This is a genomic window from Bradyrhizobium betae (genome assembly GCF_004123905.1).
Classification (GTDB): domain Bacteria; phylum Pseudomonadota; class Alphaproteobacteria; order Rhizobiales; family Xanthobacteraceae; genus Bradyrhizobium; species Bradyrhizobium betae_A.
Window position 1 is genome coordinate 230,686 of sequence record NZ_MZXW01000050.1, and the last position, 57,164, is coordinate 287,849.

Here is a 57,164-nt window from a genome sequence, read left to right on the forward strand (position 1 = left end):
CGCGCGGCGAGCTGAAAGCGCCGATCGTGATCGGTCGCGATCACCTCGACAGCGGTTCGGTGGCAAGCCCCAACCGCGAGACCGAGGCGATGAAGGATGGATCGGACGCCGTGTCCGACTGGCCCCTGCTCAACGCGCTGCTCAACTGCGCCAGCGGCGCGACGTGGGTCTCGTTGCATCATGGCGGCGGTGTTGGCATCGGCTATTCGCAGCACGCTGGCATGGTGATCGTGGCCGATGGCACGCCGGAGGCCGCAAAGCGCATCGAGCGCGTGCTCTGGAACGATCCCGCCAGCGGCGTCATGCGCCACGCCGATGCAGGCTACGAGACCGCGATCGACTGCGCCCGTGACAAGGGGCTCGATCTGCCGAGCCTGGCGAAGTAGTTAGTTGCTCACCAGCTTGGGCATCGTCATCTTCGCGCCGTCCATGAAAGTCTGGACGGCGTCGCGGACGATGGCGTCGAGATCAGGCGGGATCGGCGTCTCGTAGATGAATTTGCGGATGGCGAGATAAAAGATGCGGCCGTGCAGGCCCCAGAACAACTCGGTCTCGCGTTCGCTCAATGGGCGGGCCTTCGCGTCGGGCAGCTTCAGATCACGGCGCAACTCGGCCGCTGCCGGCTCGATGATCTCGCGCCTGACGATGTCGAGATAGCGGCCCGTGATGCCGAACGACTTCATGCCGGAGAAGACGAATATCCGCACCCAATTATACTCGAACACGCGCTCGACATAGTCGAGATAGAAGCGCGTCAGCCGCGCCTCCAGCGGCAGTGAGCGGTCGCGGATCATCGGGCCCCAATCGGGTGACCAGCGGCTGAGATAGACTTCCTGATACACCCGCTCGATCAGCGCTTCCTTGCTTGGGAAGTGGCGATAGATCGCCGAATGCGTGATGCCCATACGTTTTGCCAGTTCGCGGGTCTGGCCCTCGAAGCCACGCTCGGCGAAGAAGCGGATCGCCTCGCCCACGATCGCGCGCTCGCGATCGGCCGCGCGCATGTTGCGGCGCTTTGGCGCGGACTTAATGCCTGTCTCGATCCGCCCTCGAACCGATCGCTTCGCCGTCTTCTGCGTCTTTTTCGCCATTTTGCCGTGAATCGCGATCCCTTTTGCCTTCTTAGCCCAAAGGAGCATTTGTGACCAAATGGTCATTTCCTGTTGACCGTCCGCAGATGGCGTGTCAGGGTTTTGAGACCAGATGGTTACAAATCTGGCATCCCGGCTGATGAGCCGATGGATATCGAGGAAACGGCGGTGAAGGCGAGGGCTTTCAGCTATTTTCGTGCTGCGACGATCGACCAGGCGCTGGATGCCCATGCGCGCGCTGGCGATGACGCACGCTTCATCGCCGGGGGCCAGAGCCTGGTGCCGGCATTGTCGCTGCGGCTGCAGGCGCCGCGGCTCTTGATCGACATCACCCATATTGACGAGATGCGCGGCATCAGGCGCGAAGGTGGTTATTTGCGCATCGGTGCGCTGACGCGGCATTGCGAGATGCTGAGCGAGCCGCTGATCGCCGAGTTTGCGCCGCTGCTGCATGCGGCCGCGCCCTTCGTTGCCCATCGCGCGATCCGCAATCGCGGCACGTTCGGCGGCAGCGTCGCGCTCGCCGACCCGGCTTCCGAATTTCCGGCGATGACGCTGGCCCTTGATGCCGAGATCGAGATCGCGGGTGCCACGGGCACCCGGCGGGTGAAAGCCGACGACTTCTTCCTCGATTTGTTCGAGACCGCCTTGCAGCCGGGTGAGTTGATCACCGCGATCTACATCCCGCTGTTCAAGGCCGACCAGCGCTTTGCCTTCGACGAATTGGCGCGGCGGCGCGGAGATTATGCCCTGGTCGGCTGCGGCATGCTCGCCACCTTCGCCGGCGAGCGCATTGACGACATCCGCATTTCCTTCTTCTCGGTCAGCAACACGCCGACGCGGGTGAGGGGAGCTGAGGCAACCCTGATCGGCTCGAGCCTGGATGCGGAACGTATCGCCGCCGCGCAAGCTGCGCTTGAAGGCGATCTCGCGCCGCCCGACAGCGACGAGGTGTCGCCGGCGATGCGGCTGCATCTCGCCCGCGTGCTGCTCGGCCGCGTGCTCGGACGTCTGGGTGAGGGCGCATGAGCGGCTTTGATGAAACCCTGCTGGACGACGCAGACGAGACCGTGCGGGTTCGCTTCATCGTCAACGGCCGCAAGGTTGCCTGCGAGGTCGCGCCGCGTGAGACGCTGGTCGATTGCCTGCGCAATACGCTTGAGCTGACCGGCACGCATGCCGGCTGCGAGATGGGGGCCTGCGGCGCCTGCCTCGTGCAGCTCGACGGCCGCGCGGTGCATTCCTGCCTGATGTTTGCGGTGCAGGCGGATGGAGCGGCCATCAACACCATCGAGGGCCTCACCGAGAGCGGCGTGATCGCCGATCTCCAGGCCGAATTTCATCGTCGCAATGCGCTGCAATGCGGCTTCTGCACGCCGGGCATGCTGGTCAACGCGCACGAGTTGCTCTTGCAGGTGGCGCAGCCGAGCCGCGAGGAGATCCGCGACGCGCTGTCGGGCAATTACTGCCGTTGCACCGGATATGAGGCGATCGTCGATGCGATCGACGCGGTGGCCAAAGCGCGCAGCGAAGGCGGAGGCGCGACATGAGCGCGCCGCTGACCTCGCTCGACCGCCCGAACTCCTATATCGGCCGCTCCGTGCCACGCCCGAACGCAAAACGGCTGCTGGCCGGGCGTGGGCGATATATCAGCGACCTCAGGCTGCCGCGCATGCTCTATGCTGCGTTCCTGCGCAGTCCACATGCGCATGCCAAAATCGTCTCGATCAATACCGATGAGGCGCGCGCGCTCGAAGGCGTGCACCTCGTCGCGATCGGCGCTGACCTCGCAAAGATCTGCGCGCCATGGACCGGCACGCTCGACCATTTCAAAGGCATGACGTCTGCGCCGCAATTGCCGCTGCCGCTGGATCGCGTGGTCTGGGCCGGGCAGGCGGTGGTCGCCGTCGTCGCCGAGAGTAGGGCGATTGCGGAAGACGCGCTGGAGCTGATCGAGGTCGACTACGAGGACCTTCTCGCCGTTGTCGACATCGACAGTGCGCGCGACGCTGGCGGACCGGTGATCAACCCCGGCAGTGCTAACAACACCTGCTTTCGCGCCCAGCTCGACAACGGCACCGTTGACGACGCCTTTGCGCATGCGGCGCACGTGGTGGAAGAAGAATTCTCCTTCGGCCGCCACACCGCGGTGACACTGGAGCCGCGCGCCATCGTCGCGGACTATGATCCCGCCGCCGGCGCGCTCACGGTGCATCATGCCACACAGACGCCGTACCAATTCCAGGACCTTTATTCCCGCCACTATGGCATCCCCGAGGCCCGCGTTCGCGTGATCGCGACGGACATCGGCGGCTCCTTCGGGATGAAGCTGCATGTCTATCACGAGGATATGGCGGTGGTCGGTCTCTCGATCCTGCTCGGCCGTCCCGTCAAATACGTCGCCGACCGCATCGAGTCTTTTGTCTCCGACATCCACGCCCGCGACCACCGGGTCCGCGCCCGCATGGCGCTGGACGCCAAGGGCGAGATTTTGGCGATGGATGTGCTGGACCTGACCGCGATCGGCGCGTTCTCGACCTATCCGCGCACCAGCGTGGTCGAAGGCAATCAGGTGATCCGCCTGATGGGCGCGCCTTATCGCTTCAAGAACTATCGCGCCTCGCTGGAGGTGATTTTTCAGAACAAGGTGCAGACCAGCCAGTATCGCGCCGTCGGTCATCCCATCGCCTGCGCCGTCACCGAACGGCTGGTCGACATGGCCGCAGCCAAGGTCGGGCTCGATCCCTTCGCCATCCGCGCGCAGAACTTCATCGCGGACGATGCCTACCCGCAGACCTCGCCGACCGGCTACCGCTTCGAGGCGCTGTCGCATCAGGCCTCCCTGAAGCGCCTGCATGAGTTGATGAACTATGACGGCTTGCGCGCCGAGCAGGCGGACTTGCGCAAGCGCGGCGTCTATCGCGGCATCGGCATTGCGGCGTTCGTCGAGATCACCAATCCGAGCCCGGCCTTCTATGGTGTCGGCGGCGCGCGCATCTCCTCGCAGGACGGCGCGATCCTCAGCCTGACGCCGTCGGGCGAAGTCCGCTGCCTGATCTCGGTCACCGAGCAGGGGCAGGGCACCGAGGCGATCATCAACCAGATCGTGGCCGATCAGCTCGGCCTCGGGCAGGAGCACGTCAAGGTCATCACTGGAGATACCGAGGTGACACCGCATGGCGGCGCGACCTGGGCCTGCCGCGGCGCCGGCATCGGCGGCGAGACTGCGCTCCAGGCGACCCGTCTGCTCAAGCGCAACATTCTGGAGATCGCTGCTCTCATCCTTCAGGAGCAGCCATCGGCGCTCGATATTATTGATGGCGAGCTCGTCGACGCTGGCACGCGGAACCAGCGGATGCCGATCTCCGAGATCGCACGCATCGCCTATTTCCGTTCCGACACGCTGCCGCCGGGCACCCAGGCGCAGCTCACCGTCAGCCATCACTTTGCGCCGCAGGGCTATCCTTTTGCCTTCACCAACGGCATCCAGGGCTGCTCGCTGGAGGTCGATGTCGAGACCGGCTTCATCAAGATGTTGAAGCACTTCATCGTCGAGGATTGCGGCAGGGTCATCAATCCGATGCTGGTGGACGAGCAGCTCCGTGGCGGCATCGTGCAGGGGCTTGGCGCGGCGCTGTTCGAGGAATGCCGCTACAGCGAGACCGGCCAGCTGGTGAACGGCTCGCTCGCCGACTATCTCGTGCCGATGCCGACGGAGATGCCCGACATCGTCATCGCCCATGTCGAGACGCCGACCGCCGACACCGTGCTCGGCGCCAAGGGGGTTGGCGAGGCCGGCACGGCGGCCGCCTCGGCCTGTGTGCTCAATGCCGTCAATGATGCAATTGCGCCGTTCGATGCGACGATCAATTCGATCCCGATCACGCCCGTAAAAGTCCTGAAAGCCCTGAAGCGTTTCTAGAAAAAAACAGTTGGAGGAAATCATGCCCAAATCCGGTTCGACCCCGAAAATAACTCGCCGCACCGCGCTCGCTGGCCTGGCCGCAAGCGCGGCCCTGCTCGCCATGCCCCGGCTCGGCCGCGCCGCGGAAGAGACGATCCGTATCGGTTTCCCGACGCCGCTCACCGGTCCCTTCGCGGCCGAGGCGCGCGACCAGGTCAAATGCGCCGAGCTCGCTGTAAAATTGGTCAACGACAAGGGCGGCATCGGCGGCCGCAAGGTCGAGCTGCTGGTGCGCGACGACAAGCTCAATGCCGGCGAGGCCGCGACCCGCACGCTCGAGTTGATCGAGAAGGACAAGGTTCACGCCGTCGTCGGCGCGCTCTCCAGCGCTGTGCAGCTCGCGGTCAATGAGGTGACCCGCGCCCGCGGCGTGATCTACGTCTCGATCAGCCAGTCCGACACCATCAACGAAGCCAAGGATTTCAGCAAATACACTTTTCATGAGGCGCTGAACCCGCATATGACGACCGCTGCCGTGGCGCGGCAGACCCTGAAGAAGGGCATGAAGGTCGCGCACCTTGTGGCGGACTATGCCTATGGCCATGAAATGCTGCGCGGCTTCAAGCGCGCGCAGACGGCGATCGGCGCGGACAATGTCGGCGAGATCCTGCATCCGTTCGGCGCGGCCGATTATTCCACCTTCATGCCGCGCCTGATGTCGATGCGGCCTGACGTGCTTTGCATCTCCAATTTCGGCCGCGACCAGGCCAACGCGATCAAGCAGGCCGTGGATTTCGGCGTCAAGCAGCAGATGAAGATCGTGGTGCCCGTCATCCTGCACAACCAGCGGCTCGCGGTCGGTCCTGACGTGTTCGAGGGCGTGGTCGGCGGCGCCAATTACTATTGGGGCCTGGAGACGCAGAGCAAGTCGGCGGCCGCCTTCAACGCGGCGTTCAAGGCCGCCAATGGTGGCGCGATTCCGACCGATTACGGTGCCTATGGCTATTCCGGCGTCGGCTCCTTGCTTGCAGCCATGCAGACCGCCGGTGGCACCGACACCGACAAGGTCGTCGATGCCCTTGAGAAGCTGCAATACGATTTGACCAAGGGCCCGCAGCACTATCGCAAATGCGATCATCAATCGGTGCAGTCGGTGCTGGTGCTGGAGTCCAAGAAGAAGTCCGCCATGGCCAACGACAACGACCTGTTTGCGATCCTGGCCAACGATTCGGGCTCCGACGACATGCTGCGCAGCTGCAGCGAGCTCGGCCACGCGACGTAAGCCTCAACCGATGGACCTCTCGCTGATCATCATGCAGCTTCTCTCCGGGATCGCCCTTGGGGCGGTCCTGGTGATCACTGCGCTTGGACTGACGATCGTGTTCGGCATGCTCGGGGTGGTGAATTTCGCCCACGGCGCGCTGTTCATGATCGGAGCCTATGCGGGGCTGTATCTGGCATCGCTCACCGGCAGTTTCTGGTGGGGACTGCTGCTCGCTCCCATTTTGATCGGCGCCTTCGGCATGCTGATCGAGTTCGTCCTGATCCGCAGGCTCTATGGACGCTCGATCGACGATCCGCTGCTGCTCACCTTCGGCCTCAGCTATATCCTGGTCGAGGCTGTGCGCATCGTGTTCGGTAGCGACGGCATTCCGTTTCCGACCCCGCCGCAGCTGATCGGCGTGCTCGATCTCGGCGTCGGCTTCTTCCCGCGCTATCGGCTGTTCGTCATCGCACTGGTGGCGGCGGTGCTGGTGGTGCTCTGGCTGGCGCTGGAGAAGACCCGAATCGGCTTGATTGTGCGCGCTGGCGCCCGCGACCCCACCATCATGCAGGTGCTTGGCGTCGATATCGGCCGGGTCTGGCTCGCGATCTTCGGCCTCGGCGTCGGACTTGCCGCGCTCGGCGGCGTGCTCGCGGGTCCCATGCGTAGCGTCAATCCGGAAATGGGTTCGCTGGTGCTGGCTGAAGCCTTCGTGGTGACCGTGATCGGCGGCCTCGGCTCGATCGTCGGCGCAGTCGTTGCCGGCCTCATGATCGGCATCTCCATCAGCCTGGTGGCGCTGTTCGCCCCTGAGATGGCGACCATCGTCATGTTCGCACTGATGGCGGTGGTGCTGCTGATCCGCCCTGAGGGCTTGTTTGGCGTGAGAGGGAGGACCGTGTGACGTCACCATCGAGCGGCGAGGCGGTCGCCGAACCTGCGTCCAACGGACTTGGCTGGCTTCTCGAGCAACGTGTGCTGCTGTCCATTGCCGTGTTGGCCGTGCTGCCCTGGTTGCTGCCGTCGCAGGCGCTAGCGGTCAACGTGCTGATCTACGGCGTCGTGGTGATGGGCTACAATCTGCTGTTCGGTTACACCGGGCTGTTGTCGTTCGGCCAAGCCGCGTTCTTCGGCGCGGGCGCCTATTTCACCGGCATCGCGATCGGCCGCTACGGCGTGCCGTGGTTTGCCGCGGTGCCGATCGCCGTCCTGTTCAGCACCTGCCTCGCGGCCCTGATCGGCATCGTCTCGACGCGTACCCGCGGCATCTATTTCTCCATGGTGACGCTCGCGCTGGCCCAGCTGGTCTATTACGTGGCGCTCCAGGCCTCGTCTTTCACCGGCGGCGAGAATGGCCTGCGCGGGTTCACCGTTGACCGCATCAATCCGTTCGGTCTTCAGGTCAATTTCCTCGATCCCGTCAACAAATACTACGTGCTGATGGCCTTCGCGGCGCTGGCGATGTGGTTCCAGTCGCGCATCCTCAATTCGCCGTTCGGCGCGGTCATCGAAGCGGTCCGCGAGAACGAGCAGCGGGCCCGTGCCTGCGGCTATGACGTCGAGCGCAGCAAGCTCATCGTGTTCATGCTGTCGGGTGCGATCTCCTCGCTCGGCGGCTGCATGCTGGCGCTGCACCTGTCGATCGTGCCGCTGGACATCCTGCACTATCAGACCTCCGGCATGATCGTGATGATGGTGCTGCTCGGCGGCGCCCGCAGCTTCTTCGGACCGTTCGTCGGCGCAGCGGCCTTCCTGATCCTGGAGGACGTCATCTCGGTCTGGACTCCACACTGGCAGCTCTTCGTCGGCGCGATCTTCGTGCTGTTCGTGCTGTTCCTGCCCAAGGGCATCTGGGGCACGCTGCTCGACACGCTTCGAGTCGGAAAGGCGCGGTCATGAGCAGCGAGTTGCTGCGCGCCGAGGGAATCGGCAAGCACTTTGGCGGCTTCGTCGCGCTCGAAGGTATCACGATGTCCTTTGCGGCGGGACAGCTCACCTCGATCATCGGGCCGAACGGCGCCGGCAAGAGCACTTTCTTCAACATCCTCTCCGGCGCGCTGACCCCGACGTCGGGCAAGCTGCACTTCAGGGGACGCGAGCTGAACGGCCTGCCGCAGCACCGCTTCGTGCATCAGGGCATCTCGCGCTCCTACCAGATCACGAACATTTTTCCGGACCTCTCCGTCCATGAGAACGTGCGCGTCGCGGCGCAGGCGCTGACCGTGAGCTACGATATCTGGCGCAACCGTGCCCGGCTGACTGAGCTGAATGCGCGCGCCGATACGGCGCTAGAAGCAGTCGGGTTGCTCGCCAAGCGCGGCGAGCTGGCAAAGTTCCTGTCGCACGGTCAGCAGCGCGCGCTGGAGATCGCGATTGCGCTAGCCTCGGAGCCGCAGTTGCTGCTGCTGGACGAACCGACTGCTGGCATGGGACCGGAAGAGACCAAGGACATGGTCGCGCTGCTCGAACGGCTCGCCGAGAAGCGCACCGTGCTGCTGGTGGAGCACAAGATGAAGATGGTGCTGGGCCTGTCCAAACGCGTCGTGGTGCTGCATCACGGCCGGCTACTTGCGGACGGCGCGCCCGATGAGATCAGGAGCAACCCCGAAGTCCGCCGGGTTTACCTCGGACAGAGTGAAGGCTATGGCTGAGACTGCGCTGCTCGCAATCAATGACCTCCACGCCTGGTATGGCGCAAGCCACATCCTCCACGGCATCTCGCTGCACGTGAGCCCGGGCGAGGTGGTGGCGCTCGTCGGCCGCAATGGTGCCGGCAAGACCACGACCTTGCGGGCGATGATGGGGTTGATGCCGAAGGCGACGGGCCGCGTGCGCTTTGCGGGCCAGGAGTTGTTGCCGCTGCGTGCGCATCAGCGGTTCCATCTTGGTCTTGCTTACGTGCCCGAGGAGCGCCGCATCGTCCCCGGGCTTTCCGTGCGTGAGAATCTGCGGCTCGGGCTCGTCGCGGCCGGTAGCGTGATCGAGGAGCGCGCCGCGATCGACGAGATCGCCGAGACCTTTCCGCGCCTGAAGGAGCGGCTCGATCAGGAAGGCGTGACGCTTTCGGGCGGCGAGCAGCAGATGTTGGCGATCGCGCGCGCGCTGATCGCCAAGCCAAAGATGATCCTGCTCGACGAGCCTTCGGAAGGCATCATGCCGGTTCTGGTCGAGGAGATGGGCGTGCTGTTCCGCCGCCTGCGCGACGAAGGCAAGACGCTGCTGCTGGTCGAGCAGAACGTCGAATGGGCTCTGCGGCTCGCCGACCGCGCCGTGATCATCGACCAGGGCGAGGTGGTGCATCAAAGCAGCGCCGCGGCACTGCTGGCGGACAAGGACATTCAGGAACGTTACTGCGCGGTCTGACCGCCTATATACCGGCGGCCTCGCGCGAGCATCTCACCCAAGAGTCTTGCCGAGTTCGTTGAGCTTTGCGATCGCAGCCTTGCCGACGTCGGCGATGTTCTTCTCCGCGCGCGCGGCGAGCTCGCGATCGGCCTCAAAACTCTTTCTGACGGCATTGACGCTCTCGCGGACCTGGGGGCCGATAGCGGGGTCGCTGATTGCCTTCTTCACCGCGCCGTCGTCGAACGCCTTGACGGTCTGGTCCTGATCAGCAGCGCGAGCGCTGTTCCCGCTCGCGGTTTCTTCGAGCGCGAGGCCAAGCGCCTTGTCCAGGAGTTCCTGCAAGGCCGCGAGCGGACCTTCGGTGGCCGAGCTGGTTGTGCTGATCTTGAAACCCGGCGTATCCGGCACGAACAGCACGGTGCCACGCGCGAGCTTGTTCAGATCGGCATGCGGATTTACCTCCTGCAAGGCCTTCAATGCGGCTTCGCTGCGGACATGACTCAGGTTGGCATGCAGCAGCTTCTCGCTGACGGCCTTGAGCTTTGTCTCTTCTCCGACGACGAAGGTGCGCATGGAAATACCTCCCGAAATTAGCCGATCACGTTAAGTGGCGCCCACGGCGTATTAGCGATGCCGCCGGGGATGCTGATGCCGCCGTTGGTGATGTTGCCAATCACAACGACCGACCGCGCGCCGGTGAGCCTGATCGAACCCTCGCCGCTGCGCACCCTGTTGGTGCTGATGATCGCCACGGCACTCTCCAGCAACACCCCGCCAGCCTTGCTGCCGGCTTCCACGCGATTGTCGTTGAACAGGCATTCCTGGCCCACCACCAGGAGCACGGCGGGCGCAGGTCCGCGTCCGGTCAGCGTGTTGCCGATAATGCCGGCGCGCGCGCCTTCGGTGTCGTTGGCGGCGAGGCTGGCCCTGACAAACGCATAGTCTACGCCGAGCGCGAGGATACGCCCGTCGCCGAGCCGGATTGCGACCTTCTCGCCTGCTTGTCCGAATGGCACGCGCGGATTGACCTCGGCCGTGGTCAGCGCGAACCAGTTGCCGGTCGAATCGTCGGGGGCTGGCGTGAGGTCGCGCTGCACGCTGTTATGGTTGACTTCGATCTGGGTCTGCGGCGCGCGCAGCATGATGCCGGCGCTGGTGCCGACAAAGCCCTTGGCGGGGGCGACCTCGACGATCTCATTGCCGCTGACACGGGGACGGTTGACGCCAAAGGTGAGAACGCCGGCGCGCAACGTCGATTTCACGGCCGTAACGCCAATCGCGCGAACCTGATTGCCGGCGATCGTGGCGCTATCGGCGCGGATCACCTCGATGCCGACCACAGTGCCGTTATCGCTCTCGGTGGCGGGCCCGATGTTGCGGATATGGTTGTTCTCGATCGAGACGGCAGCCGCGTCCGTCGCACCGCCGAGCATGATGCCGGCGCCGCAGGTGTCGATTGCGTTGAGCTTGATGATCAGGTCCTGAGATGGGGCAACCACCTTGATGCCGGCGGCGCCAAAGCCGTGGATCTGGTTGGCGAGGATCTGCGCGGTCGCCGTGCTGCGGCGGTCTAGCCCGGGGATCAGCCTGATCCCGACATGATCGCCTTGCGACCAGTTGCGCAGTTGGTTGCGTTCGATCCAGAGCCCGGCTGCGGCGCAGGCGATGCCGTTGGCGGTGAGATTGCAACTGTTGCCGTCGATTGCGAGCGACGCGCCAGGAAGCGCGAAGCCCTGTGCCGCAATGGCGGTGTCGGTGCAGCCGATGATCTCGTTGTGCGCAATTCGCGTGGCGAGCAGATGCAGCACCTCGTCGGCGAAGGCGATGGCGCCGCGCTGGCATAGCAGCACATTCTCCTCGATCGTCATCGCGGCGGTCAGCAGGAAGCCAGCGCCGCCCTCCACGCCCTTCAACGCGCCCCCTGCAATCGCAACCGGCGCGAAGATCGCGTTCTCGGCCAGCTTCGCGCCGCCAATCACGCCGTGTAGCACCACCGCCGGAAGCTGGGCATTCTCGGTGCCGAGTGCCGCGATGGCGAGCCGCGTCAGGCCAAGGCCGATGCAGGTCGAGACGTCGATCGTGGGATCGCGCGCGAGCGAGATGATCGCGAGGTCTTCAATCGCGATCGCAAAGGAGTCCTGGATGGCGAAGGCGCCGGTCGGCGCTACCAGCAGCGTCGCCGGGCCCTTGCCGACGATACGGATCGATTTCGCCTGGTTGATCGTTACAGCCGCTTTCAGCACGTAGTGGCCGGGGCCGAGGCAGATGGTGCCACCGGTCTCGCGCACCTTGTTGACGGCGTCCTGGATGGTGAAGCTTCCGCTCTCGTGCTGCTCGACCGTGACGCAGGCCGTACAGGCGCAGTCATGGCCGCCGCCTTCCGGCGGCCAGGGGTGGCGGCAATCGGTGACGCTCTTGGCACCGACATCCCAGATGCCGAGGCGCGCATAATGGTGGTGGATGCCGCGCGGCGGGGCGCGGTCGAGCAGCTCGACGCTGGCGTCCGCCGTGCGAGCGGCGAAGGCCCACCAGTCGCCGGCGCGAAACCCCGCAGGTCCGGTCGAATCGAAGCTGACGGTGACGCCGTCCTCGAGCAGCACTGTCGTGCCCGCAGCCGGCACCTTGATGACACCGGTCGATCCAGCCGCGTCGAGATCGCCGATCTGCACCGGCGTGCCGCTGGCATCGGTCCGGAACACCTTTCCCTTCTGATCCCAGCGGCGCACCCGCAGATTGGTTGTTTTCGGCCAGTCGTTGCTGGGGAATCCCGGCGGCAGCATCAGGGCCGGCAGCGCCGGCGCGAAGGTGATGCGGCGGGTCGCCTCTGTGACGGTGATGCGGCGCATCTCGCCCGCTTTTTGCGAGAACTCCCTGGCGTCGTCGATGATCTCGACCCAATCGCCGATGTTGAAACGCAGCACGTCGTCGCGCCCGAGGCTGTCGAGCTCGAGCTCGGTCGCCGAGATCATGCTGGCGACGCGCGAGCCGACGCTGGCATTTTCGCGCGACCATTTGAAGGTCGCGGTGCCGCCGGGCTGGCCGGGATCCTGGATTTCGACCCGGTAGAGCTGGTTCTCGAGGCCGCGGAAGCCGCCGGTCGGTGGCAACTCGCAAGGATCGTCCGTTGGCGCTGCGTCGAATGTGCCCGTCGTCAGCACGCCGGTCGATGGTGCGATCACCGTAGTCCAGCCGGGCATGTCGTCGTCTGGCGTTACGCAGCTGGTGTTGTCGCCGGCGTCAGTATCGAGCACGCGCACCTGCCACACCGTCTGGAGCCGCGAGCTGGTTTCGACGCCGACGGCGATCTCGACCAGTTCAGGCCGCTCCAGATAAGTCAGCTCGCGCTCCCAGACGTCGAGATAGACGAGATGGCGGCCGGCGGTCGGCAGCGGCGGCCGCACCGCCGCCGGCAGATAGGGCTGCGTCTCGTAGGTGAGCTTGTCGGTGAAAACAGTCTCGGCCATGAGTTCGTCGAACAGGCGCTTATCGGGATCGGAGAGGCCATGGTTCTCCGCGAGCAGGCCGTCGACATAGAGCCTGCCCTTGCCGATCTCAAGCGAGTTGCCGGCGACGCCGAGCTTGAAGCCATCAGGCGTGGTCGAGGAGACCGTGGCGCGGCCGAGAATGTCGCTGGCGAGCGCGCGCAGCCGACGGTCGAGGATCGCCATCAGCTCGTTGGCGTCGCCGTCCAGCAGCACCGCACCCTGTTTCAGCTCCAGACCGGCGAAGTCGAGCAACGGGTCGAGACGAACGCGTGAAAGGTCGGCACCCATGATAGCCTCCGATGCTCTCGGTCAACTCGCGAAAAACAGGCCCGCGTGCAGGCCGAAACGTAGATATTCCTCCAGCCGCAGCCTGAGATTGGCCTCGCGCTGCGGCTGGAATAATGCGTTGAGCACGCCGATCTCGCTGTCATTGTCGCCGCCGGCGCGGATCGACAGACTGGTGGTGCGGCGGAGCTGCACATAGCCAGGGTCGCCATAGCGAAGCGAGGTGAACAGCGGCAGCGCTGAAGGGGCCGCATCGTTCGGCACGCAATGGAATTTACGCGGCGTGATCGAACCCGGCGGCACGTAGCAGAAGCGGACGCAGCCCTCCTGGCGACGCTGGACCAGAAGCGGCGCGATCCATTTTTCCGCGGGCTTCGGACCGAGCTTTGCGAAGAGGATGGAGTTGGAGGCGAGCTTCAATAGCTTCGTGTGAATCTTGCCGATGACGGTGCATTGGGCGACGGTCAGTTCGGCGCCTGTGCCGCCTGCGTCATCGGCGGCAAAGGCGACATTCTCTGGCGCGCTGGCATCGATGATGCAATCGGTCAACGTTATCTCGGCGTCGGTGACAGCGTGGATCGGGCCGGTGATGCAGCGCTCTAGCGTCACCTTGGCGAAGGGATGCTCGATGATCAGGCTCGGCGTGCCGGGTGAGACCGGGCTGCCGTCGCCATTCAGGGTGAGTCCAGGCACCAGCGTGCAGTCACGCAGCACCAGCTCCCGCGGCTCGACATCGGCGAACGCTGCCAGCCGCAACGCGCCACCGGAGATCGCGAGCCCGTCGAGCGTGAGGCGTCCGCGGGCGCCGATGTCGAGCGTGATCTCGCCGCTTGCGGCCAGCAGAGGGCGGGTCTGGTCGTGCGCGGCGACCACGACATGGTGCGGCGTGGCATTGCCGAGGACGTCGTCAACCTCGAAGGTCGGTGTCTCCGCATAGGTCAGGCTGTCGCCAACGATGAGACGGCCACCAGTCCTGATCAGGTCGAGTTTGGATTGCCAGGCGCCGCTGGCGTTGACGGTTTGCTCGTTGCCGATATCGCTGTTGGCCGGGATACGCGGATATTCGCCGCCGCCGATCTGGCGCGCGGTGCCGTAGTGGAAGGTCGCGAGCAGCGGCCCGTCGGCGGCGGCACCCAGCAGCACGCGGCCGCGCTCGGGGTCGAAGCCGATCGTGCCCGCCGCCACCTGGGCCTCATGCGCCCAGCCGATCACATTGCCGCCGCCATCGAGGATGTCGCGGAGATCGCAGACGCGGACCTTCGCCGTCGGCACCGGCACGGGCGGAGTGCCTGGCGTGAAGAACACGAGGCTCTCTCCGTCGCCATAATCGTCGTCGCGCTGCGTGTCCGGCTGCGCGGTCGCCTGCGTCGCGCGCACGGCCATGGCCATCAGCCGTACCGACAGCGGCTCCGGCACGTTGATGGGCTCGGCCAGATGAGAAATATCGGTCTCGGACTGCGCGAAGCGGAACAGCCGCATATCCGCGCCGAGCGGATTGAGACGGAATTTCCGACCGCTTGCGTCGCCTGCGACAGGCGTCAGCGGCAGCGCCGTGAGCGACAGCGACAACAGTCGCCACAGGAAGATGCCGATATTGGGGATGTTGTAGCGCCCGGCGCCCGTCTCCGGCCGCCGCATCTCGGCGGTGTGCGCGATGCTGTTGAAGGCGCCGTCGCGCCGGAACAGCGCCGCGGTGTCGCGCAGATTGCAAGTCGCCGGCGCGTGCAGCCGGATGTGCTTCATGTATTGCGTCGTGGCCAGTTGCTCGAAATATTCGACCGCATGGGCCGGCCAGCCGGTCACGTCATGCGCGAGCTCCTCCAGCATCAGCGCGGTGCCCTTGCGGCGGCGGAAGGCGATGGTGTCGGCAACTTCCGCACGCGGCGAGGTCAGTTCGCCGCCGAGTCCGCGCAGCGGCCGGTAGCCGATGAGATCGCCGATGTAAGGCGTGACCCATTCGGCGCAGGTTTCGATGAACTGGTCGTCGTAGAGCTGGTCGACGGACTCTTCCAGCGCGGCGAATTCGCGAGCAAAAGCCGCCAGCAGGGCCTGAAGCGGACCAGTCGTGGCGGGATCGCCTGCCAGCGCCGCGTCGCGCAGCCGGTGCAGCGCCGGCAGCAGGCCATAGAGCCGCTCAGCGGTGAGGCTGTTCATGCCATCTCCTCCAACTGGGCGAACGGCGCCGGGTCCAAGGTCAGAAGCTCGCTCGGCCTTGCGATGCCCTGCTCGACATGCATCCGCGACGCCAGCAACCGGACTTGGCGCGAGGGAATGGTCTGGGCATAGGGTGTCGTGCCGCCATAGAGCTTGACGAGGTCGATGGCGACGATTCCAGGCACAGATTGCGCCGCCGCGATCACGTCGGATTGCTGCACAGCCTGGCCGAGCTCACGCGTGTCGAAGGCAAAGTGCGTACGCAGCGCGGCTTCGACCGCGGCCAGTACAGCCTTGGCGTCGAAATCGGGATCGCGCTTGACCTTCAGTCCAATCCGGAACGTGCTGGACTGGTAGGGCAGCAGTGCCACCGCGACATGCGGATCGCCCCCAGCCTTGAGCGCGGCGAGCAAATTGATCCACACCGGGCTTGCGGAATTGACGGGCGCGCCGGGCGGCCCCGCGATCGTGATGGCGACGGTCTTTCCCCGCGGCAGTTGCAGCACCTGCGCCTGCGCCTTGGCAACGCCGGTGAAGGCGCTGGCAAAATCCTCGTAGTCGAGAACGGACACCACGCGGCCGAGCGTGCGCGCGCCGAGCGGAATGCTGCGCCGCGCGGCATCAGCCGGCTCCGGGTCATTGCCGCCCTCGGCGGCGAGCGGGTTGCTGACGCCCTTGAGTCCGAGCGGGCGCGACAGCAACTGGCTCAGGGTCTCGGCGCGGACATTGCCGGCGATGCCGATGCCCTTGCGATAGGTGGCGCGGACATTGTTGAGCCCGCTCGGCAGCCGTGCGCCGCTGGCTCCGTCGCCGAACTTCACGAGATTGCGGCCCTGCTCGTCGACATCGAGCGCGAAAGCGTGATCGGTCGCGGCCGCACCGTACAGGGTCGTGCGCTCGTGCCATGCGATCTCGCCGATCCGCAGCGTCAATTCGCTCGCGGCGCCGCTCTCATTTGCGGCAGCGCGATAGGTCAGCGGCACCTGCTTCAGCTCGAATTGCTGGAACGGCTGGGCCGCATCGCCGGAGCCGAGGATCTGCGTCACCGTCTCGCCATGCGAGGCCGTCACGACATTGGCGTGGACGACCACGCTGCCACGCTCGAGACCGTTGGCAAGCGGTGGGTCGATTTGAAGCGTGCAGCGACCGGAATCGACTGTTTGGACGGACACCAGCGTCGCCTGCACGACCACCGCTTGGCCATCGGCGGCGCGATTGCCGCGCACGAGCAGCCGCCGCCCGGGGACGAAGCCATCGGCACCGACGGCAGCGGGGATGCTGTCGCCCGTTACGGCGTCGTCGACGGGGTACGGAGCCAGTTTGAGATCCTCAGACTGCGCGAAGACGGTACAGCGCCGAACCTGGTCCTGATAGCGATCGTAATTGGACCCACGCAATTGCAACCGCGTGACCTTGCCGGCGAGTGCGAACTCCGCACGCGACGTCTCGTCCGCATCGGCGACCTTAAAGACGTCTAGATGCGAGCCCAGATCGAGGACGACGTCCGAGTTACCGATGGCCTTGACGACGATCTGTATGGAACCCCTTGCGGCCATCGAAAGCACGACGTAGCCGCCGGTGCGGACCTCTGAATAGACTGTATCGAGATCGATGAAGCCGCCGTCGTTGGTCGCGCCCGCAGGCGAGATGGCATAGTCAGGCCAGTCCTTCGCGTTGCTTCCGTTTGGATAGTTGCTGCGAAAATCAGCAGACATCGACATCCACATCGGCGCGTTGTGGCCGAACGGCGCGGCGCGCTTGCGCAGCGCATACACCTTGGAATCCTGCGTCGCTTCGACGTTGGTCAGGCCGACACGCCAGGTGACCTTGGTGCGATCGAAATCCGATTGCAGCTCGACGCTGTCGATGAAGCGGAAGTCCCAATTGGTGTCATTGGTGCCGGGATCGAAGGCGTCGCCGACGATCAGCAGCGCATCGCCCGGCTTCAGATTGTTGCGCTGGCCGGCGAGGTAGGTGACCGTATCTTCCTTGCCCGGCCGCCTTGTCTCCGCCATCCATGGCCGGATCGCATTCCAGGCCGGCCGTGCGACGTCCAGCCGCTCGACGGTTTCAAAAGTCTGCGGCTTCTCGCCCGGCCCTGGCAGGCTCTGCACCTTGGTGCCGATGTCGATCGAGACCTGCGCGGGCACCCCGGTGACGAAGCTGCCCGGCTCGGGCGACAGTTTTGGCGGCGGCGCAGGCGGCGTTTCCAGCGTGAAGGCGAGCCAGGTCTCGGCGGCAACGCCGGGCCGCAGACGGTAGCCGATCAGCCGGCCCATCTCCTGGAGCGAAACCCGCTCCAGCGCAGTGCGAAGATAGGATTCGTTGGCGATGCGCTCCTGGTAGAAGGTCAGTACGTCGGCGGCGCAGGCGAAGGCGTCGATCAGGCCGATGGTGAAATCGTCGTCGTTACGGCTTTGCAACTTGCCGAGTGGGCCGAACGCGGCAGATGACAGCGCAGCATGCAGGCTATCGCGGAACTGGGCGTAGTCGCCGACCCGGTAGGCGATGGCGGAAAGGCCGTAGCGGTTCGAGATGCCTTGCGGCGTCTCGGCTTCGACGCCGGCGCAGCAGCCGCAGCTTTCGCTGCCGGCAGGCAAAGCGGGCGGCTTGATGACCGGGATGGGTAGCGTCATTTGCCGCCTCCCGCTTCGATGATGAGCCGGCCGCGCTCGCGGAAGCTCGGGTTGTTGGCGAGCTGCGCGATCTCGAGGCTGCCGATCGGGATTACCTCGTCTTTCAGTGATGTCGCGAGTGGAGAGATGAATCGCTGGAATTTCTCGGCCTGCACCGCCTCGACGCCCTCGACCGCCTGTGCAGCTGCGATGATGCGGCTGAGATAGACGGGATCGCCGAAGGAGAAATTGTCGGGGTGGAATAGGCCGAGCGTGCCGTCAGGCAGCACCGTGCTCGACAGCACCGTCCGTACCACTTGGGCGACCTCGGCGCGGAAATAGTCCGGCTTGACGCAGACATGCAGCGTGACGTCGAGCGGCACGTAGCGCGGCGGACGCACGTCGAGATCGTAGCCGGCCATCCTGAACCGCTCGAGATGGTTGCGCACTTGTGCCGCGAAGGGGGCGTCGACGGCGCCGCCGCCGAAGCGGTCGGGCGTCACGAACACGGTGTACCAGCTGCCGGTCCAACGGAACGTCGCGGCGGCGCGCTGCACATCGGCGCGCCGCTCAGTCGCGGCGGCGTAGTCGGCTGCCGTCACCGCTCGCTCCTGGGTGCGGAAGGCCTGCGGCGCGTCGCGCCGTGCCGCCTCGATGGCCTCGGGGTCGATGCCGCCGGAGGCAGGAAGCGGGTTGCGCACGGCGGTGAACACGCCATTCGTCGCGCTGACGATATGCGCGATGGCCTCAGCGCCGACATTGCCTGCCGTGCCGTTGCCGATCCGGTAGGTCGCGGTGAACGCGGTATCCTCCGCGGGCCGCTTGCCGAGCAGGCCGTCGCCGAACCGCAGCAAAGCGCGGCTGTGGTTGTCGATCTCGACGACGACGTGGGGCATATTGCCGGCGCTGTCGATCAGATCGCGCCTCGGCAGCCAATGTTCCGTAGTGCCGGCGACTTGTCCGGTGAGATCGACAATGGCGGGAGTGGCATCACGCGGCGACAAAAGAGCGAACGCACTCGCCGCCCACCACGGTGTGTCCTTGCTGACGGGAACGGCGAGCAGCGCGCCGAGATCGAAGGATTGCGTCAACGGGCTGTTCGCCAATGCCGGGCGGAAGCGGGCCGGCACGGTCACATCCGGGATCGACGTGCAGCAATTGCCTGGCGCTGACGAGGCCTGCTTCAAGGTCGCGCGTGGCATCGTACCGAGATGCTCGGGCGCCAGCGTGCGGCCGTGATCGACGAGCACGATATTTCCGCGGGCAACGCTGATCGCGAGCTCGGGGCGATCTTCGACCGTCAGGCGCAGCGGGAAGGGCAGCGCGTCAGCCTCGCTCCAGGCGATCTCGGTGACGTCGATGGGGCCGTCGACCGGCGGCTCGTCGAACAGCCCGCCGGACGGATCGGTCGAGAGCACGATTTCGGTCAGCCGCGCCGCCCAGCGATGCCCGGGATCGGCATCATCAGGAGACAGCGTCGTCGGGCTGATGACCTCTTCGAAGATCAGGATGTCGCCGACCGCGAGTGTGTCGATGTGCCCGCGCAACGTCGCGCGCGTGGTGCCGCGCGGCAGGCAGCAGCCTTTGTTGCCCCAGGCGTAGAAGGTGAGGCTGTTCTGCTGCTGGTCGAGCACGGCGGGCCCCACGGTCTCGAAGATCTCGGCGCCGCCATCGATCGCATCGGTCAACTCATGCGAGCCCGGCGTCAGCACCAAGTCAAGCCCGGGGACGCGGGTGAGCAATTGCGTGCCCTTGTCCAGAGCTATGTCCTGCCCGTTCACGTCGAAATGCACGAAGGCGCGCGCGTTGCAGCCCTCGTGCAGGTGGTAGTCGACCAGCCGGGCATGGCGCCGTACCGAGATGCGCTGCCGCGCGGTCGCGAGATAGGCTTCGTTGGCGATCGCATCCTGGCGGTAGGCGAGGTTGTCGGCGGCATAGGCGAGTAGTTCGACAAGGGTCACGCCGAGATCGGCTGCGGAGCGTTCCTGCCAGCCGGGAACGAGCAGGCTCAGCCGGTCGAGCATCAGCCGGCGAAAGCCCTGATAGTCGCGCGCGAGATAGTCGATAACGGGCCGCGGGCGCGGCACCGGTGGGCAGGGCGTGGTATCCGCGCAGTCATAGTCCGAGGGGCATTCGATCTTGAAGGTGAAGTCGATCGCCGACAATTTTGGATCGAAGCCGGCCGGCGGCAGGACCGAGCCGGAATTGGCAAAAATGCCGAAACTGTAGATCGAGTAATCGCCGCTGCCGTCGGTGCGGACCACCAGCGTGCGGGGGAGATCGTCGATGGTGTCGACCAGTCCGGGTTCGGCTTCGGGTGGCAGCGCGTCGGCTGGCGCGCACCAGATCACACCGACGGTTGCGATCCGCTCGCCGCCGGTGATGCGCAGATTGTCCGGCGAAAGTGCAAAGCCGGAATGCAGCAGCCGCACCAGCAGGGTCTGTTGCCGCGGCGCGCCGGGCGGGGACGCGAGGTCGAGCACCTCGATGAACTCGATGGCGTTGGCGCTGCCCTTGGCCTTGAGCACTTCGAGCCGGCGTGGGTCGCAGCAATGTTGCTTCATGCCGCGCCTCCCGGAACTGCAAAGTCCGCGACGTGGCTGGTGCGGTCGGCCAGCACGACGTAGCGGATCTCGACGCGCAACACCGCATCGTCATTGATCACTTCGACCGAATTCACGGCGATCAGGTGCGCGAGATGCTGGTGCAGCGCGGCTTGTGCCAGCATCTGCGTGGTCGCGGCGAGCGTCACCGAATTGGGCTCGAATACCAGCGCCAGCAGCCCCGCTCCGAAATCCGGTCGCATCACCCGTTCGCCCTGTGCGGTGAACAGCACCTGCTCGATCAGGTCGCGGATGTGATCGGGGCGATCGGTCGTGGCCGTGCGGCCTTGATCGTCGAAATGATAGGGGAAATCGAGCTCGTTGCTCATCTCATCCTCCCCTTAAGTGGCCAGCACGCGCGTCTGCGCGACGACGGGCAGCATCGGCGTGCCCGTCGGCGTGCAGACCGATTGGCCCATCATGGTCGCGGCCGGCGCGCCGCCGATCATCACCCGCGCCGCGCCCACCACCATCTGCGCGGTGACGCAAGGCGGCGCCGAACCGGTCAGCGAACAGCCTGCAATCGCATAGGGGCTGGTGAGATTGACGGCGGGCTGGCCGGACAGCATCACGCGCGGGAACGGCGAGACCGGCATCGCCTGTCCGGCATGGCTGCACAGCACGGTGGCGCCAAGATGCAGGACGGGAGCAGGCATGTGTTCCTCCTAGATCACGGTGAGCGCGCCGAGATTCACGTCAACGGTCGGTCCGGTCATGGTGATGACCGCACCCTTGCCATTGGAAATGGTAATGCCGACGTCGCTGACAGAGATCATCGCGCCGGTGGTGGTCTGCATCAGGATGCCGCCGGTCGGTCCCGGCACGTCGCTGATGGTGAGACCGTTCTTCAAAGGGGTCTGCAGCGTTATGCCCGGCACGCCGGGCGGTATCGCATGGGCGAGCACCGGCACTTCGGCAGCGCTGCCCCAGTAGCATCCGACCCAGACCGGATAGTCAGGATCGCCGCGCTCGAACTCGATCCAGACGCCGGCGCCGATGACGGGCACCGAGAAGAAGCCGGCATTGATGCCCGCGGTCGGCACGCAGGGCATCGCCCAGCTCGTCGGGATCACGGCGCCGACGTCCGGCACCATCACCTGGATCCGGCCGATCTGGAGCGGATCGATGTTGTTGATCACCACCGCGCGATATTTTCCGAAGAGGGGCGTATCGCTCATGTCGGCACCTGCGGCACGGTCGAGATCAGCGCGTTGCGTGCAAGCGAGAACGACTGTTTGTAGGAGCCGCGCTCGATCTCGTGGGTGACGTTCTTGACATAATAGAGCCCGTCATACGGCAGGCCCGCGCCGCGCACGCCGACCAGCTGTCGCGACTTCAGCAAACGGCCATATCTGGCGACGTCGAGCTTGCCGTTGCCGAACACGCTGTCGCTGTGCTGGCTCGCATAGGCAAGCCCCGCCATCAGCGCCTGCGGTGCGGACAGATGCGCGGTGTTGGCGAGCTTCTCGATCTTCGGCGGTAGCGGCGGCACGGCGCCGAGCGGCGGGCTCATCGGCGTGATGTCGGGGATCGGTACCGGGATCGGAGCCTTGCTGTTGGCCTCCTGGAAGAACACGATCGGCATGATCTTGCGTTCTTTGTCGAAGTTGAACGAGATCTCCTCGACATTGGTGAGCGCATCCATGTTGGTGGTGAGCGCCGGCTGCGGCGCGCCGAAGCGGATCTCCGGTCCCCAATAGGCCTTTGAGGCGCCGGGCGCCGGGCCCGCCTCGAGATAGAAGACATAGCCGGCCTCGCCCGCGAGCTTCTTGACGTAGGCGTAGTCGCTGCCCTTCTGCTGCGGGATCTGCTGCACCGGGATCGGGGGGATGTCGAGCACGCTCGGGATCACCATCGGGATCACGCCGAGGGCGGCGTATTTGGCAAGGATCGCGAGCACCCGCACCGAGGGCGGCATCGCCGGGAAGGGCAGGCCGGGCAGCTCGATGATGTCCATTAGCGCCGACATGTCCTTGCCCTTGATCACCAGCTTGCCGACGCCGCCGGAGCCGGGCTGGGTCTCGACATTGGTGACCATGCCGTCGATGATGGATTCGGCCGTGCCGTTGATGGTGACGATCAGCACGACGCGGAGCAGCGGCGGCAGCGCACCGCCGCCGGCGAGCAGGAAGATGGTACGCAATGGCGAACGCACCGGCAGGTCGAAGGTCAGCTCAAAGCCGCTCTGCGCATCGCCCGATCCGATCTCGATCTTGGCGTGGGTCAGCGTCTCCAGCACCTCGCGCGGCGCCGGCACCGGCGACGGGCCGATCTGGAGCGAGAGCTGGACGCCGCCTTGCATCATCGGGAATGGTCTCCCTACAGCCCGTTCGGACGCGGGATCTGCACCCGCTCGCCGGGGGTGTCGGTGAGCTCGAACGGATCGGTCACGACATTGGCGTCGGCGATCCGCCAATACAGTTCGGGATCGCCGAGCGTCACGGATGCCAGCGTGTCCGGCCGTTCGCCGGCATTGACGATGTGCTCGCCGGCGATGCCGATATCGCGGCCTTGCGGAATGAAGCGGCGCAGCACATAGGCGACGCCGGGATCGTCGGCACTGCGCTTCAATCGTCCGATCGCCGTGCCGTGATAGCGGCTGTTCGACGCGAATGTATTGTCCGGAAACGCACCGGCATCGATCAGCATCTGGACGGGATCCGAGGACATGTTGTGCTCCGTCAGGGCAGGCTGGAAAGGCCAAGCGAGGCCAGCGAAGCACCGCCGGTGAGGCCGGCGAGCGTCTCGCGGTTGCGCAAATAATTGAGGAAGATGGTGCCGCCGCGATGGGTGAAGCCGAGATCGTCGGTGCTCATCACATGCAGCCCGAGTGAGACTTTTGCACGGATCGGATTGAGCGCGGGGTCGAAGGCCTCCTCGACGATGGAGAATTCGGCGACGCGCACCGGTGCGACCCGGTTCTTGCTCCAGACGAACAAGGTGAGCGGCGCCTCCGGCGGCAGGATCTCGAGTGTGCCGCCGTCGGCCTGGTTCGCAATGCCAAGCAGGTCGTCGACGCTGGGATTGACGAGGGCTTCGAGCACCGCGAGTTGAGGCGCGATGCCGAACGCGACTGCATTGGCATGCGCGTCGGGATCGGCGAGCTGGTCGGTGGCGTCGATCTCGGCATCGAGCTTGATAGTCTCGATTGCCGGGCCCTTCAGCCGAAACGGCTGCGCCCGCCCGCCGGCCGAGCCGTCGCCGCCGGTGCCTTGCACTTGGTAACTGCGGCTCAGCGTATCCGGATTGTATTGAAGCGCGATCTGCCTGCGCACCGTGCCGCCGCCCGGTGCCAGCACCACGAGGCCGCCCTTGATGAGTTTTGGGGAGGAGGTGAGGCCGGTCATGGCATGTCATCCCGCGACGGCGGCAACAGCTTCACTTCCAGATCGAGCCGCAGGTTCCGCTGATAGTCGTAGAGGCTCGCCGGCGCGAACCCGGCGATCCGCAGCAGCTTGGCGGTTGCGGGATTGACGTAGAGGACGAGGCCACGCCGTGCGTAGACGTATTCGCTACCCTTGATCTCGAACGTGCCGAGGAATGAATCGAGCTTCGCCTCCGGCTCACCCAAGGTATTGAGCAGGGACGTGAGCGGTTCGGGGAGGCTGACGTCGGTTGCCTCGACGAGGACGACGGCTTCGTCCTCGCCCCATACCCGAATGCCGCGAGCAAAGCCCTTGGCGGCGGCGCTGAACCAGTCTGTCCGACGTCCTGCGCTGCCGAGAAAGCCTTGGCCATGCCACGAGCGATCGAGATCGAACACGGCTCCGACATCGTCGAGCGAGGTCGGACTTGCAAGCCCGGCGAAGGCGCGCAGCGTGCGGTTCGCGAAGGCTTGCAGCGGCGGCAAGGCGGGAGGCGAGGTGACGGCGGCGAGCATCGTTCACCCTCCGATCTTCTTGACGTCGCCCTGGAAATAGGCGGCGTAAAGATTGCGGATTCCGACGACGTTGACGAGCTTCACGGCCTCGGCATAGGAGAGGTAGCGCCGACGCGAAGCCGGTTTCACGGTAATCGGGTCGAGCTTGGCATTCTCCGGGCCTTCGACCGCCACCCGCAGTTTGGGGGCGTTCACCCGCGGCCCGACATTCTCCCACACGATCTCGTCGAGCAGCGAATCGACGCCCTCGATGAGGGTGTTGTATTGAGGTGAATCGCCGAACGTCTTGGCAAAGTCGTTGTATTCCTTGGCGCGCAGCGTGTGGATGTATTCGTGAATGAGTGTCTGAAACATGTCCCACAGAAAATCGCGATCTTCGTATGGAGAGCTCTTCTTGAAGATCTGAATGCTGACTTCGCCAACGCGGGCCGAGGCGTCCCAGCCGCGTTCGATTTCGTTGAGCTGTTTCACCTGGTCGTCCGTGGTAGTGAATTCGGTCGCGAGCTTGGCCATGATCGTCGCTTCGTCGTTGATCGGGTTTTTGTCCTTGTCAAAGGCCGGCGAAGCGCTGAGCTTTCGGTTGATCGCTCGTATGCCCGGGTCGGACTGGAAGAAATAGATCAACATGCGACGCGCCTTGGCGCGCCTCTGGTCGTCGTTCATCGACTTAAGTTGCGCGTCGACGACAGCGAACTTGTCATGGATGCTGCCGGGCGTGGTGTCGGTATCGGCCTTCAGCTCCGGATGCTTCGACGCGTCATAGTAATCGCCGAACACCTTGTCGGTTTCCGCCTTGCTGGCCAGGCCAATCCGCTCAAACTCCTTGAGTTCGTGCGTCTTGGCCTTGTTGTTATGCTCGGCGGTGCCACGGCCCGGCACGTAAGTGTCCCAATAGGCCTTGACCATGGTCGGCAACAGGTCGCGTAGCTCGGCTTCGTATTTTTGCTTGCCTGCATCGGTGTTATCGAATGTGACCTCGGTGCCGTCGGAAGCGAGCCGGACGTCCGGCTTGAGTGCTTTGGTGATCTCGGCTTTCTGCGCGTCGTTCGGAGCGACTGTCCTGGATAATTCCTTGCCGCTGGTGGTCAGAGCAATGTCGCGCGACGCCCGCTGGAGCATGATGTCGTAGGCCTTGAGCCTCCCGCTGGTTGTGCTGGCCTTGATTCCGAGGAGCAGCTTCTTGTCTTCATCCGTTTCGGCGGCGATTTTCTCAGCCAGATCGTCAATTTGGCGGGCAAGCGCCGAGCGCTCGCGGCCGAGATCCTGCATCGCCTTGTCGCGCGCTTTGGGTTCAAGTGCGAAGATCTCGGCGGCGACGCTGTCGACCTGGTCAGAGCTAGTCGCGGCGTCGAGCCTCTGTTTGAGACCGGCCGCGTCGTAGGCGAAGACCGGCGCGCCCTTGCCGGGATCGCCCTTCGGCTCGACGTTCCCCTTCAGCAGGCCGTCGCGTCCGTCACGGAAGCGGGTGGCGAAGAACTGGGTCAGTCTCTTGTACTCGGCCCCGTCGAGATCCGATTCGAGATCCTTGACGCTGAGTTTACCTGCACCGAACATGACCCGGAGGGCAGCGATGTCGCTCAATTCGAGCAGGTCGAGGATGGCGTTCTCGTCGTCATCGAGTGTCGGACCGTCCTGCATCTCCTGGATTAGCAGGGCCTTCTGAAGTGGCTCGAGCTTGAAGGCGGCCTGGCCGGCCTTCCAACGGCGGACGACGGCGCGTGCCTTGTTGTCGCTGTCGAAGCTGCCCTCGTGCTCGTTGGCCGTGGTGATCTTTTCGAGATAGGCGAGCAATTCCTTATCGTCGAAATTCCCCTCGGCACCGAAGAAGACGGCGATCGATTCATACCATGCGAGCCGCTGCACCGCGGCTGGCGGTGCGGTCGTGCCGCGCTGCTGGACGACATGGGCAAGCTCGTGCGCCAGGATGTGCCGGCCGCGCGAGGTTTGCGGATCGTATGCGCCGCTGCCGAACACGATGTGGGAACCGGCGGTATAGGCGGTCGCGCGAATTGCGCGGGCCGAAGCCGCAGCCTGCTGGTCGGTGTGGATGCGCACGCGGCTGAAGTCGGAGCGGAATTGCCGCTCCATCGTCTGCCGCGTCGGAGCGCCGAGCGACACGCCGGCCGAGCCAACCACGTCGGAGACTTCGGCCGGTGCGGTATCTCCTCCGGCGTGCGTAGCACGCGGAAGTGGTGACAGCGACGGGGCGTGGCCAAAGGTTGCCGCTGGTCGCATGACGGTCTCGGCCGCGTGCTCGGCTTCGGTCTCGAAGCGGTCACGGGCGGGACGAAGCTCGAGCGAAGGCACACGCGCTGGCGCGGATTGTTTGAGCACCGTCGGGGCGGCCCGTGCGGTCATGACTGCCCTCGCGGATTTCCAGCACCGGGCGTTGTGGTCAACCGTGTCGCAATGCGATCGGCAACCGCATGCGGCGCGTCGCCGTGGGCGGCGCGTGAGTCATTGGCGGACCCGGCGAGCCGCTGATGCAATGCCTGGCCGATAGCGTCCGCGAGCCCTGCTGTCTCAGCATGTCGTGACGCATCGACGACGAGGCGCCCGATCCGGATCTCGATGCCGGCATGTTTCATGGCGCAGCTCCAGGCATTGGCCGTTCGAGCTTGGAGAATTCGGCGCGCACGGCCGCGTTGATCGCGTCCTGTTCGATCCGCCCGCCGTCGGCGGCGGCCAGGAAGGCGGCGTTGAGTGCGATGGCGCGGATGTTGCCGCCGGTCAGCTGCAGTCTGGCGAGGCCGGCGAAATCCACCTCGCCGAGCGGCGCATCGGCGGGGAATTGCATCCGCCACAGTTTTTCGCGCGCGGCGACGTCGGGGAAGGGGAACTGGATGACGTAGCGGATGCGGCGCAGGAAGGCGCGGTCGAGCGCGCTCTTCATGTTGGTGGTGAGGACGGCGAGCCCGCGATAGGTCTCGATCCGCTGCAACAGATAGGCAATCTCGATATTGGCGAAGCGGTCGTGGCTGTCGCGCACCTCGCTGCGCTTGCCGAACAGCGCATCGGCCTCGTCGAACAGCAGGATCGCGCCGCTGGTCTGGGCGGCTTCGAACAGCCGGCTCAGATTCTTCTCGGTCTCGCCGATATATTTGCTGACGACGCTGGCGAGATCGACGCGGTAGAGATCGAGCCTCGCGGCGTTCGCGATCGCCTCGGCGGCGTAGGTCTTGCCGGTGCCGGATTCCCCGGCGAACAGCGCGGCGGCGCCTAGCCCGCGGCCGTTATGCGCGGCAAAGCCCCAGTCGCCATGGACGCGCGGCCGGTGCTGCAATTCACCCGCGATGGCGCGGAGCTGCGCGATTACGACCGGCGGCGCGACCAGATCCTCGAAGGCGACGCGACTGTCGATCCGCTGCGCCAGCGCGTCCAGTCCGCCGCGCGCCCCGGTGCGGCACAGCCGCCATATCGCAGGTCCCAGCTGGGCAGGCTCACCGCGTGTTTCGGCCAGGGCCTCGGTCACGACGAGGCGCAGTTCGGCGGCGGGTACGTTGAATTGCCGCAAGGCCGGACGTAGGGCGGCTGCGAGCACTGTCGCCTGTTCGTGCGGCAGTCCATGCAGGGCTGCGACTTGCCGCGCGGCGACGGACGCATCTGCAACCTGCAAACGCAGCATGCGCCGCTGTCGCAGCCGCGACAGACGTACAGGATCCGGCGCGTTGAGCACGATCGCAGGCCCCATCAGATGAGAAAGCAGTGTCACCGCACGCGCTTCGGCGTCTGTTGTTTCGATCGTGCGGTCGAGCTCGAGTGCGATGATGGCATCAGACAGCGCGGCTTCGCGGTCGAGCAGGCAAGCCGTCTCGGCGATCTCGCGCGGATCGTGCGGCAGGTCTCGGGCATGCAGCCACAGTCCGCTTGCCCCGAACCCGGCGAGCGCGGCACGCGCGAGGTCGCATTGCGGCTCGATCTCGCCGCGGGCATGATCCAGCGCGACCAGTGCTGCCGCGCCTGAGCCGAGGGCGTGTGCGACGGTGGTCGCGAGCGGCGCATCGAGATCACCCGGTCCGATTGGCTCGCAGCGGACGAGCCCGATCAGCCGGACATCCATCGCGGCGACGCCGGTGAGGTAGTGCAGCACGCGCTCGTCGATCTGGATCGGCCGGCGCTGTGGCGCCTCGCGACCGTCGCAGACGATCAGGCGCCAGCGCCGCAATGGCCGCAGCGGCGACAGCGCATCCCAGTGCGGTTCAGTCAGCGTCTGCATGGCGAAATTGAACGTCGGCTGTGTGCTCGTGCCAGCTTCGGGCGCCTGGGCCATCGCCTCGCCGACAAGGCGGCGCAGCGCACTGTCGAGCTCGACACCGGCCGCGAGCAGCACGATGTCGCGCTCGAACGGCGACAGGCCGAACAGTTTTGTTAGCGCATCGAGCGCCGGCTCGAAATCATTATCGCATTGCTGCGGAGCCGACTCGGGGTTGGCGGAGGGGCTTTCCGAGAGGCGCAGGCGCAGCGCGGCGACCTGCGCTGCCAACCATTGCTGGTTGCGGCTGGCCCAGTCGATCTCGGGCTGGGCTTGCGGTCTGTCGTGCATGTTCATGGCGGCACGACCAGAGTTTGCGAGGCATCGAAGGCCGGTGCGTCGCCGCCGAGATCGAGCAGCAAGCTGTCGACGCCGTCGACGCGCAGCCGCGCCGGATAGGCGCCGGCAGGAAGGGTCGGGGCGAAGTCGAATACCAGCGGGTCGGTCGCAGCAGTGCGCGGCTTGGCGGCGGCTTCCACCGTGCCGAGCACGAGGCTGGCGTGCTGCCGCGGCTGCACTTGCGGGCGCGAGAACAGGGTGGCGGTGATGCGTAGCGGCGCAGTCTTGCGCAGCACGGTCGCCGCAGGCAGCGAAAGCGGAGCATCGGCGGCAATGACCAGGGCGGGGGCGATGATCAGCGCCACCGCATTGGTCTCGCGCTCGTTAGCTTCGCCCGCCGGCAGGAAGCGCAGTGTCAGGCTCCATTGCCCGGGTGCGAGCGCGGCCTGCGCGGCGGCATCGTTCGGCAGCGTTACGGTGAGCTCGGTGCCGTCGTCATTGGGGAGGCCCGGCACCAGCTCAAAAGGAACCGGAAACAGCGGGTGTGCGAGCCGCACATGAAAATTGCTGCCGCTCAGGCGGATGCCGGTGAGAACCACGGGCTCGCCGAGCCGCGCACCGGCTTGCTTCAACTGTGGCGTCGCCGCGAACAGCGTCGGCAATGGCGGCAGCAGATCCGGATTGACGACGACGCCGCGGTCGCGCTTGGTGACGGGATCGACGATCCCGCGCGACAGCACCGGCAACGGCGAGACCGCAGGCTTGGTGGCTTCGATCAGCACCACCGATACCACATAGGCGGCCGTGGGCCGGTAGTGCGACTGGATCGCCGCCCACAATCTTGACATCTCCTCGGGCCCCATCACGGCCGGTGTGATCTTGATCAGCTCGGCCTGGTCGGCGAGGTCGGCGGCGGCGAGGGCCTGGAATGCCGGCGGCAGCATCGCGATATCGAGTGGATTGGGATTGAGCGCGCGCTGCACGGCAGCGCGGTCGAGCACCGGGCGCTCGTGCAACAGATGCATGCCATAGCCGAGCAGGATCTCGGCCTGACAATCGACCCGGGCATAGGCCGTGAGCAGATAGTGCAGGTCGAGCGCGAGCGGTGCATTGGTCAGCCGTTCGCCACTGCTCGAGGAGCGCGATGGCAGGGCCTGGTTGCGCCAACCCGGATTCGGCGTCACCTGATGCAGGAACAGATTGAGCCGCGGCTGCTCCTCAGAGCTGGTGAGGTCGATCGTATCAGGGGCAACGGCGCTGACATTGACCGTGCCGCCGACTGCGGGCCCGGCCTCGATCAGCCCGTTGTCGAGCAGGTTGCGCAGCACCGCGCTGACCGCACCGATCGCAAGCGGTGAACTCATGCGCGGCCTCCCGGTCCCGGACGGCGGAGATAGTCGGACAGCGAGACCGACGGCTTTGGCGCGGGCTTGACGGTGCGGGCGCTCCGCGGCGGCTCCGGCGAGCGGATGTCGATGCGGTCGATCGTCACCTTGATCACGGGCGGCGTTTCGCGCCGACGTTGCGCCTGGCCCGCGAGCACGGCCTGGCCGAGCGGCGGCGCGAGCGGTGTTGCGGCCTCGTTTCTCGACGGCGGTGCATCTTGCACGGCCACATTGAGCGGATTCGTCATGCGCTGCGAATCGCGCGAAGCGACAGGCGGAGCGGCATCGCCAAGCGATATCGACTGCGCGTCGTTCGATTGACGGGGCAGGGCAGCGGCAATCTTCGTCACAAGGCGTAAGGAAGCCGTCTCTTGATCAGGCTCAGCCGGTTTGTGCTGCGGCGCTTGTGCCTCCGTGACAGGATCATCAGCATTGGTCGAGTCCGGCATCGCGGCTTGCGGTGGCGCCAGCGCCTGCCCTTCGTCCGGCCATGTTTCGAGCATCGGCGCATTGCCGATCTGGACCGGACCAGCAAAACGCGGCGGCAGCGCAACGCGTGCGGCGCCTGCGATCGGTTCGCCGCGCCCGAGGCGCGCGAGATTTTGCAGGAGGCCCGTCATGAGGCGCCCGCGAGTTGCAGATAGGCGGCGCGGCGGGCATGCGGCAGCGCCAGCACCTCGGCTTCGCTCCAGCCATATTCGCGCGCGAGCGCATCAACTTCGAGCAGGCTGCGTTCGGCCGCCGCCTGCACTTCGGCCCAGAGCGCCGGCGCGATGTCGATCACGGCCTGCCAGGCGTGACCGCAATCGGGGCAGTCGAGCGCGAAGGCGAGGACCGCGCCGGGATCGCAACGTTCGAGTTCGGCCTCGATCTTGTCGAGTACGCCCTGATCAAACGCAGTCGGCGACGCCACGCCGAGGCAGCGCGCGAGCAATAGCTGGGCCGCAGCCGCACAGTCGGAGGCTGCGGCCAATTCGGCGAGATCGGACAGCGCCGGCGGACGCAGCGTCAGCTCGCTGCCGCCGATTGCGATACGGGGCGGCCTGGCATCAGCCGGTGGTGCAAGTCCGTCCGCGAGCGTTGCGCTATCGGTCATGAACTCGCAGTCGGTGCGGCAGATAGGGCAAGCGGCGCGCAGCCGCCAAGGCGCGCCGAACAGTTTCGTTCGCAACGCCAGGAGCGCGGCATTGCCAGCGCCGATCGAGTCCGTCGCCGCCGCGCCGGCCGCCATGAGCAGGGCATCGTCGCGCTGGCGCCGCGGGCGACCGGCGGCCCGGTCCCACAGCGCCAGAATATCCTGCTCGCGTCGTGCGGTGGCGGAGTGCATGCGCTGCCTCAGGCCGGATCGCTGAAGGTAGGCTCGGACGGCTCGGCGACGGCCTGGTCGCGCTCCCAGCCCTCGTTCTCCAGCTTGATGTGCTGGATGGCGACCGCATTGGCGTTGGCGTCGAGATCGGGCAGCGACTGGTATTCCGAGACCCAGCAGCGGAAGATCTTGTAGGCGAGCGCAAGCTGCCCGGCTTCGTTGTAGACCTCGAGGATGATGTCCTTGCGGAAATCCTTCAGTGAGACCTCGGCGCCGAGGCCTGCACCGAAATGCCAGACCTTGTTGGCCCATTTCTCGAACTCGGTGTCGTGGGTGACGCCGCGATCGAGCGTGATCGCCTCGAACTTGCTGCGGCCGGGCGATTTGCGTCCCGTCGAGGGGTCGCCGCCCTCGCGGTGCTCGACCACTTCGGTGGTGCGCTTCAGCGCCGATACCTTGCTGATGCCGGCGACGTAGCGTCCATCCCATTTCACGCGGAACTTGAAGTTCTTGTAGGGATCGAAGCGCTGCGGATTGACCGAGAACTGTGCCATTTGCTTGCCTCAGGTTTCTTTGCCTCAGGTTGGGATGTCGCCGGCGATCTGCTGGATCTTGATGACGACGAACTCGGCGGGCTTCAGCGGCGCGAAGCCGACGATGATGTTGACGATGCCGAGATTGATGTCGGCCTGCGTCGTGCTCTCGCGGTCGCATTTGACGAAATAGGCCTCGCGCGGCGAGCGGCCCTGGAACGCACCCTGCCGGAACAGGCCCTGCATGAAGGCGCCGATGTTGAGCCTGATCTGCGCCCAGAGCGGCTCGTCATTGGGCTCGAACACCACCCATTGCGTGCCGCGGTAGAGGCTCTCTTCCAGGAACAGCGCCATGCGCCGCACCGGAACGTATTTCCATTCCGAGCCGCGGTCGTTCTGGCCGTGCAGCGTGCGCGCGCCCCAGACCACGTTGCCGTAAACCGGCAGCGTGCGCAGGCAATTGACGCCAATCGGATTGAGCCGCGCGTTCTCGGCATCGCTCAGGGTCAGCGCGAAGGCGACGCCGCCATTGACGCCGGCGTCGGTGCCGGCCGGCGCTTTCCAGACCCCGCGCGTGGCGTCGGTCCGGGCGATGACGCCGGCGACGAAGCCGCAAGGTGGAAAGTCGCGCACGACGCCGGATTGCAGCGGGTCGGGTTGCATCACCCACGGGTAGTACAGCGCGGAGAAATTGCCGTCCGGGCCGGTCAGGCCGGCCTCGCCCGCGCTGCCGCTCATGTTGGCGACTGTCTCGTCCTGGAGGCTGTCGACGATCAGGAAGGCGCGCCGGGCGTGGCAACGCTTTTGCAACTGGGCCAGCGCCGACTGGTTTGCCAGGATGTTGGTGAGACCGGGGACGCAGACCAGGTTGAACAGGTCGATGCGATCGGCGATCCCGCCGGTTGCGAACAACGGATCGATCGCACTCACGAACGAGGCGTCATTGGCGAGGAGGACCGTGCCGTCGAGGCCACCCGTAAACGGCTTCGTGGCTGGGCCCGGTACGTTGGTCGATGCCGTGGTCAGCTTGTCCATGAAGGCGGAGCGGCCGTTGACGACACTCGGCGCCCAGCGTGGATCGGCCTTGTTCATCGACAGATCCTGGAACGTCTCCACGATGTTGGTGCTGGGCGACGGGCCGATCACGTCGAGCCGGAAGCGGGTGTTGTCGTCGGCGCGCAGCGTCAGCGTGACGCTGTAGGAATTGGCCCACAGGCCCGGCGAGCTCGCCTGGATGCCGAGATCGTTGATCGCGCAGGCCGCGGTCTTCGCGTCGTTGGCGGGCGTTCCCGAGTTGAACAGCGCAATCCGCACGATGTAGGCGTCGCTGCCGCCATTGTCGAAGAACTGGCGCACCGCGTAGCCGAGATAGGCGCGGCGATCGAGCCCGCCATAGGTGCGCTCATAATCGGCGAAGCTCGAGATGCGCACGGCGCGGTCGGTGGGGCCGCGCGGCGCCCAGCCGATGAACAGCGCGATCGACGTCGCCACGCCCGAGATCGAGCGCACGCCGCTGGAGATTTCCTCGATATAGACGCCGGGTTGCAGAAGGGCTGAGGGCATGTCGGCTCCTGTGATTTGGCGGTCTGTCTCGCTCGGTCAGATCGCAACGATGGTCTTGCCTCGCCTGCGCGCGCGCCCTTGGCGCGGCCTGTGCCTGGCTCCGGGCGGATCGCGGATCGCCTCCGACAGCGATTGCGTCGTGATCTCGGTAATGGCAGTGCGATGCGGGCGTAGTTCGTAGAGCGCACCGCTCTCGCCGCTTGCAATGATGGTCACGACCTTCATCCGCGGCCGGCTGCGCAGAAGGCTTGCCAGGCTGTCGCGCTCGTCCGGGGCCTTCTGTGCCACCACGATGACGTCGGCGCGGGTGCGGCGGGCTTCCGTTGCCAAATTGCCGCCGTCGCTCATGCCGACCACGGACAGCGCCGGATCTTTCGCGACAACATGCTCCAGAATATCGGTCATCAGCCTCGGGAATCCTGCAATGAGAATGCGTCTCTGTCGCAATGGCCACCTTTGCGACGAGCCTTGCACAGGACGCGGCGGCGCGATTGAGCCAAAGGGTTCAGCGAGGATGCAGGCGATGGTCCGGACCAGGTGCACGGCGCGGCAACGACGATGTCGCGAACGGCCGAGCGGCGTGTCGCAGCGATCCGCAGTGGTGCGGCCCGTGCCGGATCGAAGGATCTAGGCCGAAGGGTCTAGCGGGGCTGGACCCGCGATGATGCGGGCGCCGACGTACCAGCCGCGTGGAGATGCTTGCTGATCTCGCCGCGGCGGCGGATCTGCAATTTGCTGAGCACGTTGTGCATGTGGTTCTTGACGGTCGAATTGCGGATCCGCAAGGCCCGCGCGATCTCCTTGTTCGACAGGCCTTCGCCGACGAAGCGGATGATCTCGTGCTCCCGCGGCGTCAGCGTGTCGACGCCGCCGGCCGTTTCTCGCGCGACGGTTTGGGCGGAGAGCAGTGCGAGCCGGCCGAACAGGGCGGCAGCGACCCTTGGCGAGCAAACCAGCTCGTCGCGCATCGCATTGTGGATGGCGGCGACGACATCACTGATCGAGCCGTCGCGCAGCACGAAGCCGGATACCCCCGCCTCTGCACAGGCGAAGATGTCCCGTTCGACCTCGGCAACCGCGATGGCGACGACCTTCAGCGCCGGCGACAGGGCGCGGCACGCCGCCGATTGCTGCAAGCCTCGCGACGTCGCGATGTCGACCAGCAGCACCGCGGCACCACTGTCAACGATCTGCTTTGGCGGGGTCGTGAGATCGCCGTGGCCGGTGATGTGTAAGCATGCCTGCCGTGACAGGCACGAATTCAGGCCTTCGCAGAGCAGGCGCACGTCGCTGAGGATGAAGAGGCGGATCGGCACGATGTCGTTGCCATCCGGCACCTCGGGCGGTCGTGCTTCATGTGCAATAACGAGGTGAGAACGCAGCGGGGCCGGGTGCCCTGCCGGGAATGACGCATTGGACGACATGCCTGCCTCCGATTGCCAACTTACAACCGTGTTTGCCGCCGCGCCCAGTTGAAAGTCACTCAAGATCAAAAAGTTGTATCTTTAGTAGCTTTCCCCTTGAAATTGAGTATCGCGCTTTTTGGGACCGCTGACAAGCATCCACATCACTGGCGGCGTTCTCGGGGCATTTCGACGCATGTGAAGTGGTCGAGTTGACAGACAGAGGAGTGCGACTGTCCGGCGATAGAGCCCAAGGCGGCCCGCCTCAGGCGACCACCTTGGCGGCAGGCGTCGCAGCGCCGTCGAGGCGCTGGAGTTCTTTTGCGAGATAGCCCCCAATTGCGTCGCCCGGCATGGGCTTTGCGAAATAATAGCCCTGGATGTAGTCGCAACCGAGACGGCGCAGGCTATCGAGCTGGCCGCGGGTCTCGACGCCCTCGACGACGCAGGCGATCTCCATGTCGTCGCAAAGGCCGGTGAGCGACTTGATGATCTTGTGGCTCACCGGATTCTCGTTGATGTCGGCGACGAAGCTGCGGTCGATCTTGAGTTTGTCGAGCGGCAGCCGGTGCACGTGGCTCAGCGAGGAATAACCGGTGCCGAAATCGTCCAGCGAGATGCCGCAGCCCGTGGCCTTCAACGCCGCGATCGACTGCTGTGCGCGCACGAAGTCGAACGTGACGGCGGTCTCGGTGATCTCGAAGTCGATCCGGTGCGGCGGCAACCCGCTCTTCTCGACGATGGTGATCAGTGGCAGGATGCCCTCCGCCGAGCAGACGTCGTGGGCGGAGAGGTTGAACGACAGGCGGATGTGGTCGGGCCAGGTCTTCGCCACCACGAGCGCGCGAACCAGCAGCGCCTGCGTCAGCGGCCGGATCAGCCCGATGCGCTCGGCGGCGGGGATGAAGTCGGCCGGCGACACCAGGCCGAGGCGAGAGCTGTGCCAGCGCGCGAGGGCCTCGAAGCCGGCGGTATGCTCGCTCATGGCATCGACGATCGGCTGGAACACCAGGTCTATCTCGGTGCTGAAATCGGCGGTGCGCAGCAGGTTCTCGATGACGCCGCGGCTGCGGATCTCGGCCTCGAGCTCGCTCGAGAAGATCACGGTGCGGCCGCGCAGGTGACGCTTGGCGTGGTAGAGCGAATAGTCGGCGCATTCATAGAGTGCTTCCGCCGTCGTTGCCGATTGCGGGAATAATGCGAAGCCGATCGAGCAGGACAGCCCGGTGTGAGCCGTGTCGACCTGGTAGGGAAGCTTGACCTGGTCGCCGATGCGCTCGCCGAGCCGAAGCAGATCCGTGTCGTCGGGATCGCCGCACACGACGAGGCCGAACTCGTCGCCGCCGAGCCGGGCGAACTCGACCCGCTGTGGGCCGAAGCCCTCGCAGACCTCGCGGATGCGCCGGCCCGCCTCGATCAGGACACGGTCGCCGACCGAGTGACCGTAATTGTCGTTGATCGGCTTGAAGCCGTCGAGGTCGATGATCCCGACAGCGACGCGAACGCTCCTGGGCTCGGCATCAGTGAAGGCACTCGACAGCTCGGCGAAGAAGCGGCGGCGGTTCGGCAGCTCGGTGAGGGAGTCGAGATTGGCGAGGCGGAAGTTCTCGTCCGAGAGCGCTTGCGTTGCCGCCTGCTGCGCCAGCAGCGATTTGCGGCTGGCGACGAGGTCGGCGAAGTCGCGATAGTAGATGAACAGCACCGTCACCATCGCGCCGGAGACCAGCAAATTGTTGACCGCGATCGCCTTCAGCGTCGGCTCGCCGGTAGCCCAGAAGAACAGCACATAGGGCACGTCGACGACCAGCGTCACGATCAGTGCCGCCGAGCGCAGATGCATCAGCGAGAAGATGCAGCCGATCACGGTCACGGCCATGTAGAAGGCCACCTGGCTCTTGGCGAAGGGATCACCATAAGGGTAAAGCGCGAAGGACCAGGCGGTGAAGCCTGCGCCGATCGGCAATGTCATCCAGTTGGTGGCGCGCAGATTACGCAGGATGTCGGCATCGCTGCGCACGAGATGACGCTGGCGCAGCCACCAGAAGGTCCGAAGCGCTGCAGCCACGGTCAGAACGCTCGGCACGATCATCGTCAGCCAGTCCGGCGCCACGTTCACATAGGTATAGGCGACAGCGATCGTGTTGCTCATCAGGATGAAGTAGAGCAGCGGGATCTGCTTGGAGAAGGCGTCGAATTGCGCGCGCGTGAGATCCGGATCTGTCGGCACGCGGAACAGCCGCATCGCGGCGGCAACATGAGACTTCAAATTGGCGACAGGCATTGCAATACGCGCCCCGGATCCCTTTAAAACGGACGCGATCTTGCACAGCGGGAGTAAAGGGTGCGTTAGACGCGTCCCGCACGGAACGGCCAGCACAGGTTGCACGCTACCGCGGCATTTTACGGCCGCGTGCATTGGTGAGGTCACGTTAAGGATATCCGGCCGTGGTGGCGTGCATCCCAGGCAGGAATTGCCCGTCATCACCGCAGCTACGCTCTGCTAACCATGGGCGTTGGCGCAGCCGCTTGCGGCACCACCTCTCCTGGCCGGGGAAAGTGGTGCGCAGCATCCGATAGCCGCTATTTCTTCTCCAGTGCGGCAGTCTGCTTGGCTAGCTGCTTGTCGAAATCCTCCGACAGGCTTGTGATATAGGTTGCGAGTTCGTCCGGCTTGACGAACGGGTTCGGTGCACCGTCCTTCATCTGCGCGCGCTTGGCCTGCATGCCATAGACCTCCGGATGCGGCCCGAGCAGCACGTCGATCTTCATCGGCTTCACCTTGACGTAGGTCGCGCGGTAGTCGTCGACGATGCCGGGGTGGGTCGGTTGGCCCACCAGCCGGTTCAGCGCCACCGTGCCGCTACAGAAGAACAGCACTTCGCGATCCTGGCCGCCGTCCTTGACGGTCATCTTCCAGCTCGTGCACCCCGGCGAGTGACCGGGCGTTGCATGCGCCGTCAGCGTGGTGTCGCCGAGCGTGACCTTGTCGCCTTCCTTGACCGTGCGATCGACCTTCACCGCGGGGAAGGTGAGGTCCTCGTTCTTTTCGTCGCCCGGATAGTAGCCGCCTTCGAGCAGCGGCTTGTCGCGCTCACCGGCGACCAGCTGCGCACCGGTTTCCTTCTTGATCTCGGCAAAGCCGCCGGTGTGGTCGAGATGCGCATGCGTGTTGAGGATGATCTTGATGTCGGCGACCTTGAGGCCGAGCTTGGCGATGTTGTCCTTGATCATGCCAGTCGATTGCGGCATCGCGGTATCCATCAGGATCATGCCCTGCGAGGTCTTGATGACATAGACGGCAATGCCGTCGGTGCCGACATAATAGATGTTGCCGATGAGCTGGAACGGCTCGAACGGCGCCGTCCATTTCTGCATGACCGTCGCCAGAAAATCCTTGATGGTCTGCGCCTGCGCAGCCGTTCCGAACAGAATCAAGGCGCACAGCGCGGCCGTGACGTTTCTCATTGTTTGCCTCCCCGATTGTTCTTGTCGTTTAGACCGGGCGCGACTTTCGCGCGGCGCAGCCGGCGTGCAAGCTACGTCGTGCAAGGGCTGGCAGCAACGGTCGGATGCGCTCAAAATTTCGCGGCATGCGCGGAATAACGGCCCCTGTCCTGTTTGAGCATGGCGGCTATTGCAGCAAAGCAGCCGGCGGGCGTTTGACCGCGCGCGAGCAGCCCGCCATACTTTGCGTCAAGGCGGGCCGGAAAGACTCGCCAGCACCGGGAGCTGAAATGACCAATTCATTGTCCGTCCTTGCGGGGACGCTGATTTCCGTCGTCTCGTTCACGTCGATCGCTTTGTCGCAGCCCGCCTGCGTGACCCAGAACATGGCCGTTCCGCCCAGCGCCAACACGACCGTCAAGACGGCGCCGTTCTTCATCGACACGACGGGCCTCGACTTCAAGACGGCGCCGCCGACACGCGATCCTTCCAATCCCAATTACCCGCGCGCGACCGAGCTGCCTGATGGAACGCTGCCGCCGCCGGGAGCGGAAGGCAATTTTATCATTGGTCCCACCCACAATCCCGCGCCTGAGACCATCGCGAAAGAAGGCGTGCCGCACGGCACGACGAAATCCTTCACGCTGTCGTCGAAGGAGAGCACGATCTACAATCCCGGCCTGATCCGCGACGACGTCGCCGGCTGCACCAACTCCTCGATCATGACGACCGTGACTGCGCCCGACGACAAGTCGCACATGGTCGTCACCACCAGCCATCCCGGCATCTGGTCGCGCACGATCGACGTCTACGTGCCGGCGCAATATGTCCGCGGCACCGAGGCGCCGTTCATCGTGGTCGGCGATGGCGGCTCCAACGCCTACAAGGACCTGCCAAACACGCTCGACAATCTCATCGCACAGCGCCGCGTGCCGCCGATGATCGCGATCCAGATCGGAAATGGCGGGCAGGACGCGCAGGGCAGTCAACGCGGCCGCGAATATGATGCGGTGTCAGGTGACTATGCGCAGTTCGTCGAGCGCGAGGTGCTGCCGCTGGTCGAGAGGAACGCCGACGTCAGGCTGACCAGAAATCCGGACGGGCGCGCGACCATGGGGCTGAGCTCAAGCGGCGTGGCGGCCTTCACCATGGCGTGGTTCTATCCCGATCTCTATCACCGCGTGCTGGCGTTCTCACCGACCATGGTCAACCAGCAATGGCCGCACGATCCATCGCTGCGCGGTGGCGCATGGGAATATCACAGTGCCTGGACGGGGCCGGCCACGCCCAATCTCATTTCGAAGGCAGGCGTGCTGACGCCGGCCGAGCCTCCGGGCGCGCCGCTGATCGTCGCCGCGCCGACCAAGCCGATCCGCTTCTGGTTCTTCGGCGGCGATCAGGACCTGTTTTATCCAAACCCCACCATTCCGGACGGCATGCACGACTGGACCCTGTCGAACGCGCTGATGGCGAAGGTGCTCGCGGAGAAGGGTTACCACTACCAGTTCCTGTTCGTGCGCAACGCCAAGCACGTTGACCGTCCCACGATCGCGCAGACGCTGCCGTCGGCGCTGGAGTGGGTCTGGAAGGGGTATCCGATTCCGTGAGCGCGCAAGTGAGGGAGGACAGTTAGCGCCCGATCGTCACGCCGGCGGTCGAGCGCATGGCGTCCCGCAGGCTCCTCGCGTTCATGTCGTCGAGAACCTCCCGTGTCAGCACGGTGGTCTGTCCGGGCGTGTTGAGGATCGTCTCGCCGCGTGAGGATGAGAGCCGGTCAGCTCTGTAGGGTGCGGCTGGATCGGTGGCGGGTGCTGTCGCGGGCGTATGGCGCGGCTGCTTGCTGGACGCCGCAAAGGCGCCCTGCGGGACGCAGAGGGCGATGATCACGATCAATCGCAAGGATATTGCGGACATGCGATCTCCCATATCCAGGGCATCAGCCTGGCATATGGTGAGCATCGCCGCCGACGAAAAGGGTCAGGCGAGCGCGGCCTGGCGTTCCCGCACCGGCTCGCGGGTGGCCTTCACGGGCTCGGCAAGCCGCGTGAAGCTGCGCTGGCCCGCAGACACGGGCGCCTCGACGATGACGCCTTCGCAGACGATCTGCCCGCCGAGCATCTTGAATTCCAGCTTGTCGTAACGCGGCATCGTCTCGCCGGGCTCGGGCGGTAGCAGCCCAATGCGCCCCTGGATATTCAGCGCCGCATCGCCGGTGCCGTGAAGCCGCGGATTCCACATCCTGATCCCGGTCTCCGTCCAGCGCTGCCGGATCAGCGTGGCGCGATCGGCGGGTTCCACGACCTTTGCGCGAGCCTTCGGCGCGCTGGGGACCGTCGGAGCGGGAGCCTCAAGGACCGGCTCCGGCGCGATATCCGCGACGACGCTCGGTGTGTTGGCGGAACAATCCTCCACGGCGACCGCTGCGACCGGGACGGGGTCGTTGGCGGGGACCGGCGGCTCAACCTCGATCGCGACGCCGGGCGATGGAGCGCTGTCGATGCTGGTCTCGGAGGCGTTCTCGGCTGAGACTTCGCGATCGGCAAGCCCGACGCAGGAAGCGTCCACGACCGCCGGTTCAATATCCAGGACGATGATGGAGGAGGGATCGTCGTCGACGACGAGAACGGGGGCATCAACCGGAGCGATTTCGATATCGACCGATGCGGCCGGCGTCTCCTCCGCGACGACGGGCTCGTCGCTCGCCAAGAGTTCCGTAGGCGGATCGTCGCTGATGAACTCCGCAGTATCGACGGGCTCGCTCTCGACCTCGACCGGCGCGACTGCAACCGCTTCCGCGACGATCGGCTCGATCTCTGCCGGCGTCTCCCGGCATGAAGCGACGCTGACGTTGATATCGGTTGACGCGGTCGACGGGCTCTCCGGGACGACAGAGATCGTGGTGCCGTGCTCGGCGAGGGGAGCTGCGATCGCGGTGTCAGCGACGATTGCAGATGAATTGTCTGCGGCGCGCACGGCGTCGTCGATGCCGCCGCTGTGCGGCAGGGGCCGAAGCCGGGTGAACGCCCATTTCACCGCGGGAATGCGGCGCAGCAACGATATCAGTCTCGAAAGCACTGGGAGTTGTCCAAGAGGTACTCAGGCCGTAGGCAATCGCTGATTCGCCAGCAATATCAAAAACTGCCCCGGCCGTCACACCGATGTCAATCTAGGTGGGACCAATTGCAGAACATCCGCACACCATCGTGCGCGCGCCCAACGTCGGGCTTCCAAGCGTCGTCCTCCCTAGCGTAATTTGAAACGTCTGGGGAGTGAGGACAATACATGAGGAAGATCACCGCCATTGCAGCGGTTCTGCTCTGGTCGACATGCGCATTCGCGCAAGATCGCACCATCACCGTGGCCTCGACGACATCGACGGAACAGTCTGGCCTGTTCGGCTATTTGCTGCCGCTGTTCACGAAGGCCGAAGGGATCAATGTGAACGTCGTTGCCGTCGGCACCGGCCAGGCACTCGACATTGGACGGCGTGGCGATGCCGACGTGGTGTTCGTGCATGACAGGCAAGCCGAAGACAAGTTCATGTCTGAGGGACAGGGCGTGAAGCGCTTCGACGTCATGTACAACGACTTTGTCATCGTCGGCCCCGGAAGCGATCCCGCCAAGATCGCCGGCGGCAAGGACGTCGCGGCGGCGCTGCGCAAGATCGCGGCGGCAAAGGCGCCGTTCATCTCGCGCGGCGACAAGTCTGGCACGCATGCGGCGGAGCTGAGATTGTGGAAGGAGGTGGGCGTCGACATCGGTGCCGGCAAGGACGCCTGGTACCGCGAGATCGGCCAGGGCATGGGCCCGGCGCTGAACATGGCGTCGTCGTCGAATGCCTATCTTCTGTCGGATCGCGGTACCTGGCTGTCGTTCAAGAACCGCGGCGAGCTTGCCATTTTGACCGAAGGCGACAAGCGGCTGTTCAACCAATACGGCGTGATGCTGGTGAATCCGGCCACGCATCCGAATGTGAAGGCGAAGGACGGGCAGGTCTTCATCGACTGGCTGGTCTCGCCGAAGGGGCAGGATGCGATCGCCGGCTACAAGGTCGGCGGCGAGCAGCTATTTTTCCCCAACGCGTCCCACTAGCAGGAAGGCGAGGGTCGACACCGTGACGCTGAGCGCGAGCAGGATCAGTCCTAGTCCGAGCGCAAGCGGGAGGTCGCCCTTGCTGGTTTCAAGTGCGACCGCCGTCGTCATCGTGCGCGTAAAACCGCGGATGTTGCCGCCGACGATGATGATGGCGCCGACCTCGGCGATGGCGCGCCCGAACGCCGCGAGAAAAGCCGTCAGCAGCGACGTTCGTCCCAGCGCGAACAGCAGCGCCATGCTGCGCAGCATCGAAAGCCCATCAATCCGCGCGAGGTCGCCATACTCGACCCACAGCAGGCTCGCCGGCCGGTGCACCAGCGCGACCACGATCGGGGTTGCGAGCAGTGTCTGCGCGATCACCATGGCCGTCGGCGTGAACAACAGGCCGGCAGCGCCGAGCGGACCGGCCCGCGACAGCAGAAGATAAAGCGCAAGTCCGACCACGACCGGCGGAAGGCCGAGCAGCGCATTGGTCAGTACGATGATGACCTGCCGCCCTCGGAAACGGGCGATCGCGAGCAGCACCCCGATTGGGGCGCCGATCAGCAGCGCGAGGATGCCCGCGGTCAAGCTGACACGCACCGACAATGCCACGATGCCGAGCAGCTCGGCGTCGGCTGCGCCGATCAGCGTGAAGGCGGCACCGATGGATCGTGCAAAATCGTTCATCCGGCCTGACGCTGCTGCGCCGGCAAGAGATCAAGGACCAGATCAACGTCCATTCGAAAGTCCCCGGGCTCAGCAGCGGCTCGGCTGCTTCTCATGGACCCTCGCGTAGTCTCGCCGCTGCGAGCCGGCAACAGGCCTCTTGCCGACTAAATCATGATTCACAGCGGAATTTCCAGAAGGGATCGAGGTGCCCCCGACCGCGGGGGACACCGGCGAACCGATCGCCGTCCAGATCGGGAGCGCTTCGTCGGATCTCCTTTGTCGAGCCTTAGCGCTTGACGCTCGCCGACGCCGAGACGGTGGGCGCCACCTCGATGCTCTGCTGCCAGTAGCGCTCGATCTGCTCGACCAGGGCGGCCGGCAGCGGCACGTAGTTGAGTGTTTCGGCCTGGGACTTTCCGCTCTCCAGCGACCAGCGCACGAAGTCGATGGCGGCCGCCGACCGGTCCTGAGATTTCGGCGCCTTCGGCATCAGCACGAAGGTCGTCGCCGTGATCGGGTAGGCGTCTTCGCCGGGTGCATTGGTGAGCACGAGATGGAAATCCTTCTCCGCCTTCCAGTCCGCGCTCGCGGCCGCCGCCTGGAACGAGGCTGCATCGGGGACGACGAAATTGCCGGCGCTGTTCTGCACCACGCCAAACGAGATTCTATCCAGCCGTTGCAGCGCGTAGGTGTATTCGAGATAGCCGATCGCGCCGGGAACGAGACTGACGAGCGAGGCGACGCCGTCATTGCCCTTGCCGCCGAGGCCAAGCGGCCACTCGACTGAGGTGCCTTCGCCGACGCTCGTCTTCCATTGCGGGCTGACCTTCGCGAGGTAGTTCGACCAGTTGAATGTCGTGCCTGATCCGTCGATGCGGTGAACCACGGTGATCGGCGTGTTCGGTAGCTTGATGTCGGGGTTGATCGCGCGAATGGCCGGATCATTCCAGGATTTCAGCTTGCCGAGATAGATGTCGGCGAGCACGGGCCCGGTGAAGCGGATCTGACCGGGCTTGACGCCGTCGATATTGACCACCGGCACGACGCCTCCGATCACGATCGGGAATTGCATCATGCCGAGCCTGTCGAGCTCCTTGGGATCGAGCGGCATGTCGCTCGCGCCGAAGTCGACCGCTTCCTTCTTGATCAGGCCGACGCCGATGCTCGAGCCGACGGCTTGGTAGCTGACGACGTTGCCGGTCTTCGTCTTGTACGCGTCGATCCATTTCGCCATCACGGGCGAAACGAAGGTTGACCCCGCTCCTTTGGTCTCGGCGGCCAGGCTTGGCGTGGCGACGAGCAGAGCGGTGAGGACGATGGGAAGCCTGATGTGTTTGTTCATGAGCACGACGCTAACAGGTGAGGCACGAAGCCGATGTGGTCTATGTCACAATAGCGTCGCGAAGCATTCGCACCGGCCATTGCGCATCAATTACACCACGCCGTTGGCAAGGACCGCATCGTCCGATTGGTGGAGATCGAGCGGCGTGCCGAAGTGCCCCCTGGCGCCCAGTCGTCTGTCCGCTGTGGGGCAGGAGGAGGCTCAAATTTGGGGCAAACTGTCTGCCAGAGCGTCAAATCATGCCGTTTCGCGGCCGATAGGATTCCCGCCTTGGATGCTTTAAGGAAGGGGCAGGATCAGGTCGCACGGCCCTTTGGGCGGTGCTAGACCTGATGCAGAAACAATGGGGCCGGGCCGGCAGGGCACGCCCGCAAGGATGAAGGACAGGACGCAATGATCCAGACCGTTGGCATCATCGGGGCAGGGACCATGGGGAACGGCATCGCGCAGATCTGCGCGGCGGCCGGGCTTTCGGTCGTGATGGTCGACATCTCCGATGCGGCGGTGAACCGCGGAATTTCGACCGTCGGCGGCAGCCTCGAGCGCCTGGTCAAGAAGGAGAAGATGTCGGCGGCGGATCGTGACGCCACGCTCAAGCGCATCACCGGCACCACCGACCGCGCCAAGCTCGTCGATTGCGACCTCGTCATCGAGGCCGCGACCGAGAACGAGGAACTGAAGGTCAAGATCCTGAAGGATCTCTGTGCCACGCTGTCGCCGCGCACGCTGCTCGCGACCAACACCTCCTCGATCTCGATCACCAAGCTTGCCGCCGCAACCGATCGCCCCGACCGTTTCATCGGCATGCACTTCTTCAACCCGGTGCCGGTCATGGCGCTGCTTGAGCTCATCCGCGGCTTGCAGACTTCGGACGACACCCATGCCAAGGCGCTCGATTTCGCCCAGCGCGTCGGCAAGGTGGCGATCACCGCCAAGAACAGCCCGGGCTTTGCCGTCAACCGCATCCTGTGCCCGATGATCAACGAGGCGATCTTCGCGCTCCAGGAAGGGATCGCCACCGCGGAAGAGATCGACGCTGGCATGAAGCTCGGCTGCAACCACCCGATCGGGCCGCTGGCGCTGGCCGATCTCGTCGGGCTCGACACCATGCTGTCGGTGATGGAGGTCTTCTACAAGGGCTTCAACGACCCCAAATACCGTCCGGCCCCCTTGCTCAGGGAAATGGTCGATGCCGGCCATCTCGGCCGCAAGACCGGGCAGGGTTTTTACACTTACGGCGCCTGATCATGGCGTTGGCGGCGGATGCCGCAGCTTCCGCCGCCAAATCCCCGCGATTTGCGCTGCGACAAAGACGCCGCGCGCAATTGACCCGACAATTGTCGAACGGGCGGCCCCGCGGGAACAACGAAATCGGATAACAAACGACATGTCGGATCGACTGAAGGCCGAGCGGGAAGCTCTGGCCGCGCGGCGGAACCTGCTGACCCAGGATGCCATCGAGCGCACCGGGATCACCGAGGAGATGATCGGGGAACTCGTCACCCGCTTCTACGGACGCGTGCGCGAGGATGCGCTGCTCGGTCCGGTGTTCGCGATCGTGCAGAATTGGGACGAGCATCTCGCCAAGCTCACGGATTTCTGGTCGTCGGTCGTGCTGATGAGCGGCCGCTATCACGGCTCGCCGATGCGGGCGCACATCCCGCTCAGTCTCGTTGGCGATCATTTCGACCGCTGGCTCGACCTGTTCGAGCAGACCGCGCACGAAGTCTGCCCGCCGCCGGCGGCGGCGCTCTTCATCGAGAAGGCACGTCGCATCGCCGACAGTTTTGAGATGGCGTCGGCGACTGTCGCAGGCCGGATCGCTTCACCGCGCCACGTGCTCAGGTCGTGACATACAAAATGCCTGCTTGCAAAATGCCTGCTTGAGAACGGCAAGCTCCTCGCACGATGGCGCATCGCACCAATTCCAGCATCATCGGTCTGATCTGCAAAATCATCATGCCGCTCGCGTGGTGCGACGTAGAATTCACGAAAAACGCGTTTAATGCGTTCATTCGCATTCAATCAAAGCGAGCAAAGACATATTGATGCATTGCGGCGCCAATTCTCCGCCTTGTTTTCGGCAGAGTTCCAGCGCCTGCTAGCGAGCATGTCGCGCTCATCATTCAATATCAATTCATCATCCTTCGAGAGCACTGCGGAACCTGACGTTGACGCAGCCACGGAGCAGACGCGGCGCACGCTGCTGCTCGGTGCGCTCGCCACCACCGCCTGTCTCGGTTGTTCCACGCAGTCGCGCGCAGGCGAGGATCCGCCCGGTTCCGACGAGCGGCCGCAGAAGGGCGATCTGCTCGTCTTCTCCGAAGGCGAGCAGGAGGGAAAGCTCATCACGTCTGCTGATGTCCCGAGCGGCGGACCGCCGGTGCACGCGTGGCCGAAAGATCCCAAGACATCGGTCGTGCGCAGCGCCTCGCGCCTCAACGAGATCCTGATCATCCGCCTCGACCCCGCCGAGCTCGACGAGCAAACCAAAGCTCGCGCCGTCGACGGCATCCTCGCTTATTCGGCGATCTGCTCGCATGCCGGCTGTCCCGTCACCGCCTGGGTCAAGAGCGATGTCGGCGACAAGGAGGTGTTCAAGTGCATGTGCCACAACTCCGAATACGATCCTCGCGCGGGCGCGCAGGTCGTGTTCGGGCCGGCGCCGCGGCGGCTCGCCGCGCTGCCGCTTGCGCTCGCTGACACCTCGCTCAGCGTCGCCGGCAACTTCATCGGAAAGGTAGGTGGCGTGCAGCCAGGATGATGGACGGTGCGGGGTGTGCCCGCGCCACGAGAGGCCGCATCCGCCGTTGGGCGGACGACGGGACGAACGACAAGAATTCGCCACAAGAATTCAAACGGATGAAAAAAGGGGAACGTCCATGAAAATGTCGATGACCAGGAAGCAATGGTACCTGTCCGGCTTCGTCGCCTTCACCTGCCTTGCCGCGACCGCCGCGATCGCCGGCCCGATCGAGAACTACGCGCCTGTCACCCAGCAGCGCCTGGAGAATCCGGAACCCGGCAACTGGATGCTCTACCGGCGCACCTATGACGGTCAGGGCTATAGCCCGCTCGACCAGATCACCGCCGACAACGTCAAGAATCTCACGCCGGTCTGGACCTTCGCCACCGGCGTCGTCGAGGGCCACGAGGCCCCGCCGATCGTCAACAACGGCGTGATGTTCGTGGCGACCCCGATGGGGCAGGTGATTGCGATCAACGCGAAAACCGGCGACGAATACTGGCGCTACAAGCGGCAGCTTCCCGACGATCTGTTCCAGTTGCATCCGACCAGCCGCGGCGTCGGACTCTGGGAGGACAAGCTCTATCTCGCCACCACCGACGACCATGTCGTCGCGCTCGACGCCAAGACCGGCAAGGTGGTGTGGGACACCAAGGTGCAGGATTACAAGAAGGGTCAGTACATGACCCTGATGCCGCTGATCGTCGACGGCAAGGTCATTGTCGGCGGCTCCGGCGGTGAGTTCGGCGTGCGCGGCTATGTCGCTGCCTACGATGCCAAGGACGGCAAGGAGCTGTGGCGGACCTACACCATTCCCGGCGAAGGCGAGCCCGGCCATGACACCTGGCAGGGCGACGACTGGAAGAACGGCGGCGGCTCGGCTTGGATGACCGGCAATTACGACAAGGACACCAAGACCGTCTATTGGGGTGTCGGCAACGCCGCGCCGTGGCCCGGCGAAATGCATCCCGGCGACAATCTCTACACGTCGTCCGTGCTCGCGCTCGATCCCAACAACGGCAAGATCAAAACCTATCACCAGTACCACCAGAACGATTCCTGGGACTGGGATGAGGTCGAGGCGCCGATGCTGATCGACCTGCAGCGCGACGGTCGCAACATCAAGAGCCTGGTCCATCCGGGGCGCGACGCGATCTTCTGGGTGCTCGAGCGCACCCCGACCAAGATCAACTATGTCGCCGGCTGGCCGTTCGTTGCCACCGACGTCTGGAAGGGCATCGATGCCGAGAGCGGCAAGCCGATCGTCGATCCCGATCACAAGCCGGTTGTCGGCAAGCGCGTCGAGTTCTGCCCGTCGCTGTGGGGCGGCAAGGACTGGCCGTCGGCGGCCTACAGCCAGAAGACCGGCCTCGTCTACGTGCCCGCCAACGAGAATTTCTGCGGCGGCTTCACCGGCGAGAAGGTTCCGCTGAAGCCCGGCGAGCTCTGGCTCGGCACCAAGCCGGAGGACATCGGCCTCAAGGCCAAGCCCGGCGCCGATCATTTCGGCGAGCTCCAGGCCTGGGATCCCGCCACCGGCAAGAAGGTGTGGCAGCATAACTTCCCGAAATCGCAGCTGTTCGGCTCGGTGACGGCGACCGCGGGCGACCTCATCTTCGCCGGTGGCACCAACGACCGCAACTTCCGTGCCTTCAATGCCAAGACGGGCGAGCTGTTGTGGGAGCAGAAGACGAACTCCGGCATCATGGGCATGCCGGTGTCCTATGAGATCGACGGCACGCAATACATCGCGATCCAGTCGGGATGGGGCGTGGATGCGCAACGCATCCAGGATGCACTTGTGACCAACAATATCGGCATCGAAGCCAACGTGCCGCAGGGCGGCGTCGTCTGGGTGTTCGCGCTGAAGAAGTAAGCTCCGCGGGCGGATCGAAAGAAGCGGAGCGTCAGGGGGCAAATGCGGCGGACGGCAACGTCCGCCGCATTTTGCGTTGCGCTGAGGCTGCAGCCGCGAACCCCACTACTTCCCCTGCCTGTCCACCTTGTCCTTCTCCTTCTGGTTCATCTCCTGAACCTTGGGATCGGTGTTGGTCTGCCCGGTGGTCTGGGTGGTCGAGGCGGGCGGGGCATTGGCGTTGGGCAGCGAGTTCTGGTCCGGCGTGGTAGGGCGCGTGGCCGTGGTTGGCGGCGTTGTGTTGCTCTGGGCGTAGAGGCCCACAGCAGTCAAAGAGAAGGCGCCCGACAGCAACGAGACTGCGAGCGCCTTTGAGATATTGGTCATCGATCTGCTCCTGTCAGATCGATGGAAACGGCGCGAGGCCGCTAGTGTTCCAGACCTATGCCTCCAATTGCTTGCCGAGCGGAAGGTTGCGGATACGCTTTCCGGTCGCGGCGAAGATGGCATTCATCAGCGCCGGCGCGAACGGCGGAACACCGGGCTCGCCGACGCCGCTCGGCGGCGTGTCGGGACCGGGGGGCACGATGTAGACGTTGGTCACGACAGGGGATTCATCCATCCTGATGACCTGGAAGTCGTCAAAGTTCTTCTGCTCCACCTTGCCGTCCTTGAAGCTGATCTCGCCGTATTTGGCGAGGCTCAGGCCCATGATCGCTGCGCCCTCGATCTGCGAGGCGATGCGCTCGGGGTTGACATAGGTGCCGCAGTCGATGGCGGTGTCGACCCGCGGCACCGTCAGCTTGCCCTTGTCGTCGACGGCCACCTCGACGATGGTCGCGATATAGCTGACGAAGCTACGGTGCACGGCAATGCCGAGACCGTGGCCCTTGGGTACCTGGCGGCCCCATTCACCCTTCTCGGCGACCAGCTCGACCACCTTGCGCAGGCGCGCGGTGTCGATCGGGTAGCTGTCATAGGGCTCGCCGTAGTTCCACATGTCCTTCACGGCGGGCTTGACGATGCGCGGGGTTCCGATCAGCGCGAGCAGCGTCTCCTTCTGGTCGCGGCCGGTCGCAGCTGCGATCTCGCCGACCATCGACTGCACCGCGAAGGCGCGCGGGATGTTCGAGACCGAACGGAACCAGCCGATGCGGGTGAATGCCGCAGCTTCCGGGTTCTCGCAGGAGATGTTGGCGATCTCGAACGGCATGTCGACGAGACCCATGCCGAGCTCGAACGGCGCCGCGTGCTTTGCGCCTGCGGCGAAGGTCGAGGCGATGGTCGGCGCCACGCTGCGATGGCGCCAGGCGATCACCTTGCCGCTCTTGTCGAGGCCCGCTTCGATCCGTTCCACGGACACCGTGTGCAGGAAATCGTGGTGGAGATCGTCCTCACGGGTCCATTGTACCTTCACGGGCGCGCCAAGCTCCTTCGAGAGGAGGGCGGCCTCGAGCGCAAAATCGCATTTCGACTTGCGGCCGAAACCGCCGCCGAGCAGCGTCACGTTGACAGTGACATTGCCCTCGGGAATGCCGAGCGTCTTGGCGACGTCCTCGCGGGTGCCGCCGGGGCTCTGCACCGGCGCCCAGATCTCGGCCTTGTCGCCCTTGACGTCGGCAACCGCGACCGGCGGCTCCATGCTGACATGAGCAAGGTGCGGCAGGTAATATTCGCCGACGATGACCTTGTCGGCGCTCTTGAGCGCAGCGTCCGCGTCGCCTTCCTGGCGCACGACGAGGCCCGGCTTGCGTGAAGCCTCCTCGAGCTCCTTGCGGTAGGCGACCGAGTCGTATTTGCCGTTGGCGCCGTCGTCCCAGGTCAGCTTCAGCGCGTCGCGGCCCTTGATCGCCGCGCCGGTGTTGCGCGCAATCACGGCAACGCCGCCGAGCGGCTGGAATTTCGACGGCCACGGCCAGCCCTGCACCTGCATCACTTTCTCGACGCCGGGAATCTTCAGGGCCGCCTCCGGTTCGAACTTGACCAGCTTGCCGCCGGTGACCGGCGGGCGCGCGATCACGGCGTATTTCATGCCGGGGAGACGCACGTCGGCGCCATAGCGCGCTTTGCCGGTGGTGATGTCATGAAGATCGACGATACCGATCTGGCCCTTGCCGAGATAGCGGAAATCCCGGGGGTCCTTCAGCTTGAGGCCTTCGATAGCAGGCACGGATTCCTTGGCGGCATCGGCCGCGAGCTCGCCGAAGCCGAGCTTGCGGCTGGTCGCGCTGTGGACGACCTCGTGATTGACGGCTTTCACTTCAGTCGCCGGCACGCCCCAGCGCTTGGCTGCGGCCTGCTCCAGCATGGTGCGGGCGGAGGCGCCGATCTGGCGCATCGGGATCAGATAGTGCCGCGTGCTGCGCGAGCCGTCGGTGTCCTGGTTGCCGAACTTGGCCTCGTCGCCGTGGGCCTGCTGCACCTTCACTTTGGACCAGTCGGCTTCCATCTCCTCGGCAACGATCAGCGGCAGGCTGGTGCGCACGCCGGTGCCCATCTCGGCGCGGTGGGCAAGGATGGTGACGGTGCCGTCGGGCGCGACCGCGACGAACACACGCGGATCGACCACGACGCCATGCGGCATCTTGCCGGCGCCGGTCTCATAGGCGAAGGCCTGGCGCGACATCACGGGTGCGGCGAGCACGAAACCGCCGGTGACGCCGAGTCCCTTCAGGATGCTGCGGCGCGAAACCTTCTCGACCTTGATGTGCTTCTCGAAGCCGCGAAGCTTCGTCGGATTCTCGATGAAATTCATGTCACACTCCCGTCGATGCGAGATGGACTGCGTTCTCGATGCGCTGATAGCAGCCGCAGCGACAGATGTTGCCGGCCATGGCCTCGCGGATCTGGTCGTGCGAAGGCTTCGGGTTATCCATCAGCAGCGCTGCGGCCTGCATGATCTGGCCGGCCTGGCAGAAGCCGCATTGGGGCACATTGACCTGGCGCCAGGCCTTCTGAACCGGATGATCGCCGTTCGGATGCAGCCCCTCGATCGTGGTGACCTCGCGGCCGGCGACGTCGTTGATCGATGTGATGCAGGAGCGCACCGCCTCCTTGTCGACGATGACGGTGCAGGCGCCGCACAGGGCCTGACCGCAGCCGTATTTGGTGCCGGTCAGCCCGGCCTCGTCACGCAGGAACCAGAGTAGCGGGAGATCCGGGTCGCCGTCCCAGCTCTGTTCCTGGCCGTTGATCTTCACCTTGATCATGATCGTCCCTCGCTCTTCATAAGCATGTCGATTTTTAGATTTGCCGACGTCTTGTCACCGCATCCTGGTCCGTCGTCCCGCGCGGGCAGATCCCGGCAGGAGGCAGGAATGCGAACCGTGATGTCCGGATGTGCTCGATACCTCCCGTCTTATTCTTGATTAATTGAATTCGCGCGGCATCGTGACGCCACGAGGCTAGCAAAGATCCCAGCGGTTCGGCGTTCACAGCCGAGTGTTCTCGGCGGGAAAACATTGCAACCGAGGTTTGTCAAAAGCAGGGCGCGGCATCGCGCCGCGCGCGCCTCGAAATGGGGGCCACGCAAAAAAGCTTCGTCCGGCAGAATGACTGCACGGACGAAGCAGGATGCCTCAGTCGAGGGAGGGAGAAACGCAGAAGCGCGGACTTCGAACGGGAAGTGAGCGGCACTGCGCCGTCATTCAGAGACCAGGACTGAGGAGCCAATGGCTCTCGCACGCAGAGTGCAGAGGCCGCGGCCTCGCCGCGATCGTCCGGGGCCGGACCCATCCGGCTCGCTGGCGATGGTCGGGCCAGCGAGCGGACGGGGCACGGCGGCGTCTGGCGGCCTTGTCAGGCGGCTTTGGCTTTCGCCACGTGGGTCGCAATCGCGTCCATCAGCGCCGGCGACAGGCAGTCATAGGGCTCGAGCCCGATTTCCTTCAGCCGCGAACGGATGCCGGCCATCTGCTCCGGCTTGACGCCGGATTCGATCACCGAGGAGACGAAGGCGGCAAATTGCGGCGCCTGCGAACCCTGCTCCTGGAACAGCTCCGGATGGATGAAGTCGAGGCCATAGAACGGATGGTTCTTGTTCTCGATCCGGCCGTACATGTGCGTGCCGCAGGCCTTGCAGGCGTGGCGCTGGATCACCGCGGAGGCATCGACGATCTCGAGCTTGTCGCCGTTCTCGAGCACGCTGACGTTCTGCCGCGGCACGACGGCGACGACGGAGAACGTAGCGCCCTGCGGCTTCCAGCACTTGGTGCAGCCGCAGGCGTGGTTGTGGGCGACGTCGCCCTTCACCGCGACCTTGACCTGATGGTCCTTGCATTTGCAGGCGAGCGTGCCGCCGGCAAAATGGCCTGTGCCTTGCTTGAGGCCGTTGTCGATCGAGGGATGGAGTGCAACAGTCATGGGTCGATCCTCCTTGGGGGTGACGCTTTCGAGCTAGTACACGACGACGGAACGGATGGATTTGCCCTCATGCATGAGGTCAAATCCCTTGTTGATCTCTTCGAGCTTGAGCACGTGAGTGATCATCGGATCGATCTGGATCTTTCCATTCATGTACCAGTCGACGATCTTCGGCACGTCGGTGCGGCCGCGTGCGCCGCCGAAGGCCGTGCCGCGCCAGTTACGGCCGGTGACGAGCTGGAACGGGCGGGTGGCGATCTCCTTGCCGGATTCGGCAACGCCGATGATGATCGAGGTGCCCCAGCCGCGATGGCAGGCTTCCAGCGCCTGACGCATCACGGTGGTGTTGCCGGTGCAGTCGAAGGTGTAGTCGGCGCCGCCGTCGGTCAGGTTGACCAGATGCGGGACGATGTCGCCGGTGATCTTCTTGGGATTGACGAACTCGGTCATGCCGAACCGGCGGCCCCAATCCTCCTTGGAGTCGTTGATGTCGACGCCGATGATCTTGTCGGCGCCGGCCATCTTGGCGCCCTGGATCACGTTGAGGCCGATGCCGCCGAGGCCGAACACCACCACGTTGGAGCCCGGCGTGACCTTTGCGGTGTTGACGACGGCGCCGACGCCGGTGGTGACGCCGCAGCCGATGTAGCAGCTTTTGTCGAACGGCGCGTCCTCGCGGATCTTGGCGACGGCGATCTCCGGCAGCACGGTGAAGTTCGAGAAGGTCGAGCAGCCCATGTAGTGGTAGACCGGCTTGCCCTTGTAGGAGAAGCGGCTGGTGCCGTCGGGCATCACGCCCTTGCCTTGCGTCGCGCGGATCGCGGTGCAGAGATTGGTCTTCTGGCTCAGGCAGCTTTTGCACTGCCGGCATTCCGGCGTGTAGAGCGGGATGACATGGTCGCCCGGCTTCACCGAGCTTACGCCGGGGCCGATCTCGCGGATGATGCCGGCCCCCTCATGGCCCAGGACCGACGGGAAGATTCCCTCGCTGTCGAAGCCGTCGAGCGTGTAGGCGTCGGTATGGCAGATGCCCGTCGCCTTGATCTCGACCAGGACTTCGCCGGCCTTCGGTCCTTCCAGATCGAGTTCGACGATCTCGAGTGGCTTCTTGGCTTCGAAAGCGACGGCGGCACGTGTCTTCATCGGTAACTCCTCAAATTCTCATAGGACGCCCAGAACCAAGTCTCGGCAGTCCTCGTAACGTTCATTTATGGCCCATGCAGGCGTCTTCCGCCTTGGTGTAGACCTCGTTCTTCTCGTCCTTCTTGCCGGGACGCTGCCGGCCCCACGCTTCGTCGGAGCGGGCGCGCAGATAGACGTAGAGGTCGTCCATGTAGCAGGCGACGTTCGGGTTGTCGCCGAAGGCCGGCATCACGTTCTCCTGTGCGGTCGAGATGTTCTTGCGACCTGAGGCGACCACGCCGAGGAAGTCGCCATAGCTCATGGTCTTGACCGAGTCCTTCAGCGCCGGTGCGTAGGTCGATCCCATGCCGTCCGGGCCATGGCAGACGTGGCAGTCGGAGTGATAGCGGCGATAACCGGAGTAGGTGAACCAGTCCACGGTGCCGTCGGCCGAAATCTTGTAGGTCGGGTTGCCTTCCTTATCGAGCCACTTTCCGTCGTCTTCCTTCTTCACGGCGGTCGGGTCGCCGGGACCTTCCGCAACAGCAATTCCCCCCGAGGCAACGAAGATGATCGCAGCAATGACAGAGCATATTTTACGCAAGAGTTTGTCCTCGAAAGCGTTCGGTGGAGACGAGCCGGCGCGTGGAGTTGATCCACGCGCCGGAGCGACACTGAGGTGAGGCTAGTTCGCCGGCAGCGAGAACACGGTCAGCGTACCGCCGAGTGCCGTGTAGTTGCTGAGCGCTGCGTAGCCACCGACTGCGCCGAGACCGGCGGTCGGATCGGTCAGGCCTGCGGCGAGACCGATGCCGGCCCAGCCACCGACGCCCGAGAGCACTGCGACATACTGCTTGCCGCCGTTCTCATAGGTCGTGACGTTGCCGATGATGCCGGAGGGAGTCTTGAACTTGTAGAGCTCCTTGCCGGTCTTGGCGTCGACTGCCTTCAGGTAGCCTTCGAGCGTGCCGTAGAACACCACGTTTCCGGCGGTCGCGAGCGCACCCGACCAGACCGAGAACTGCTCCTTGTTCGACCAGACGATCTTGCCGGTCTTGCCGTCCCAGGCGATGAAATTGCCCATGTGGCTTTCACCCGCCGGCGGATACATCGAGAGCGTCGCACCCACATAGGGCTGGCCCGCGGTGTAGCTCACCTTGAACGGCTCGTAGTCCATGCAGACGTGGTTGGTCGGAACGTAGAACAGCTGCGTGTCCGGCGAGTAGGCTGCCGGCTGCTCGTCCTTGGTGCCGAGCGCGGCCGGGCAGATGCCCTTCACGTTGTGGTCCTCACCCGCCTTGTCGGTCGAAGCGGCGTCGAGCACCTTCGGACGGCCATAGGTGGCTGAGTTCTTGTCCATGTCGACGCCGGAGGTCCAGTTCACCTTCGGGTCGTACTTTTCGGCGACCAGCAGTTCGCCGGTGCCGCGATCGAGCGTATAGCCGAGGCCGTTACGATCGAAATGCGTCAGCAGCTTGCGCGGCTGGCCGTTGATCGACTGGTCCGAGAGGATCATCTCGTTGACGCCGTCATAGTCCCACTCGTCGTGGGGCGTCATCTGATAGACCCATTTGGCAACGCCGGTGTCCGGGTTACGGGCCCAGATCGTCATCGACCATTTGTTGTCGCCGGGACGCTGCTTCGGATTCCAGGTCGAGGGATTGCCCGACCCGTAATACACGAGGTTCAGCTCGGGATCGTAGGAGATCCAGCCCCAGGTGGCACCGCCGCCGATCTTCCACTGATCGCCTTGCCAGGTCTTGAGGCTGGAGTCCTTGCCGACCGGCTTGCCGAGTGCGGTGGTCTTGTCGTCGACCAGGATCTGGTCATCCGGCCCTTCCGAGAACCCGCGCCAGGCCACCTTGCCGGTCTTGATGTCGTAGGCGGTCATATGGGCTTGAACGCCGAACTCGCCGCCGGAGATGCCGACCAGCACCTTGTCCTTGACGACCATCGGCGCCGAGGTGCCGGTCTCGCCCTTGCTGGGATCGCCATTCTTGGCGGTCCATGCAACCTGACCGCTCTTGGCGTCGAGCGCGACCAGAGTCGTGTCGGCCTGATGCAGGAAGATCTTGCCGTCGCCGTAAGACAGGCCGCGGTTGACCGTATCGCAGCACATTACCGGGATGACGTTCGGATCCTGCTTCGGCTCGTACTTCCAGACGATCTTGTTCTCGTTCGAAAGGTCAAGGGCGTAGAC

51 protein-coding genes (2 of these 51 only partly in view) are annotated in these 57,164 nt (G+C 64.9%); 15 read left to right on the forward strand and 36 right to left on the reverse strand.

Annotated elements, in window-relative coordinates:
• Positions 1-386, forward strand: partial view of a urocanate hydratase gene (gene hutU / locus B5V03_RS33580; protein WP_129274661.1) — the 3' portion only. It extends 1,285 nt beyond the left edge of the window; 386 of the gene's 1,671 nt are visible here — the last part of the coding sequence; its start codon lies off the left edge, out of view; the stop codon is at positions 384-386.
• Here hutU and B5V03_RS33585 read toward each other — a convergent pair whose 3' ends face one another.
• On the reverse strand, positions 387-1,004 hold the full coding sequence (locus tag B5V03_RS33585) for a TetR/AcrR family transcriptional regulator (protein WP_164988486.1): 618 nt from the start codon (positions 1,002-1,004) through the stop codon (positions 387-389).
• A 255-nt stretch (positions 1,005-1,259) separates the two neighbouring features.
• Here B5V03_RS33585 and B5V03_RS33590 point away from each other — a divergent pair, with 255 nt between their 5' ends.
• From B5V03_RS33590 to B5V03_RS33625, 8 genes are read left to right on the forward strand one after another with little or no spacing between them, the layout of a single operon-like run.
• Positions 1,260-2,120, forward strand: a complete 861-nt coding sequence (locus B5V03_RS33590) for an FAD binding domain-containing protein (RefSeq protein ID WP_129274944.1) — start codon at positions 1,260-1,262, stop codon at positions 2,118-2,120.
• The gene (locus B5V03_RS33595; RefSeq protein WP_129274663.1) at positions 2,117-2,641 is read left to right on the forward strand and encodes a (2Fe-2S)-binding protein; all 525 of its coding nucleotides are present in this window, start codon (positions 2,117-2,119) and stop codon (positions 2,639-2,641) included. Before B5V03_RS33590 ends, B5V03_RS33595 begins: the two co-directional genes overlap by 4 nt.
• Positions 2,638-5,013, forward strand: coding sequence for a xanthine dehydrogenase family protein molybdopterin-binding subunit (locus tag B5V03_RS33600; RefSeq protein WP_129274664.1), 2,376 nt, complete (start codon positions 2,638-2,640; stop codon positions 5,011-5,013). The genes B5V03_RS33595 and B5V03_RS33600 overlap by 4 nt, the downstream gene beginning before the upstream one ends.
• A gap of 22 nt (positions 5,014-5,035) precedes the next feature.
• On the forward strand, positions 5,036-6,277 hold the full coding sequence (locus B5V03_RS33605) for an ABC transporter substrate-binding protein (RefSeq protein WP_129274665.1): 1,242 nt from the start codon (positions 5,036-5,038) through the stop codon (positions 6,275-6,277).
• Between the two features lie 10 nt (positions 6,278-6,287).
• On the forward strand, positions 6,288-7,163 hold the full coding sequence (locus tag B5V03_RS33610) for a branched-chain amino acid ABC transporter permease (protein WP_129274666.1): 876 nt from the start codon (positions 6,288-6,290) through the stop codon (positions 7,161-7,163).
• On the forward strand, positions 7,160-8,158 hold the full coding sequence (locus tag B5V03_RS33615) for a branched-chain amino acid ABC transporter permease (RefSeq protein ID WP_129274667.1): 999 nt from the start codon (positions 7,160-7,162) through the stop codon (positions 8,156-8,158). The genes B5V03_RS33610 and B5V03_RS33615 overlap by 4 nt, the downstream gene beginning before the upstream one ends.
• Complete coding sequence (locus B5V03_RS33620; protein WP_129274668.1) at positions 8,155-8,910, forward strand: ABC transporter ATP-binding protein; 756 nt, start codon at positions 8,155-8,157, stop codon at positions 8,908-8,910. The genes B5V03_RS33615 and B5V03_RS33620 overlap by 4 nt, the downstream gene beginning before the upstream one ends.
• Complete coding sequence (locus B5V03_RS33625; RefSeq protein WP_129274669.1) at positions 8,903-9,622, forward strand: ABC transporter ATP-binding protein; 720 nt, start codon at positions 8,903-8,905, stop codon at positions 9,620-9,622. Before B5V03_RS33620 ends, B5V03_RS33625 begins: the two co-directional genes overlap by 8 nt.
• A 33-nt stretch (positions 9,623-9,655) precedes the next feature.
• Here the strand turns inward: B5V03_RS33625 and B5V03_RS33630 are convergent, their stop codons facing one another.
• The 24 genes from B5V03_RS33630 to blaBJP all read right to left on the reverse strand — a co-directional run bounded on the left by B5V03_RS33630 (position 9,656) and on the right by blaBJP (position 38,812).
• On the reverse strand, positions 9,656-10,177 hold the full coding sequence (locus tag B5V03_RS33630) for a hypothetical protein (protein WP_129274670.1): 522 nt from the start codon (positions 10,175-10,177) through the stop codon (positions 9,656-9,658).
• A gap of 17 nt (positions 10,178-10,194) precedes the next feature.
• Positions 10,195-13,377: a DUF6519 domain-containing protein gene (locus B5V03_RS33635; RefSeq protein ID WP_129274671.1), complete on the reverse strand. Its 3,183-nt coding sequence runs from the start codon at positions 13,375-13,377 to the stop codon at positions 10,195-10,197.
• A gap of 21 nt (positions 13,378-13,398) precedes the next feature.
• Positions 13,399-15,528, reverse strand: a complete 2,130-nt coding sequence (locus B5V03_RS33640) for a hypothetical protein (protein ID WP_129274672.1) — start codon at positions 15,526-15,528, stop codon at positions 13,399-13,401.
• Complete coding sequence (locus B5V03_RS33645; RefSeq protein WP_129274673.1) at positions 15,525-18,164, reverse strand: putative baseplate assembly protein; 2,640 nt, start codon at positions 18,162-18,164, stop codon at positions 15,525-15,527. Before B5V03_RS33645 ends, B5V03_RS33640 begins: the two co-directional genes overlap by 4 nt.
• Positions 18,161-20,707, reverse strand: coding sequence for a putative baseplate assembly protein (locus B5V03_RS33650; RefSeq protein WP_129274674.1), 2,547 nt, complete (start codon positions 20,705-20,707; stop codon positions 18,161-18,163). The genes B5V03_RS33645 and B5V03_RS33650 overlap by 4 nt, the downstream gene beginning before the upstream one ends.
• Positions 20,704-21,075 (reverse strand): GPW/gp25 family protein, encoded by a 372-nt coding sequence (locus tag B5V03_RS33655; protein WP_129274675.1) that lies wholly within the window; start codon positions 21,073-21,075, stop codon positions 20,704-20,706. Before B5V03_RS33655 ends, B5V03_RS33650 begins: the two co-directional genes overlap by 4 nt.
• A gap of 12 nt (positions 21,076-21,087) precedes the next feature.
• Positions 21,088-21,402 carry a hypothetical protein gene (locus B5V03_RS33660; protein WP_129274676.1) on the reverse strand — a complete coding sequence of 105 codons (315 nt, stop codon included), beginning with the start codon at positions 21,400-21,402 and terminating at the stop codon, positions 21,088-21,090.
• 9 nt (positions 21,403-21,411) lie between these two features.
• Entirely contained in the window at positions 21,412-21,924 is a 513-nt protein-coding gene (locus tag B5V03_RS33665; protein ID WP_129274677.1) for a phage baseplate assembly protein V, read from the reverse strand.
• A complete protein-coding gene (locus B5V03_RS33670; protein ID WP_129274678.1) occupies positions 21,921-23,051 on the reverse strand; it encodes a hypothetical protein in 1,131 nt (376 codons plus the stop codon). Before B5V03_RS33670 ends, B5V03_RS33665 begins: the two co-directional genes overlap by 4 nt.
• 14 nt (positions 23,052-23,065) lie before the next feature.
• Positions 23,066-23,416 carry a Base plate wedge protein 53 gene (locus B5V03_RS33675; protein ID WP_129274679.1) on the reverse strand — a complete coding sequence of 117 codons (351 nt, stop codon included), beginning with the start codon at positions 23,414-23,416 and terminating at the stop codon, positions 23,066-23,068.
• Between the two features lie 11 nt (positions 23,417-23,427).
• On the reverse strand, positions 23,428-24,093 hold the full coding sequence (locus B5V03_RS33680) for a hypothetical protein (RefSeq protein WP_129274680.1): 666 nt from the start codon (positions 24,091-24,093) through the stop codon (positions 23,428-23,430).
• Positions 24,090-24,626, reverse strand: a complete 537-nt coding sequence (locus tag B5V03_RS33685; protein ID WP_129274681.1) for a hypothetical protein — start codon at positions 24,624-24,626, stop codon at positions 24,090-24,092. The genes B5V03_RS33680 and B5V03_RS33685 overlap by 4 nt, the downstream gene beginning before the upstream one ends.
• A 3-nt stretch (positions 24,627-24,629) precedes the next feature.
• Positions 24,630-26,984 carry an eCIS core domain-containing protein gene (locus B5V03_RS33690; RefSeq protein WP_206736224.1) on the reverse strand — a complete coding sequence of 785 codons (2,355 nt, stop codon included), beginning with the start codon at positions 26,982-26,984 and terminating at the stop codon, positions 24,630-24,632.
• Entirely contained in the window at positions 26,981-27,214 is a 234-nt protein-coding gene (locus B5V03_RS33695) for a hypothetical protein (RefSeq protein ID WP_129274682.1), read from the reverse strand. Before B5V03_RS33695 ends, B5V03_RS33690 begins: the two co-directional genes overlap by 4 nt.
• On the reverse strand, positions 27,211-29,175 hold the full coding sequence (locus B5V03_RS33700) for an ATP-binding protein (RefSeq protein WP_206736225.1): 1,965 nt from the start codon (positions 29,173-29,175) through the stop codon (positions 27,211-27,213). Before B5V03_RS33700 ends, B5V03_RS33695 begins: the two co-directional genes overlap by 4 nt.
• Positions 29,172-30,521, reverse strand: a complete 1,350-nt coding sequence (locus tag B5V03_RS33705; RefSeq protein WP_129274683.1) for a DUF4255 domain-containing protein — start codon at positions 30,519-30,521, stop codon at positions 29,172-29,174. Before B5V03_RS33705 ends, B5V03_RS33700 begins: the two co-directional genes overlap by 4 nt.
• Positions 30,518-31,162 carry a hypothetical protein gene (locus B5V03_RS33710; RefSeq protein ID WP_129274684.1) on the reverse strand — a complete coding sequence of 215 codons (645 nt, stop codon included), beginning with the start codon at positions 31,160-31,162 and terminating at the stop codon, positions 30,518-30,520. Before B5V03_RS33710 ends, B5V03_RS33705 begins: the two co-directional genes overlap by 4 nt.
• A complete protein-coding gene (locus B5V03_RS33715; RefSeq protein WP_206736226.1) occupies positions 31,159-31,869 on the reverse strand; it encodes a hypothetical protein in 711 nt (236 codons plus the stop codon). Before B5V03_RS33715 ends, B5V03_RS33710 begins: the two co-directional genes overlap by 4 nt.
• 8 nt (positions 31,870-31,877) lie before the next feature.
• Entirely contained in the window at positions 31,878-32,402 is a 525-nt protein-coding gene (locus tag B5V03_RS33720; protein WP_129274685.1) for a phage tail protein, read from the reverse strand.
• 24 nt (positions 32,403-32,426) lie between these two features.
• Complete coding sequence (locus tag B5V03_RS33725) at positions 32,427-33,944, reverse strand: phage tail sheath family protein (protein WP_129274686.1); 1,518 nt, start codon at positions 33,942-33,944, stop codon at positions 32,427-32,429.
• A gap of 36 nt (positions 33,945-33,980) precedes the next feature.
• Positions 33,981-34,349, reverse strand: a complete 369-nt coding sequence (locus B5V03_RS33730) for a hypothetical protein (RefSeq protein WP_129274687.1) — start codon at positions 34,347-34,349, stop codon at positions 33,981-33,983.
• A gap of 236 nt (positions 34,350-34,585) precedes the next feature.
• The gene (locus B5V03_RS33735; RefSeq protein ID WP_129274688.1) at positions 34,586-35,368 is read right to left on the reverse strand and encodes a LuxR C-terminal-related transcriptional regulator; all 783 of its coding nucleotides are present in this window, start codon (positions 35,366-35,368) and stop codon (positions 34,586-34,588) included.
• A 244-nt stretch (positions 35,369-35,612) separates the two neighbouring features.
• Complete coding sequence (locus tag B5V03_RS33740; protein ID WP_164988461.1) at positions 35,613-37,628, reverse strand: putative bifunctional diguanylate cyclase/phosphodiesterase; 2,016 nt, start codon at positions 37,626-37,628, stop codon at positions 35,613-35,615.
• 299 nt (positions 37,629-37,927) lie between these two features.
• Complete coding sequence (blaBJP, locus tag B5V03_RS33745; protein WP_129274689.1) at positions 37,928-38,812, reverse strand: BJP family subclass B3 metallo-beta-lactamase; 885 nt, start codon at positions 38,810-38,812, stop codon at positions 37,928-37,930.
• Positions 38,813-39,081: 269 nt separating this feature from the next.
• Between blaBJP and B5V03_RS33750 the strand changes: the two genes are divergently transcribed.
• On the forward strand, positions 39,082-40,398 hold the full coding sequence (locus tag B5V03_RS33750; protein WP_129274690.1) for an alpha/beta hydrolase: 1,317 nt from the start codon (positions 39,082-39,084) through the stop codon (positions 40,396-40,398).
• Positions 40,399-40,420: 22 nt separating this feature from the next.
• Here the strand turns inward: B5V03_RS33750 and B5V03_RS33755 are convergent, their stop codons facing one another.
• Both B5V03_RS33755 and B5V03_RS33760 read right to left on the reverse strand, forming a co-directional pair.
• On the reverse strand, positions 40,421-40,705 hold the full coding sequence (locus tag B5V03_RS33755; protein WP_206736227.1) for a TonB-dependent receptor plug domain-containing protein: 285 nt from the start codon (positions 40,703-40,705) through the stop codon (positions 40,421-40,423).
• Positions 40,706-40,768: 63 nt separating this feature from the next.
• Positions 40,769-41,866, reverse strand: a complete 1,098-nt coding sequence (locus B5V03_RS33760; RefSeq protein WP_245502422.1) for a hypothetical protein — start codon at positions 41,864-41,866, stop codon at positions 40,769-40,771.
• 207 nt (positions 41,867-42,073) lie between these two features.
• Here B5V03_RS33760 and B5V03_RS33765 point away from each other — a divergent pair, with 207 nt between their 5' ends.
• The gene (locus B5V03_RS33765) at positions 42,074-42,883 is read left to right on the forward strand and encodes a substrate-binding domain-containing protein (RefSeq protein ID WP_129274692.1); all 810 of its coding nucleotides are present in this window, start codon (positions 42,074-42,076) and stop codon (positions 42,881-42,883) included.
• Here B5V03_RS33765 and B5V03_RS33770 read toward each other — a convergent pair.
• Together B5V03_RS33770 and pstS are read right to left on the reverse strand one after the other, a co-directional pair.
• A complete protein-coding gene (locus B5V03_RS33770; protein WP_129274693.1) occupies positions 42,857-43,555 on the reverse strand; it encodes an ABC transporter permease in 699 nt (232 codons plus the stop codon). The genes B5V03_RS33765 and B5V03_RS33770 overlap by 27 nt on opposite strands.
• Before the next feature lie 268 nt (positions 43,556-43,823).
• Positions 43,824-44,879: a phosphate ABC transporter substrate-binding protein PstS gene (gene pstS / locus B5V03_RS33775; RefSeq protein WP_129274694.1), complete on the reverse strand. Its 1,056-nt coding sequence runs from the start codon at positions 44,877-44,879 to the stop codon at positions 43,824-43,826.
• 393 nt (positions 44,880-45,272) lie between these two features.
• Here pstS and B5V03_RS33780 point away from each other — a divergent pair, with 393 nt between their 5' ends.
• The 4 genes from B5V03_RS33780 to B5V03_RS33795 all read left to right on the forward strand — a co-directional run bounded on the left by B5V03_RS33780 (position 45,273) and on the right by B5V03_RS33795 (position 49,501).
• The gene (locus B5V03_RS33780; protein WP_129274695.1) at positions 45,273-46,124 is read left to right on the forward strand and encodes a 3-hydroxybutyryl-CoA dehydrogenase; all 852 of its coding nucleotides are present in this window, start codon (positions 45,273-45,275) and stop codon (positions 46,122-46,124) included.
• Positions 46,125-46,266: 142 nt separating this feature from the next.
• Positions 46,267-46,731, forward strand: a complete 465-nt coding sequence (locus tag B5V03_RS33785) for a group III truncated hemoglobin (RefSeq protein WP_129274696.1) — start codon at positions 46,267-46,269, stop codon at positions 46,729-46,731.
• 258 nt (positions 46,732-46,989) lie between these two features.
• Positions 46,990-47,643, forward strand: coding sequence for a ubiquinol-cytochrome c reductase iron-sulfur subunit (locus B5V03_RS33790; protein WP_129274697.1), 654 nt, complete (start codon positions 46,990-46,992; stop codon positions 47,641-47,643).
• Between the two features lie 130 nt (positions 47,644-47,773).
• Positions 47,774-49,501 carry a methanol/ethanol family PQQ-dependent dehydrogenase gene (locus tag B5V03_RS33795; RefSeq protein ID WP_129274950.1) on the forward strand — a complete coding sequence of 576 codons (1,728 nt, stop codon included), beginning with the start codon at positions 47,774-47,776 and terminating at the stop codon, positions 49,499-49,501.
• A 105-nt stretch (positions 49,502-49,606) separates the two neighbouring features.
• Here B5V03_RS33795 and B5V03_RS33800 read toward each other — a convergent pair whose 3' ends face one another.
• The 7 genes from B5V03_RS33800 to xoxF5 form a co-directional block, all read right to left on the reverse strand.
• The gene (locus B5V03_RS33800; protein WP_129274698.1) at positions 49,607-49,867 is read right to left on the reverse strand and encodes a hypothetical protein; all 261 of its coding nucleotides are present in this window, start codon (positions 49,865-49,867) and stop codon (positions 49,607-49,609) included.
• A gap of 55 nt (positions 49,868-49,922) precedes the next feature.
• The gene (locus B5V03_RS33805; RefSeq protein WP_129274699.1) at positions 49,923-52,235 is read right to left on the reverse strand and encodes a xanthine dehydrogenase family protein molybdopterin-binding subunit; all 2,313 of its coding nucleotides are present in this window, start codon (positions 52,233-52,235) and stop codon (positions 49,923-49,925) included.
• A 1-nt stretch (position 52,236) separates the two neighbouring features.
• Entirely contained in the window at positions 52,237-52,689 is a 453-nt protein-coding gene (locus B5V03_RS33810; RefSeq protein WP_129274700.1) for a (2Fe-2S)-binding protein, read from the reverse strand.
• 589 nt (positions 52,690-53,278) lie between these two features.
• Positions 53,279-53,842, reverse strand: coding sequence for an S-(hydroxymethyl)glutathione synthase (gfa, locus tag B5V03_RS33815; RefSeq protein WP_129274701.1), 564 nt, complete (start codon positions 53,840-53,842; stop codon positions 53,279-53,281).
• Between the two features lie 33 nt (positions 53,843-53,875).
• Positions 53,876-54,985, reverse strand: a complete 1,110-nt coding sequence (locus B5V03_RS33820) for an S-(hydroxymethyl)glutathione dehydrogenase/class III alcohol dehydrogenase (RefSeq protein WP_129274702.1) — start codon at positions 54,983-54,985, stop codon at positions 53,876-53,878.
• A 61-nt stretch (positions 54,986-55,046) separates the two neighbouring features.
• The gene (locus B5V03_RS33825; RefSeq protein ID WP_433995360.1) at positions 55,047-55,568 is read right to left on the reverse strand and encodes a c-type cytochrome, methanol metabolism-related; all 522 of its coding nucleotides are present in this window, start codon (positions 55,566-55,568) and stop codon (positions 55,047-55,049) included.
• Between the two features lie 81 nt (positions 55,569-55,649).
• Positions 55,650-57,164: the 3' portion of a lanthanide-dependent methanol dehydrogenase XoxF5 gene (xoxF5, locus tag B5V03_RS33830; protein WP_129274703.1), read on the reverse strand. It continues 291 nt past the right edge of the window; the window shows 1,515 of its 1,806 coding nt (coding positions 292-1,806); its start codon lies off the right edge, out of view — the gene reads right to left on this strand; it ends in the stop codon at positions 55,650-55,652.

Bases quoted from the DNA above. Each gene is read 5' to 3' on its own strand.
- B5V03_RS33810 (WP_129274700.1), bottom strand. From the start codon at position 52,689: ATGATCAAGGTGAAGATCAACGGCCAGGAACAGAGCTGGGACGGCGAC.
- B5V03_RS33585 (WP_164988486.1), bottom strand. From the start codon at position 1,004: ATGCGCGCGGCCGATCGCGAGCGCGCGATCGTGGGCGAGGCGATCCGC.
- B5V03_RS33715 (WP_206736226.1), bottom strand. From the start codon at position 31,869: ATGCACTCCGCCACCGCACGACGCGAGCAGGATATTCTGGCGCTGTGG.
- B5V03_RS33650 (WP_129274674.1), bottom strand. From the start codon at position 20,707: ATGAAGCAACATTGCTGCGACCCACGCCGGCTCGAAGTGCTCAAGGCC.
- B5V03_RS33635 (WP_129274671.1), bottom strand. From the start codon at position 13,377: ATGGGTGCCGACCTTTCACGCGTTCGTCTCGACCCGTTGCTCGACTTC.
- B5V03_RS33730 (WP_129274687.1), bottom strand. From the start codon at position 34,349: ATGACCGATATTCTGGAGCATGTTGTCGCGAAAGATCCGGCGCTGTCC.
- B5V03_RS33610 (WP_129274666.1), top strand. From the start codon at position 6,288: ATGGACCTCTCGCTGATCATCATGCAGCTTCTCTCCGGGATCGCCCTT.
- B5V03_RS33700 (WP_206736225.1), bottom strand. From the start codon at position 29,175: ATGAACATGCACGACAGACCGCAAGCCCAGCCCGAGATCGACTGGGCC.
- B5V03_RS33645 (WP_129274673.1), bottom strand. From the start codon at position 18,164: ATGACGCTACCCATCCCGGTCATCAAGCCGCCCGCTTTGCCTGCCGGC.
- B5V03_RS33725 (WP_129274686.1), bottom strand. From the start codon at position 33,944: ATGCCCTCAGCCCTTCTGCAACCCGGCGTCTATATCGAGGAAATCTCC.
- B5V03_RS33670 (WP_129274678.1), bottom strand. From the start codon at position 23,051: ATGATGCAAGGCGGCGTCCAGCTCTCGCTCCAGATCGGCCCGTCGCCG.
- B5V03_RS33600 (WP_129274664.1), top strand. From the start codon at position 2,638: ATGAGCGCGCCGCTGACCTCGCTCGACCGCCCGAACTCCTATATCGGC.
- B5V03_RS33675 (WP_129274679.1), bottom strand. From the start codon at position 23,416: ATGTCCTCGGATCCCGTCCAGATGCTGATCGATGCCGGTGCGTTTCCG.
- B5V03_RS33720 (WP_129274685.1), bottom strand. From the start codon at position 32,402: ATGGCACAGTTCTCGGTCAATCCGCAGCGCTTCGATCCCTACAAGAAC.
- B5V03_RS33630 (WP_129274670.1), bottom strand. From the start codon at position 10,177: ATGCGCACCTTCGTCGTCGGAGAAGAGACAAAGCTCAAGGCCGTCAGC.
- B5V03_RS33705 (WP_129274683.1), bottom strand. From the start codon at position 30,521: ATGAGTTCACCGCTTGCGATCGGTGCGGTCAGCGCGGTGCTGCGCAAC.
- B5V03_RS33780 (WP_129274695.1), top strand. From the start codon at position 45,273: ATGATCCAGACCGTTGGCATCATCGGGGCAGGGACCATGGGGAACGGC.
- B5V03_RS33660 (WP_129274676.1), bottom strand. From the start codon at position 21,402: ATGCCTGCTCCCGTCCTGCATCTTGGCGCCACCGTGCTGTGCAGCCAT.
- B5V03_RS33790 (WP_129274697.1), top strand. From the start codon at position 46,990: ATGTCGCGCTCATCATTCAATATCAATTCATCATCCTTCGAGAGCACT.
- B5V03_RS33665 (WP_129274677.1), bottom strand. From the start codon at position 21,924: ATGAGCGATACGCCCCTCTTCGGAAAATATCGCGCGGTGGTGATCAAC.
- B5V03_RS33605 (WP_129274665.1), top strand. From the start codon at position 5,036: ATGCCCAAATCCGGTTCGACCCCGAAAATAACTCGCCGCACCGCGCTC.
- B5V03_RS33655 (WP_129274675.1), bottom strand. From the start codon at position 21,075: ATGAGCAACGAGCTCGATTTCCCCTATCATTTCGACGATCAAGGCCGC.
- B5V03_RS33765 (WP_129274692.1), top strand. From the start codon at position 42,074: ATGAGGAAGATCACCGCCATTGCAGCGGTTCTGCTCTGGTCGACATGC.
- B5V03_RS33750 (WP_129274690.1), top strand. From the start codon at position 39,082: ATGACCAATTCATTGTCCGTCCTTGCGGGGACGCTGATTTCCGTCGTC.
- B5V03_RS33800 (WP_129274698.1), bottom strand. From the start codon at position 49,867: ATGACCAATATCTCAAAGGCGCTCGCAGTCTCGTTGCTGTCGGGCGCC.
- B5V03_RS33625 (WP_129274669.1), top strand. From the start codon at position 8,903: ATGGCTGAGACTGCGCTGCTCGCAATCAATGACCTCCACGCCTGGTAT.
- pstS (WP_129274694.1), bottom strand. From the start codon at position 44,879: ATGAACAAACACATCAGGCTTCCCATCGTCCTCACCGCTCTGCTCGTC.
- B5V03_RS33820 (WP_129274702.1), bottom strand. From the start codon at position 54,985: ATGAAGACACGTGCCGCCGTCGCTTTCGAAGCCAAGAAGCCACTCGAG.
- B5V03_RS33740 (WP_164988461.1), bottom strand. From the start codon at position 37,628: ATGCCTGTCGCCAATTTGAAGTCTCATGTTGCCGCCGCGATGCGGCTG.
- B5V03_RS33795 (WP_129274950.1), top strand. From the start codon at position 47,774: ATGACCAGGAAGCAATGGTACCTGTCCGGCTTCGTCGCCTTCACCTGC.
- B5V03_RS33680 (WP_129274680.1), bottom strand. From the start codon at position 24,093: ATGACCGGCCTCACCTCCTCCCCAAAACTCATCAAGGGCGGCCTCGTG.
- B5V03_RS33695 (WP_129274682.1), bottom strand. From the start codon at position 27,214: ATGAAACATGCCGGCATCGAGATCCGGATCGGGCGCCTCGTCGTCGAT.
- B5V03_RS33685 (WP_129274681.1), bottom strand. From the start codon at position 24,626: ATGCTCGCCGCCGTCACCTCGCCTCCCGCCTTGCCGCCGCTGCAAGCC.
- B5V03_RS33805 (WP_129274699.1), bottom strand. From the start codon at position 52,235: ATGAATTTCATCGAGAATCCGACGAAGCTTCGCGGCTTCGAGAAGCAC.
- blaBJP (WP_129274689.1), bottom strand. From the start codon at position 38,812: ATGAGAAACGTCACGGCCGCGCTGTGCGCCTTGATTCTGTTCGGAACG.
- B5V03_RS33710 (WP_129274684.1), bottom strand. From the start codon at position 31,162: ATGACGGGCCTCCTGCAAAATCTCGCGCGCCTCGGGCGCGGCGAACCG.
- B5V03_RS33595 (WP_129274663.1), top strand. From the start codon at position 2,117: ATGAGCGGCTTTGATGAAACCCTGCTGGACGACGCAGACGAGACCGTG.
- gfa (WP_129274701.1), bottom strand. From the start codon at position 53,842: ATGACTGTTGCACTCCATCCCTCGATCGACAACGGCCTCAAGCAAGGC.
- B5V03_RS33770 (WP_129274693.1), bottom strand. From the start codon at position 43,555: ATGAACGATTTTGCACGATCCATCGGTGCCGCCTTCACGCTGATCGGC.
- B5V03_RS33785 (WP_129274696.1), top strand. From the start codon at position 46,267: ATGTCGGATCGACTGAAGGCCGAGCGGGAAGCTCTGGCCGCGCGGCGG.
- B5V03_RS33690 (WP_206736224.1), bottom strand. From the start codon at position 26,984: ATGACCGCACGGGCCGCCCCGACGGTGCTCAAACAATCCGCGCCAGCG.
- B5V03_RS33620 (WP_129274668.1), top strand. From the start codon at position 8,155: ATGAGCAGCGAGTTGCTGCGCGCCGAGGGAATCGGCAAGCACTTTGGC.
- B5V03_RS33735 (WP_129274688.1), bottom strand. From the start codon at position 35,368: ATGTCGTCCAATGCGTCATTCCCGGCAGGGCACCCGGCCCCGCTGCGT.
- B5V03_RS33640 (WP_129274672.1), bottom strand. From the start codon at position 15,528: ATGAACAGCCTCACCGCTGAGCGGCTCTATGGCCTGCTGCCGGCGCTG.
- B5V03_RS33755 (WP_206736227.1), bottom strand. From the start codon at position 40,705: ATGTCCGCAATATCCTTGCGATTGATCGTGATCATCGCCCTCTGCGTC.